This is a genomic window from Streptomyces sp. NPDC058619 (assembly GCF_042717785.1).
In the GTDB taxonomy this organism is placed as follows: Bacteria; Actinomycetota; Actinomycetes; order Streptomycetales; family Streptomycetaceae; genus Streptomyces.
On the sequence record NZ_JBHXQN010000031.1, the window covers coordinates 1 to 57671 of the forward strand.

A 57671-nucleotide genomic window follows, 5' to 3' on the forward strand; every position below is an offset into this window, starting at 1 on the left:
CGCCTCTTTTTTTTTTTTTTACTCCCCCCCCCCGGTGGGGGCCGGGGGCCCCCCCCCCGGGCGTCTGGGCGGCTGTGGGGCCCCCCACCCCCCCGCCCCCCCCACGCCCGCCAGCGGTGTCCAGCAAGGTGGTCGGATTCCAGCATCCGCAGCGCGACAGCGCTTTCCGGCGGCTGGTCGGCCAATCGCAGCACGGCGACATCACCGCTGTTGTCGGCGGCCACCGGAACGCTGAAGCACACCGTCGTTGCTGCCACAGGGCAGCCGGGAAGCAGCGGGAAGTCGACGGTATCGGGAAGGGCCGCGGGCAAAGGCTGGTCGTCCGGGAGGCCCGCAATGGCGGCGACGACATGCGAGCAGGTGAGCAGGAGTCGACCGGGAATCAGGAACGCGGCCCCGAGTTGGCGGTGGAGCGCGCCATGGCAGACCGCCGCGGGCAGTCGTGTATGCGGCCGGCGTCGGCCGCCTTGGAATGCGGCCTCGAATTTCGGTCAGGAGTGCGGAGATCCATTGCCGGCGGTTCTTGAGCCGGAAGCCCTGGTTGACGCGGTCGGCCCACTCGCGACCCGGGACGCCACTGGTCGTCGATGTGGTTGGCGTGTCACTCGACAGGCTCGCGGTCGGGGGTGGGGTGCACTGCCCGCCGTGGCCCGCATTTCGCTGCTCCGAGGGCCCCGGCCGGTGCCTCTGCACGCCTCTGCCGCGTCAGAGGATCCAGAGTCGGCGATTGCCGTCGGAAGCTGTCTCGTATGGTGGCTGTCACACGACAGATCGGGACATCCTGGAAGTTCTCCCCGGGGGACTCCAGTCGGCTTCCGCGGTCGGTCCCCGCGGGCCCGAAGAGGTGTGTGCCCTATGAAACTTCCTGGAAATGGGGCCGGGAGGTGATGTGGGTTGGCGGAAACCCCGTCCGTCGTGTCCGAAATTCCTTGGCGTGATCCCCTCGCGGTTCGGAGTTTCCTCGTCCGGATGGGGGGCGGTCCATGATCGGTTCTTTGTGGACAGCATCGATTGACGACCCTAGGATCTGGCCTGGTCTGGCCGGAGATGGTCGAGGAAGCAAATCGATGAAACTTTTACTTTCGGGGGATCTTGATATGCCCAGCCCCACCGTGTGGAATATCGTTTCGGACGCAGGATCCGACGCCGACACCGATATCGTGCTCGCGGCCGATTTCCCGGTGACGGGGAGGAACGAGGGCGGATTCGCCGATCTGGCGCCCGGTCTGAAGCTGGACTGCGACCTGTGGCAGACCGTCGCCCCGGTCCGCGACCCCGAGACCGACGCCCTGGACGACAGCTACCTGGAGCTTTGGCTCTCCGAGGTGGCCGCCTCCGGTCGCACGGTCCGCGCCGTGCTCGGCTACTGTGCGGGCTCCGTCTTCGCCGGCGCGCTCGCCGAGAAGATCGGCGCACGGCAGTCGACCGCCCCCCGTGTGGTGCTGTTCGACCCCGAACTGGTCGACGTGCCCACCGTCCACCTCCAGTTCGGCCGGGTCGTCGGAAACATGACCACCGTTCTGACCCCGGAGGAGATAGCCGAGCTGTCCGGCGCCGCCGAGCGGCTCGCCGGGCAGCCCGACATGGTCCCGGCCACCTTCGCCGCCGGGCTGTACGCGGCCTTCCGCCCGATCGGCACCACGGCGCTGCGGCGGGCCGGACTCGACGAGGACTACGCCGGCGAACTGGTCCAGCTGGTCGGCTCGTTCATGTCCTACCTCGCCACCGCCGCCGGTCTCGACCCGCGCCCCGGCTGGAAGGGGGCCACGGTCGTCACCTCCGCCAGTGCGACCAGCGGACTGAACCGGATGCGCACCACACCCGGCGTCGCCCCCATCGAGGTCGCGGACGAGCGGCGCTTCGAGGTCGAGCACCGGGACCTGCTGCGCACCCCCGCCATCGCCGAAGCCGTGGCCGGAGTCCTTGCGAGCCGCCCGGGGGAGCACGCGTGAGCGCCGAAACCACGGCCACCCCGGCCCAGGACGGCTCTGGTCCCGCGGCCGGGCGCGTACCGGCGAGCCGCAAGGAGACCACCCTCTGGCTCCTCGACGAGCTGGTCCCCGGCAGCGGCGCCAACAACCTGTCGCTGGCCCTGCGCGTACGGGGCCGCCTCGACGCCGCCGCCACCGCGCACGCCCTGCGACTCCTGACGGAGCGCTTCGAGGTGCTGCGCACGGTCTACCACCGCGAGGGCGCCGAGCTGACCAAGGCCGTCGTGCCGTCCCTGGCCGTCGGGCTGGAGGAGGCGGAGCACCACGGCAGCGCGGCGGACGAACCGGCCGTCCTGACGGCCTTCGTGGCCCGCCCGTTCACCCCGGACGGCAGCTCCCTCGTACGCGCCCTGCTGCTGCACGGGCCGGACGCCGACGTGCTGTGCCTGGCCCTCCACCACGCCGTGTCGGACGTGCAGTCGACGGCCATCCTGCGCGCCGAGTTCGTCACCCTCTACGAGGCGGTACTGGGGAGCGACCACCCCGCCCCCGCCGAGGTGCCCGCCCTGCGTGAGCCCGCACCGTCCCCCGAGAGCCGCGGCTATTGGCGGGAGCAGATGGCAGGCTTCCGCTCCTCGGGCCTGGAACTCCTCTGCGAACAGCGCGACCAGCCCGTCACCACCCTCCGGGGCGACGAGGTCACCCACGTCCTGTCACCCGAGGCCCACGACGTCGTACGCCGTCTCCAGCGCGAGCTGCGGGCGCCGGAGTCCGTCGTCCTCCTCACCGCCTACGCGGTCCTCCTCGCCGCGCACGGCGCCGGGCCCGACCTCACCATCGGCTCGCCGGTCAACACCCGCCCCCGCGAGGCGGTGGACGCGGTCGGCTACCACAGCAACCTCGTCGTCCTGCGCCTGCTGCTCGACCGTGACGCCACCTTCCGGGACCTCACGGCCCTGACCCGGCGGACCTTCATGGAGGCGATGGCGCACAGGGACGTACCGACCGACGACGTGCTCGACATGGTCGAACGCGACGGCTCCGGCTGGCGCAACGCGCTGTTCAAGCACGTCTTCAACTACGTCCCCTTCGCCGAGGACCAGCGCACCTTCACCCTCGCCGGTGCCGAGGCCGAACTCCTCGTCGTCGAGAACGGCTTCAGCCAGTTCGACCTCGAATTCTTCGTCTCGGCGAACCAGGAGACCGCCACGGTGCGCGCCGCGTTCTACACCGGGGTGCTGGACCGGTCGGACGTCGAACTGATGGTCCTGCGCTACGACGCCCTGCTGGTCGCGCTGGGTACCGGGGCGGACACCCCGATCGCCTCCCTGCCGTCCTGGTCGGCCCGCGACCACAAGGTCATCGACGCCGCCAACGCCACGGACCGCGCGATAGGCCTGCGATCGGTACTCACCGGCTTCGCCCGCCGCGCCGCCGCCGACCCCACGGCCGTTGCCGTACGGGAGGGCGACCGCACGGCCACGTACGGCGCCCTGTGGTCCGCGGCCGTCGACACGGCCGCCCGGCTGGCCGAGGCCGGCGTACGCCCCGGCGACGTCGTCGCGCTCCTCCTGCCGCGCGGCGCCGCGCTGGCCGCCTCGGTGTTCGGCACCTGGCTCGCGGGCGCGGCCTACCTGCCGCTCGACCCGAACCACCCCGTGGAGCGCCTGACCTACCAGCTCGACGACACACGGGCCCGCGTCGTCATCGTCGGCGCCGGGATCACCGCCCCGGAGGGCCACGCCGCCGTGCCCGCCACGGACTGGGAGCAGGTGCCCCAGGTGCCGGTGGACGAGGCGGCGGTGAAGGCCGACCCCGACACCCTCGCGTACGTGATCCACACCTCCGGCTCGACCGGTAAGCCCAAGGGCATCCCGATCCGGCACGGCAGCCTCGTCAACCACATCGTCGACTACGCCGAACGCTTCGGCGTGGCCGGCTCCACGCGCCCCACCGGCTGGCTCAGCACGTACAGCTTCGACACCTCCTCGCTCGAACTGATGATGCCGCTGCTCCACGGCGGCCACACGGTGGTGCTCCCGGACGAGGCGCGCACGGACGGCACCCTGCTGGCGGCCGCCGTCACCGCCCACGACATCGGCCTGCTGCAGGCGACCCCCACGACGTGGCGGCTCGTCGCCCACGAGGCCGCGGACGTGACGGCTGGACGCGTCCTCCTCACCGGCGGCGAACCCCTGCCCGCCGAGCTGGCCACCCGGCTGCTCGAAGCCGGCGCCGAACTGTGGAACGTCTACGGCCCCACCGAGAGCACGATCTGGGCGACCGCCGGCCGCGTACCGGCCGGCCACGACGGAAAGGTGGACGTCGGCTCGCCCGTCGCCAACACCCGGATCTTCATCGCAGACCCGCACGGCAGGCCGCTCCCGGTCGGCCTCCGCGGAGAGCTGTGCGTCGCGGGCGCCGGCGTCGCCTCCGGCTACCACGAGCGGCCCGACCTGACCGCGGAACGCTTCGGGGAGAACGCCGAGTACGGGCGCTTCCACCGCTCGGGAGACGTGGCCCGCTGGCGGACCGACGGCAGGATCGACCTGTTCGGCCGGATGGACCGGCAGGTCAAGCTGCGCGGCAACCGGATCGAACCCGCCGAGATCGAGGCGGTCCTGCTCGCCCACCCCGACGTCGAGGCGGCGGCCGTCGTGGTCGTCGGCGATCCCGGGGCGGACGGCCACCTGGCCGCCTTCGTCCGGGTCCCGGGCCGCCCCGAGGCCGTGGACGAACTGTGGGACCACGCGCACGGGCAGCTCCCGCGCTCGGTCGTCCCGCACCGGTTCATCGCCGTGGACGCCTTCCCCCGTACCGGCAGTGACAAGGTTGACCATTTGGCCCTCGCCGAACGGGCGGCCCGGCACTCCGGCCCGGCCGTCGTCGGCGATGCCGGGGCCGGGGACGACCTGACGGCCACCGTCGTCGGCCTGTTCGCCGAACTGCTGGACCGCGGCGACCTCGACGCCGGCGCGCACTTCTTCGCCAACGGCGGACACTCGCTGCTGGCCGTTTCCCTCGCCCAGCGGATCAAGGACATCACCGGTGTCCGGCTCGCGCTGACCGACGTGTTCGAGACCCCCACCCCCGCCGCCCTGGCCGACCGGCTGCGCCGGCTCGCCTGACGGAACCGAAAGAGACGCTCATGGAAATCCTCAAGCTCGCCGTCAGCGGCTGGTTCGCCCGGGCCCTCGCGGTCGCCGCCCGACTGGAGATAGCCGACATCCTCGACGGCGGATCGATGACCTCGGCCGAACTCGCCGAGCGCACCGAGACCGACCCCGACATTCTCCACCGCCTCCTCCAGATGCTCACCGTGCCGGGAGTCCTGGAGCGCGACGGGGAGAAGTTCCGGCTGGCCGAGGCCTACGCGCCGCTGCGCGCGGACCACCCCTTCACCCAGCGCCACTTCGCCATCCTCGCCGCCGAGCTGTACGACGACGCCTTCGCCGGCCTGATGCACACCGTGAAGACAGGCAAGTCCGGCTTCCAGGAGGTGTTCGGGGAGTCCCTCTACGGCTACCTGGAGACCCACCCCGAGACGGCGGACCTGTTCGACAAGGGCATGGTCGACCTGGCGACGCCGGTGGCCCAGTGCCTGCTCGGCCTGCACGACTTCAGCGCCGTGAAGACGGTCGTCGACGTGGGCGGCGGGAGCGGCGGGCTGCTCCCCGGACTGCTGGCCGCCCACCCGGACCTGCGCGGCACCGTCGCCGACCGGGCCAGCGTCTGCGCCAGGGGCCGCACGGCCCTGGAGCGGGTCGCGAAGGAGGACGTGCTCGATCGCATCGACTTCACCCCGAGCGACTTCTTCGTCGAGCTCCCCGCCGGAGCCGACCGCTACCTGCTGAAGAACGTGCTGCACGACTGGACGTACGAGAACTGCGTCCGGATCCTGCGCACCGTCGCCACCGCCATGGCCGACAGCCCCGCGGACGCCCGGCTGCTCGTCGTGGAGCCGCTGGTGGAGAACGACATCGACGGCTGGCGGGCGATGTTCCAGGCCGTGGCCTGCGACGAGGGCACCACCGGACTGGACGAGCCCGCCATGCGGCGCGCCCTCGAGGAGGCCGGCTTCGTCGTGGAGTCGGTCGGGCAACTGCCGACACAGCACAAGGTGTTCGAATCCTCCCTGCGTGTCTCCTGATGCTCACGCCGGTCTTCCTGTTCGCGGGCCAGGGCTCCCAGTACCACGGCATGGGCAAGTGGCTCTACGGGGCCGACGCCGCCTTCCGTGAAGCCCTCGACTCCCTGGACGCGACGGTCCGCGAGGTGCGCGGCGATTCGGTGATCGAGGCGATCCACGGCGCCGGCCGGGGCCCCGAGCACCCGATGACGCAGTTCTCCCTCACCCAGCCGGCCATCTTCATGGTCGAGTACGCGCTGGCGCGGATGCTCCGGAGCCACGGGTTCGAACCCGGCGCGGTGCTCGGTGCCAGCCTCGGGGAGGTCGCGGCGGCGGCCGTCGCGGGCGCCGTCGACCCGGACGCGTGCCTGCGCTCCCTGCTGCGTCAGGTCGACGTCTTCGAGGCCGAGTGCCCGCGGGGCGGAATGCTCGCGGTCCTGGCCGACGCGGGACTCGCCGACCGCGACCCGGCCCTCGCGGGGGCGCACGTCGCCGCCGTGAACTCGCCGGAGAACTTCGTCCTGGCTGGCACCGCCGGGGTCCTGGACCGGATCGAACGGCACCTCCACGCCGCCGGCACGCTCTGCCAGCGGCTGCCCGTCCTGTTCCCCTTCCACTCGCCCCTGATCGACCCGGTCGAGGGCGTGTTCAAGGACCTGATCGGCGACCTGGCCATGAAGCCGGCCACGATCCCGCTGATCTCCGGCACCACCGGCACGACCGTGCGGATACCCGACCCCGCGCACCTGTGGCGGGTGCTCCGCGAACCCTTCGACCTGACCCGGGCGCTGGGCCCGCTCCTGGCACGGGACGACCTGCTCTTCCTCGACCTCGGGCCCTCCGGGTCCATGGCGAACCTGGTGCGGGCCGCGCTGCCGGAGGGCAGCGGCTCCCACGTGCTGCCCCTGCTGTCCCCGTACGCCCGCGACGAGGTGCTGTACCGGGCCGTCCTCGACGCGCGCCCCCGCCTCGCCGCCACCCCCGCAAGAATCGAGGTGAACCCCGTGAGCGCTCCCGCAGCGACCGCAGCGCACCGGTCCGCCGCCGCGCCGACGCTCGACGTCCACGTCTTCCCCGGGCAGGGCGCGCAGGCCAAGGGCATGGGCCGGGAGGTGTTCGACCGCTTCCCCGAGCTCGTCGCCCGCGCCGACGCCGTCCTCGGCTACTCTGTTCGGGAGCTGTGTTTGGAGGACCCGGGCCGCAATCTGCGGAACACCCGCTACACCCAGCCCGCGCTGTACGTGGTCAACTCCCTCACCTGGCTGGCGGCCGTGAGCGAGGGCGGGCGCCTGCCCGATTACGTCCTCGGGCACAGCCTGGGTGAGTTCTCCGCCCTGTTCGCCGCCGGGGTGTACGACTTCGAGACGGGCCTGCGCCTGGTCGCCGAGCGCGGCCGGCTCATGGGGCAGATCACGGGTGGCACGATGGCCGCCGTCTCGTACGTCGACGCCGCGCTCGTGGAGCGGGTCCTGAGCGACGAGGGCCTCTCCGACATCGACATCGCCAACTACAACGCGCCCACCCAGACCGTGATCGCCGGTCCCGCGGACTCGGTCAACCGGGCGCTGCCCGCGCTGAAGGCGGCCGGGGCGCGGTGCGCGCCGCTGAACGTCAGCGCGCCCTTCCACAGCCGGTACATGGCCGCCGCCGCCGAGGAGTTCGGCCGGCTGCTGGACGCCACCGCCTTCGCGCCGCCGAAGATCCCGGTGATCGCCAACGTGGACGGACGGCCCTACGCGGCGGGAGAGGTGGCCGCCACCCTGCGACGGCAGATCGCCTCGCCGGTGCGCTGGACCGACAGTGTCCGGCTCCTGATGGGCCAGGGCGACTTCCGGGTGCGCGAGCTCGGTCCGGGGCAGGTGCTGACCAAGCTCATCGACCGGATCCGAAACGAGGCGACCCCCCTCCCCGCTGCCGAGCCCGCCGGGCCCCGGCGGTCCGAGGCCGTCCGTACCGAGGCCGTCCGTACCGAGCCCGCGCCGGTCGCGCCCGTACGCCCCGCGACGGCCTCCGCCGGGTCGCTCGGGTCGGAGGACTTCCGGCGGGACTACGGCGTCCGCCTCGCCTACGCCGCGGGAGGGATGCGGCGCGGGGTCGGCTCCGTCGACCTGGTCGCCCGGATGGCCGGGGCCGGACTGCTCTCCTACTACGGCGCCTCGGGGCTCCTGGCCCGGGACGTGGCCTCGGCGGTCGCCGCGATCCGCGCACGCGTCCCGGCCGGGGCGCCGTTCGGGGTCAACGTCACGCACGACCCCTTCGACCCTCGGGCCGAGTCCGATCTGATCGACGTACTGATTCGGGACGACGTCCGCTTCGTGGAGGCCTCCACCCACGTTGAGGCGACGCCCGCCCTCGTACGGCACCGGCTGACCGGCGCCCGGGTACTGGCGGACGGCACCGCGCACGTGCCCCGCAAGATCCTGGCGAAGGTGACCCGGCCGGACGCCGCCCGCCTGTTCCTGGAGCCACCGCCCGCCGCGCTGGTGAGCCGGCTGGTGGCGGAGGGGCTGCTCACCGCCGAGGAGGCCGAGGCGGGCGCACGCGTCGCGTTCGCCGACGACGTCTGCGCGGTAGGGGACGCCGGGGACCACTCCGACATGGCGACCCTGTGGGCGCTGCTGCCCGCGCTGCGCGGACTGCGTGCGGAGCTCGGCGGAGTGGCCGGGGCCGTGCGCATCGGGGCCGGGGGCGGCATCGGAGCCCCCGAGTCGGCGGCTGCCTCCTTCGTCCTGGGCGCCGACTTCGTCCTCACCGGCTCCATCAACGCGTGCACCGCCGAGAGCGGGACCAGCGCGGCGGCCAAGGACCTCCTCCAGGAGGCTGACGTCCACGACACCGCCTTCGCGCCCTACGGAGACCTCTTCGAACTGGGCGGCCGGGCAAGGGTGTTGCGCAAGGGCGTGCTGTTCCACGCCCGCGCGGGAAAGCTCCACGACCTGTGGCGCAACCACGACTCCTGGGAAGCGGTACCTGCCGCGGTGCGCGCGAAGGTGGAGCGCGACTATCTGGGGGCCCCCTTCGAGGAGATCCTCGCCCGTCTCGGCAATTCCGCCGAGTCCGCCCTCGACCCCAAGCGGCGCATGGCGCTCGTCTTCCGCTGGTACTGCGCCCAGGCGGCCACCTGGGCGATCGAGGGCACGCCGGGCCGCGTCGCCGACTACCAGATCCCCTGCGGACCGGCCCTCGGCGCCTGCAACCGGTGGCTGGCCCGCACACCGCTGCACGCCTGGCGGGACCGGCACGCCGACGTGCTCGCCGAGCGCCTGATGGCCGGGGCCGCCGAGGTCGTGGGCCGCGGGCTCCGAAGCCGCAGCTCCTGACTTTCGAAGGGGCAGCGAGACCACGCACACCACATCACCCGCACGATCGACATTCCCAGCACCGAGCGAGGCAGACTGCATGACCGAGACCCCCACACCGGAACCCAGCACCGTGTCGGACCACTTGGCGAGCGAGTTCGACCTGTCCGACCCGAAGTTCATCACCGACCCGAAGGCGGGGGAGCGCTGGCTCGGCGGCCCCCGGCCCGTCTGCCGCGGGAAGTTCGCCGACGGCAGCGACGTCTGGGTGGTCACCGGACACCACGACGTCAAGACGGTACTCGGCGAGCCGACCCTGCGCAGCCGCCCGCCGGGCGACTCCCACCGCGAGAGCATGCTCAGCCGGGGCATCCCCGAGGACATCGTCGACATGTTCGACTCCACCCTGCTGACCATGGACGGTGAGGACCACATGAGGGTCCGCCGCCTCGTCACCCGGGCCCTGTCTGCCCGGCGGATGCTGGCCCTGACCCCGGCCGTCGAACGCGTGGCGGAGCGGCTGCTGGACGACCTCGCCGGCAAGTCCGAGCCCGATCTGATCGCGGACTACGCGCACCCCCTGGCCATCATCGTCATCTGTGAACTCCTCGGCGTCGACGAGGAGTACCGCGAGCAGTGGCGCGAGTGGAGCGAGACTCTCGCCCAGGCCCTGCGCCCGAACCCCGAGCAGTTCGCCCCGGCCGTACGGGGCATGGCCCGGGTGACCCGGGAACTGATCGCCGCCCGCCAGGCCGAGCCGCGCGACGACCTGATCTCCGAACTCGTGCAGGTCCACGAGGAGGACAGCGACCGGCTGACCGACGACGAGCTGACCGCCCTGGCGATGGTCCTCGTACAGGCCGGCCACGAGACCGTCCGCAACCTCGTCGCGCTCGGGGCCTTCACCCTGCTCCAGCACCCCGATCAGCTGGAGCTGCTGAAGAACGACCCCTCCCTCGGCAGCCGGGCCGTCGCCGAACTCGTGCGCCACACCGCGCCCGTGAAGCACACCTTCCGCCGCTTCGCCACCGAGCCCGTCGAGATCGGCGGAGTGAAGGTGCAACCCGGAGAGGCCATCCAGGTGGTGCTGGCCGCCGCGAACCGGGACCCCGAGGTCTTCGAGGAGCCCGGACGCCTCGACGTCACCCGCGAGCAGAACCCGCACCTGGGCTTCGGCCGGGGCGCGCACTACTGCCTGGGCGCCAGCCTCGCCCTGATCGAGGGGGAGGTCGCCCTGACCGCACTGTTCAAGCGGTTCCCCGACCTGTCGCTGGCCGTCGACCCGCAGGAGATCGAGCCGCGCTACCTGCTCTCGATGCAGCGTCTTCCCGTCCGCCTGTCCCCGGGGAACGAGGTGCGATGACCGACGGCCTTCCCACGGTCCCGGGTCTGCCGATGACCCGGGGCCGGTGCCCCTTCGACCCCGCACCCGAACTGGGCGTGCTCCGCGCTGACCACCCGGTCGCCCGCATGGAGTTCCCCTCGCCTTCGGGCACGGCGTCCACCAGTGCGCGGGCCAGCAACTCGCCAGGCTGGAACTGCGGGTCGCCTTCGAGGCCCTGTTCGGACGCTTCCCGGGGCTGCGCCTCGGCGTCCCCGCCGCCGAGGTCCGCACCCGCCTGGACGTGATCATCTACGGCGTCCAAGAGCTACCGGTGACCTGGTGAACGGAGAGAACGTGCTGTACCGAGAGATGTTCAAGTCCAAGATCCACCGTGCGACGGTGACCCAGGCGGACCTGCACTACGTGGGCTCCGTCACCATCGACTCCACTCTGATGGCCGCCGCGAACCTGTTGCCCGGCGAAAAGGTCGACATCGTCGACGTCGACAACGGGGCCCGCCTCAGCACCTACGTCATCCAGGGCGAGGCCGACAGCGGGGTCATCGGCATCAACGGCGCCGCGGCCCACCTCATCAACCCCGGCGACCTCGTCATCATCATCTCCTACGCCTCCATGAGCGAGGAGCACGCCCGCTCGTACGAACCGAGTGTGGTCTTCGTCGACGCCGGCAACCGACCCGTCACGACCGGCACCGACCCCGCCGACGTACCCGAAGGTTTCGGTCTGGTGCGCGGCGACACCGTCAGCACCTGACCACCCACCCTGCTCACCGGAGACCCACATGAGTGCCACCCCTGACGTCATGACCGCCTTCACCAGCGGTCTCGCGGACATCAACCTCGACGAGGCCGGCACCGCCCGCCGCGGCGAGAACGCCGTCGGCATGAAGTCCGCCAGCGCCACCATCTACGACATGGCCGCCACGCTCTCCGGCCCCGGGGCCCTGTGGAACTGGGGCATGCACGACCCCGCCCTCGTCGAGGAGATCCGCGCCCGCGTGCCCGGCTTCGGCGATCCCTGGACCGACGGCTTCAGCGAGCAGCTCTACTTCCTCGCCCTGCGCGAGCTCCCCCTCGACTTCGACGACTACGCCGGACGCCACGTCCTGGAAGTCGGCTGCGGCATGGGCGAGGGCCTCAACCTCCTCTCCCGCATCGCCCCCGGCGCCCGCATGACCGGCCTGGACCTGTCACCGAAGGCCGTCGCACGGGCCACCGCCACCCTGTCCCGGGGCGACGCGCTCACCTTCGTCCACGGCGACGCGGAGGACCTGCCCTTCGAGGACGGCTCCGTGGACGTGCTCGTCAACATCGAGAGCTCGCACACCTACCCCGACCTCGGCAGGTTCCTCGCCGAGGCCGCACGCGTGCTGCGCCCCGGCGGCTTCCTCAGCCACATCGACGTCTACACCCGACAGCGCACGGAGACCATGCGGCGCACGGCGGAGGAGACCGAGGGCCTGGAATGGACGGCCGACCACGACATCTCGGACCGGGTCCGCGCGGCCGTCCGCCGCCGGATGGCACCCGGCAGCCACTTCCGCACCACCCTCGGCAAGCAGCGCATGAACCCGCTGGTACGCCAGATCGCCGCGCACAGCCAGATCCTCATGTTCGGCGGCATGTTCGCGGGCTACCAGCCGCCGCCCTCCATCAAGGCGCTCAGCAAGCTGGGCATCGTGCCGTGGATGACTGGCCTGCCGATGGAGAGCTACCGCCACCGGATCGCCGTCCGCCGATGACCCGCCGCCCGGGCCGAAACCGAAAGGGGGAAGCATGAGTCCACGGCTGTTCGCCGTCGCCGCCGGTACCGAGGACCTGCTCCAGGTCCTGCTGTACGCCCACATCGACAGGATCCGTGCCGGACGCGAACTGCCCTCACTCGCCCGGTACTGCCACGAGGCGGCGACGGGCACGGCCGGCGACCACCGGATCGCCTTCGCCGTCGACTCGTACGACGACCTGCACACGCAGCTCGAAGAGGCCTGCGCGGGCGAGGTTGGGCGGGTCCCGGCGGAGGTCACGGCCCGGCGCCCCGGGCTGGTGTTCGTCTTCGCCGGACAGGGCGCCCAGTGGTACGGAATGGGCCGCGAACTCCATGCGCAGCAGCCGGTGTTCCGCGAGGTGATGCACCACTGCGAGCGGCTGGTAAGCGAGTTCGCCGGCTTCTCCGTCGTCGAGCAGCTGAAGCTGCCGGCCGAGAAGGCGCGACTGGACGAACTGGACGTCCTCCAGCCGACGATGGTCTCCTTGCAGATCGCCCTGACGGCGCTCTGGCGCAGCTGGGGGATCACGCCCGACGCGGTCGTCGGGCACAGCATGGGGGAGATCGCCGCCGCCCACACAGCCGGCGCACTGACCCTGCGCGAGGCCTTGATGGTCGCCTGCCGACGTAGCGCGCTGCTGCGCCGGATCTCCGGCAAGGGGGCGCTGGCCACGACGGAACTCTCACCCGCCGAGGCGCAGGCGGTGGCCGAGGCGAGCGGTGGCGGGATCAGCGTGGCGGGGGAGAACAGCCCCCGCTCCACCGTCCTGGCGGGGGACTCGAGCTCGCTCGCCACGCTCGTCGGCGAGCTGGAGGCGCGGGACGTCTACTGCCGGGTGATCAAGGGGACGGTCGCCTCGCACAGCCACTACGTGGAGGAGCTGCGCGAGGATCTGCACGCCGCCCTGCGCACCCTGGAGCCGGCCCCCACCCGCCTGCCGATGTACTCGACCGTGACGGCCGAGCCCGTGCCGGGCGCCGGGCTCGGGGCCGCGTACTGGATGCGCAACCTGCGGGAACCGGTACGGTTCGCGGCCGCGGTGGAGCATCTGGGCGCCGCGGGACATGAGGTGTTCGTTGAGGTCAGCGCCCATCCGGTACTGCTGAGCCCGGTGCGCCAGACCCTCGAACACGGGGAACGGCAGGGATGGCTGCTGCCTTCCGGCAGGCGGCGGGCCGAGGCCCGCTCCATGCTCGCCTCGCTCGGGACCCTGTACGCCTGCGGGCGGGAGCCGAACTGGGCCGCGCTGTTCCCGCAGGAGCGGGCGAGCTCCCTCACCCCGTACCAGGCCGCCGTACTGGGGGCGGTACGCCGGCCCCGGCCGGCACCCGTGGCGGCGGGCCGGGCCGCCCCCGCCTAGCGCCGTGCCGGGCGTCGGGACCCGGTGAACCTTTCCGGTCACAGCATGAGAGAGGAGCGAAGGCCGATGGGCCCCCGTCCGGACGGGGGCACATCGGTGTCAGGCGGCGCCGACCGGAGCGGCGGTGAGGCCGTACAGCCCCGACTCCCGGCGCAGCACCCCGAGGTCGACGAGGGCCCGGCGCAGTGACACGGCGTCCAGGACACCGCTCTCACACCACGGCTCCAGACGCTCCGTCACCGTGCGTTCGTCGTACTCCCCGCCCGGGGTGAAGGTGGCATCCCCCACGTGCCGCAGCACCGTTCGCCGCGCCTCGTGGTCGGCCTCCTCGGGTAGACCCACCAGCACCCGGTCGCGCACGAAGCCGCGCAGTCGGGCGTCAGGCTGCTCGGTGGCGGCCTCCTCCTCCCGGCGGCGGGCAGCGGTCTGCGCCGCCTCCTCCAGGGCGCCTTCGTTGACGACGAGCCGGCCGCGCCCCTCGGGCACGAGCAGCCCCGTCCGGGTCAGCTGCCCGATGGCCTTGGCCGCCACCGGGGTGTCGAGCCCCGCGGCCGTGAGGATCTCGGACGAGGTGGACGAGCCGAGCGCGACCGCGGAGAAGACGCGGCGCAGTGTCGGGTCGGACATCACGAGGGTGAATTCGTCAGGTGTCATCAGAGTGTTCCGCATTCCTGCCGGTGCGGGCCGGCGCGGCGCCAGGGCGCCGCACCGGCCGGGACCTTCGGGTCAGCGCCCCTTCCGCTTGATCTTGATGCTGGCCAGGTCGGTGGACACCGACTTGAGGTCGAGGCATCCGGCGCCGAGCTTGGCGACGGCCGCCACGGCGAGCTCCTCGGCCTGCGACAGGACGAGCTCCTCGGTGTCGTCGTCGGTCGCGGGGATCAGCACGCGGAAGGTGAATCCGTGCAGTCCGCGCTCGTAGTTCACCGTGCCCTCTTCGGTGAACCGGGCGGTGAGCACGCCGTGGTCGTCAACCTGGGCGAGCAGCGACGCGCGCTGCTCCTCGTCGAGAGGCGCGAACTTGCCCCGGGTGAGGACCTGGTAAGTCGTACTGCTGCTCATGATGGGCGGTCTCCAGATGTGGTTCTCAGGTTCGACTGGTCGTCAGAGGCGCGGCGCACTAGGTCATTTCCTCCCGCCGGACCCGGTGGTGCGGCAGGAGCAGCACGAGGGCGGTGACCGGGACGAGGCCGCCGGCGGCCCAGTACAGCGTCTCGCTGTAGGTGGACACGAACGTCTGCGCGCGGATCTCGCCGAGCGCGCCGTTGATCGTATCCCGGGTGCCGCCGTCGGCGCCCTGCACCAGGGTGGAGCACGTGTCCGGAACCTTGGCCAGGTCGTCCTGGCCGAGTGCCTCGGTCGCGCAGTCCTGGAGATCCGCGGCCTGCTGGGGCGACACCGACTGCACGGTGGGGGCGACCCGTTCAGCCTGCGGCCCGGCGTTGCCCGCGAGCGCCGCGAAGAAGAGGCTGCCGAGGACCGCCACGCCGAGCGCGGCACCGAGCTGGCCGGTGGCGTTGATGATGCCCGAAGCGGCGCCGGCCTCCTGCGGCTTGACCTCCCTGAGGACCAGCGCCGTCAGCGGGGGCATGAGCAGACCCATGCCGGAGCCGATCAGGAGCATGGACGGGACCGCGTGCCAGGAGGTGATGTCCGGACCGAAGTGGTCGGCCGCCCAGGCGTAGGAGACGATGCCCGCGAACATCAGGACGGCCCCCGCGAGCAGGCAGTAACGGCCGTAGAGCGGGAAGAACTTGCGGACGGCGAGACCGCCGACGACCGGCACGCACAGGGAGAACGGGATCGCTGTCAGACCCGTGTGCAGGGCCGACCAGCCGAGGCCGGCCTGGAGGTAGAGGGTCCAGCTGAGGAAGAAGCCGGCGGGGATGGCGCTGAAGAGGAGCTGCACGCCGATGCCGGCGCCGAACGCGCGGACCTTGAACAGGGACAGCGTCACCAGGGGCGAGCCGTCCTTGCGGGTCTTGTGGCGTTCGTAGACCACGAACAGCACGAGGACGGGGGCGGAGGCGACGAGCGAGACGATGCTCCAGAGCGGCCAGTCGAGTTCGCGGCCGAGGGTCAGCGGCACCATGAGCAGCAGCAGTCCGAGGATCACCAGCAGCATGCCGATGATGTCCAGGCGCTTCGCGTGGGGGGAGCTCGACTCCCGCATCCACTTCGCGGCGCCGATCAGGGCCACCACGCCGACCGGCAGGTTCACCACGAAGATGCTGCGCCAGCCGAGGTCCAGCGGGCTCCAGCTGATCAGGGCGCCGCCGATGAGGGGACCGGAGACGATGGCCAGGCCGACCATGCTCGCGTAGAGGCTGACGACGCGGCCGATCTCCTGGGGAGCGAAGGAGACGTGGATGAGCGCGAGTACCTGGGGCACCATGATCGCGGCGGTGAGCCCCTGGAGCGCGCGGGCGACGACGAGTAATTCGGTGCTGGGCGCGGCGGCGCACATGGCGGACGCCAGGACGAAGCCGCTGACGCCGATGAGGAACATCCGCTTGCGGCCGAAGATGTCACCGAGCCGGCCGCCCGTGATCAGCAGGACCGCGAAGCTCAGGGTGTAGCCGGCGGTCATCGCCTGGATGGCGACGGTCGAGGCGCCGAGGTCGCGTTGGATGCTCGGGATCGCCACGGTGATGATGTTGGCGTCGAGCAGGTCCATGAAGGTGGCGACCAGCAGGACGGTCAGCGCGAGCCACCGCTTCGGGTCGGGCTCGGGCGCGTCGGGGGTGGCAGGTGGGCCGGTGTTCGCCGGCTTTTCTGCCTGCCCTGCCTTGTTCATGGGTTCTTCTCCAGGTTCTCGATCGGGGGTTCGGCGGTGGGTGCCGCGGTGGGTTCGGCAGCGGTTGCGGTGCTGCGGGCGAGTGCGGTCCAGGACTTCATCAGGAGCTCCACCACGTCCACGACGGAGTCCATGCCGCTGTCGGCCGGGGAGAGCACGCGCTGGATGGACAGTCCGTCGTTCAGCGCGTGCACGATCAGGGCCAGCAGCTCCACGGGAGCCGGCGTGGTCACGCCGCGCGCGGTGAAGCCCTGCTCCAGCGACTGGGCGATCGCCTCCCGGGAGCGGCGCTCGCGGTCCGCCAGTACGGGCAGCAGCTCCGGGTCGCGCAGTCCGTAGAGCCAGAGTTCGGTGCGCAGGGCGAGCCAGCTGGCGAGGTTCTCGTCGCGCCGGCGGTGCCAGGAGCGGAGGTGGTCGAGCATCTCCTCGAAGGTGGCCGCCTCGCGGCTCATCGCCTGGATCTCTTCCAGCTCGTGCTGGGTCCGCTGTTCGAGCAGGGCGAGGACGAGCTCGTGCTTGCCCTCGAAGTTGCCGTAGAAGGCGCCCCGGGTGTACCCGGCGGCCTCGACGATCTGCTCCACCGAGGTTCCGCTGACCCCTTGGCCGGCGAAGAGCGCGGCCGCGGACTGCAGGATCTGCTCGCGGGTGACCTGCCGGCTCTGCTGCCGGGTGAGTCGCTTGGTGATGGTCATCGCCTCCTTGACGCGCTTCCCAGATACGAGACTGTATCCCAATACGGAGCCATATCTGAAACGCGTTCAGAGAGGGAGCCGCGTTGCGGGGCGCGCACGCGAACGGGCTGCCACCGGTGCCCGAAGGCGTGGTGGCAGCCCGTGGCCGAGCCGCAGGGTCAGGCGGACGCCGGCCCCGGGATCCTGAAGCGGTTGATGGCGTCGAGGTGCCGGGCGCGCAGCTCGTGGTCACGGACGCCCAGGCCCTCCTCGGGGGCCAGCGCGAGGATCCCCACCTTGCCGTGGTGCAGGTTGCGGTGGACGTCGCACAGGGCCTGGCCGGTGTCCTCCAGCGCGTAGACCTTCGACAGTGTGGGGTGGATCCTGCCCTTGGAGATCAGCCGGTTCGAGGAGGTCGATGATCGCGGTCGCGCCCATCGCCCGGCAGATGTCGGCCTTCTGCGCGCTGGAGACCACGCAGACCGGGTTGGCCCCGCCGGCGAGGCGAACTGGGTGGCGTAGGAGCCGAGTCCGCCGCCGGCACCCCAGATCAGGACGTTGTCGCCCTGCTTCATGCCGGCCCCGTTGCGGGAGACCAGCTGGCGGTACGCGGTGGAGGCGACCAGCCCCGGGGAAGCGGCCTCCTCCCAGCTCAGATGCCGGGGTTTGGGCATCAACTGGGTGGACTTCACCAGGGCGAGCTCCGCCAGGCCGCCGAAGTTCGTCTCGTAACCCCAGATGCGCTGCTCGGGGTCGAGCATCCTGTCGTTGTGGCCGTCGGAGGACTCCAGTTCGACCGAGAGGCAGTGCGCGACGACCTCGTCACCGGGCTTCCAGGCATGGACGCCCGGCCCCGTGCGCAGGACGACGCCCGCGAGGTCGGAGCCTATGACGTGGTACGGCAGGTCGTGGCGCTTGGTGAGCTCGCTGAGCCTGCCGTAGCGCTCCAGGAAACCGAAGGTCGGCAGCGGTTCGAAGAGGGACGACCAGACGGTGTTGTAGTCGACCGAGGAGGCCATGACGGCCACCAGGGCCTCACCCGGGCCGAGTTCGGTCCAGGTGCACCGACTTGCGCGGGTCCTTGTCGCGGGTGGCGAGCCCCGCGAACAGGTCCGTCTCGTCCTTGTGCAAGGTGACGGCCCGGTACGCCTCGGGGGCGGCGAGCGCGGCGAAGTCCTCCCGCACCCCTTCCCCGTTCACGACGGCATCGATGACGTCCTGCATGTGGTGTCCACGGTACGGGGGTGGGCGGTGGTGCGGGAGGACGGTGGCTCAGCGCACCAGACGGTTCATCAGCCGGTCCAGTTCGGCCGTCGGGTCCGCCGTGAGGCCGCCGTGCACCGGTCCGGTCTGGACGACCGCGCTGCGCGGGGCCGTCAGCCAGCCGAACCGCGAGCGCAGCGTGCCGGCGCCGGCCTGGCCGGCCTTAGGGTCGCCCGCGCAGATGGCGCGGATCGCTTCAAGGGCGTCGGTGACACCGGTCAGGTCGACCGCGGGGTCCAGGGCGCGCAGGCGTGCGGCGTCGATGTGGATCTCGGCCGCAAGGAAGTCGGCTTGCTTGCAGTAGAGCAGCGCGCCGACGTTGATCCGCTCGCCGCGGTCCACGCGGGGAACGGCTTGCAGCAGCGCGTAGTCGAAACCGAGGGACGGGGAGACGCGAGTGCTCATGCCGCCACCTCCGGCCACCAGGCGCGCTCGCCCGCGAGACGGGCCAGCAGGTATTCGCAGTAGCGTTCGCGCAGGGTTTGCGGGTCCGCGCCGTTCGCCGAGTTCATGTTGACCAGGAAGTCGTCGGGCACGAGTCCGAGGATCCGCTTCAGCGCCTCCGGCGTCACGAGGGCGGCCAGCTCGGCGTCGAGGGCGTCGAGGACCGGGGAGGTCAGCGTGGACACCCGCTCGGACAGGACGTGCGAGCCCAATCCGTAGTCCCGGTTGGCCCAGCCGTCCACCGACGGCCACGAGTGCTGGAAGATCAGCGCCGCACCGTGGTCGATCGCCCACAACTGCCGGTGCCAGATTAGCAGGTTGGGGTTGGACCAGGTGCGGTCCACATTGGCCGTCAGGGCGTCCAGCCAGTAGATGCGGGCGGCCTCCTCCGCCGGCGCCCGCCAGGCGATGCCGTCGTAGCCGACCGAGCCGGGCAGGAAGTCCATGGCCAGATTGGGGCCGGTGCTGGCCTGGAGGAGCTGTTGCACCTCCTGGTCCGGCTCGCGCCGGGCCAGTTCGACGTCCACGTCGAGGAGGACCAGGTCGGGGACCCGGATGCCGAGGTGCCGACCGAGCTCACCGACCACGATCTCGGCGACGAGGGCCGCGCTTCCCTGGCCGGCTCCCCGGAACTTGACGACATAGGTGCCGTCGTTGTCGGCCTCGACGATGCCGGGAAGCGAACCGCCCTCGCGCAGCGCCGTCAGATATTGCGTTCCTTTTACTTCTTGCAGCATGTCGATCACCCTACTGGCGCAAGATGGGCCCTCCAAGGGTGTGATCGACTTCCGGCCATTGACCCGGCGGCCCCGTGCGGGACGACCGAACGGGGTTCGACGAGTTATTTGGCTGATTTCCTACGGAGCCCACGGAGGGAATCCTCTTGCCTCCCGTGGATTTCAGCCACCGTATCGAATGCGGCCGAAGTTTTGCCTGCGGTCACCGGTTACCGGTCACGGTCGCCGGACACCGCGGGTGCGGGGGACGGCCGGTACGACGATCCCCGTAGCCACGTACTCGACGCCCTCCCGGACGACGGTTCGCCAGTGCCCGGTGAAGGTGTTCACCCGGCGCCCGCCCACCACCGGGCCCGGCACGTGCAGCGAACTGCTGAAGGTGCCCCGCTCCGGATCGGGGGTGATGGTGCAGTCGCTGAAATCCAGCAGCTGGCCCATGAGCGGGAAGCAGGTCTTGTATGTGCTCTCCTTCGCGCTGAACAGCAGCCTGTCCCAGGCCACGGCGGGATGGGACAGGGTGAGACGGTCCAGCGTGCGCCGCTCCTCGGGCGAGGCCACCATCCGCTCGACGCCCTTGGGCAGCACGGAGTTCGGTTCGGCGTCGATCCCGACCGCGGCGACCGTCGCGGTCCTGGCGACCGCCGCCGCACGGTAGCCGGGGCAATGGGTCATGCTGCCCGCGACGCCCTCGGGCCAGACCGGCGCCCCCGCGGGACCGGGAAGGATCGGCCCCGGCGGCACCCCGAGCCGGGCCAATGCCGTGCGGGCGCACAGCCGGACGGTGGCGAATTCTCGTCGGCGCTTGTCGACCGCGCGCTTCACCCTGTCCGCTTCCTCCGGGTAGAGGTGGATGTCCGGTGGGTCGGCGAACAGCTCCACGATCACGACGTCCGGCAGCGTACCGGCGAGTAGGCCGGGCCCGGCGACGATGGGGCGCGGCCTGGGCCCCGACCCCGTGCGGCTCACGGGATTCGCGCCATCAGGCCAGGTCGGCCCGGGTTCCCGTACTGGATGGTGGATGCCGAGATCCGGCTCTGGAATTCCTGACACGAGCGACCCCTCCACTTGCGTAACCAGGCATGATCATCCACGATGCATTCTTGTCGGCCTTCGAATTCCGGTGACGGGGGAAGGGGCCGAGTCGAGGGTAGTTTCAATGGTCAACCACCTCGGTGGTCACTGTGCTATACAGAGCCTTGCAGGAGTAGTTTCAATGGTCAGCTACTTCGACGGCCGTTGTGCTAGACAGGTCTTCAGGCAAATACATCGGGGGATGTGGATGATTCAGCGCTGCTATCAGTCGTGGCCGCATCCGGGTCGGCGCGCACACCGGCCCGCGGCGGCCGCCGAGCGTACTGCGGCCGGACGGGTGCCCATATGCTGACCCGCAGGATCGTCCTCGGCCTCCCCGCACTCTCCGTCGGCGGCCTCTCCGAGAACTGGCTGTTACGCGAAGCCGGCGACCTCCACTGGTCGCTGATCGGCGAGCACTTCGGCCTCCCGGTCGCCGAACTCGCCGACGCCTACGGCGAACGGCTGCTGCCCGCCTTCACCCGCGCCCGGCTCACCGCGGCCGACTCCCTCCGCTTCTTCACCGAGCACGACGAGGGAGAACTGACCGGCACGCTCGCCCGACTCGACGAGCACGCCTTCGTCAGCGACATCCGCTTCGCCACGCCCACGACGTCGGTCGACGTCCGGCTGCTGACCTCCTTCGTCCGCCGGGGCCCCGGCAACTGGCTCGTCCCCGGCACCCCGCGGAACGAAGGCCGCGGTCCCGTGGCGGACGCGAGCGCGGAACACCGTCACTTCCAGGGCGAGTTCCGAGCCCTGACCCAGCAGGAGCCCGACGGCGCCACCGGTCTGTACACCGACACGTACGAACTGAACCCCTTCGCGGACGTGAACGCGGCGGGCCTGCTCTACTTCGCCTCGTACCCACACATCAACGACCGCGGCGAGCGCAAGTACGTACGGTCGGTGGTGCCCGGCGGCGAGTGGGCCGTCGACGCCGTCACCCTCAGCCGGGACATCGTCTACCTCGGCAACTGCGGCCTGGCCGACGCCGTGCGCTACCGCCTGGACGGGTGCCGGCGGGAGTCGGAGGACCGGGTGGTCCTCACCTCCTCCCTCCTGCGGGAACGCGACGGCCGGACGCTCGCCCGCCTGGAGACCGTCAAGCGGCTCGTCCGGCCCGAGGCCTTCGCGGCCCTCCTGGGCGACGGCGCGGCCCCGGTCGCGATCGACTCCGCCTCTCCTTCTCCTGCTGCTTCCTATTCCGAGCCGCCGCGCGCTTCCCTGCCCGAAGACCTCGAAAGCCGGCTCCTGGCCCTGCTGGAGACCGTGCTCGGGGAGCCCGCCGGCTCGCTGACTGCGGACGACGACCTGCGCCCGCGCGGACTGGACAGCCTGTCCCTGTCGGAGGCCGCCGTACGGGCCGAGGACGAGATCGGCTGCGAGATCGACCCCAGCACCTTGTTCCAGGCGTTCACGGTCACCGCCATGGCCCGCGTCCTGCGCGGCGAACGCCCGGATCCGGCCGCGGCCGTACCGTCGGCGGAGGGTCGCGCCGCCGTGCCGATTGCCGTGATCGGCATGGCCGGCCGGTTCCCCGGCGCGCGGAGCGTGCCCGAACTGTGGGACCTCCTGGGCCGCGACGAGGACGCCGTCCGCGACGTTCCCGCGGACCGCTGGAACGCGGCCGACCATCCCGGTCTGATCGGCAAGGCGGCCCTGCTCGACGACATACGCGGCTTCGACCACGAGTTCTTCTCCATCAGCCCCCGTGAGGCAGCCCTGATGGACCCCCAGCAGCGGCTGCTGCTGGAGACCGTGTGGGCGACGGCCGAGGACGCCGGATGCGATCCGGCCTCGCTCACCGGCAGCCGCACCGGCGTCTACGCGGGCGTGTGCCACTCCGACTACGCCGCGCTGATCGCCCGGCACGCCGGGCGGGACGAGCCGCACCTGAGTGTCGCGGTCTCACCCTCCCTGGTGGCCAACCGCGTCTCGTACACCCTCGGCCTGCGCGGGCCGAGCGTCGCCGTGGACACCCTCTGCTCCTCGTCCCTGGTCGCCGTCGCGCAGGCCGTCGCCGCGCTGCGCACCGGCGAATGCGACCAGGCGTTCGCGGGCGGCGTCAACGTCCTGTGCGACCCCGACCGGCAACACGCCTACCAGCGCACCGGCGTACTGAGTCCGCGCGGCCGCTGCCACACCTTCGACGAGGACGCGGACGGATACGTCCGGGGCGAGGGCGTCGCCGCCCTGCTGCTCAAGCCGCTGGACCGGGCGCTGGCCGACGGCGACCGCGTGCACGCGGTGATCCGCGGCGTGGCCGTCAACCACGGCGGGCAGGCTCAGTCCTTCACCGCCCCCAACCCGGACGCGCAGGCCGACCTGCTCGTCGCCGCCTACAACGAGGCGGGCGTCGACCCGCGCACCGTCGGCTACATCGAGGCGCACGGCACCGGCACGCGCCTGGGGGACCCGATCGAAGTCTCCGGCATGGTCGCCGCGTTCGAGCGGCTCTACAGGCAGTGGGGCCACGCACGGCCCGCCGAGCCGCACTGCGCGGTCGGCTCGGTCAAGACGAGCATCGGCCACCTGGAGGCGGCCGCCGGAATCGCCGGCATGGTCAAGGTGATCCTGGCCATGCGGCACCGTACGCTGCCGGCCGCGCGCAACCTGAACCGCCCGAACCGGATGATCAAGATCGACGGTACGCCGTTGCGGCTCCAACGCGACCGCAGCGCATGGGAGTCGCCCGTAGGCGGCGGCCCGCTGCGGGCCGGAGTCAGCTCCTTCGGGATGGGCGGCACCAACGCGCACGTGGTCCTGGAGGAAGGTTCCCGCGCGGCGGCGGCCCCCGCCACGGCCGCTCCGGTGGTCGTGCCCGTCTCCGCCCGGACCCCGCAGGCGCTGCGGGAGGCCGTGGCTCGTCTGCTGGAGGCGGTCCGCTCACCGGACGCCCCGCCGCTCGCGTCGATCGCGCGGACCCTGCGCACCGGGCGCGCGGCCCTGCCGTACCGCGTCGCCGTCGAGGCATCGGACCTCGGCGAACTCGCCGCGCGGCTCACCTCGGCGCTCGACACGCCGCCGAATGCGCCCGTGAACGGGCAGTCCGAAGGGGCGGGGCCGGCCTGGACGGCCCCGGACGCACCGCCCGTCTCGCTGCCGACCTACCCCTTCGGCCGCGACCAGCACTGGGTGGCACCCGTCGCGGGCGCGGAACTCCTCACCACCGAGTGGGCGGACGCACCCGCGCCGGACACCGGCGACACCGGCCGGCTGCTGGTGGTCACCACCGACCCGGAACTGGCCCGTACGGTGCTCGGGGAACGCGCCATCGCGCACGTCCCCGGGGATCCCGTACCCGATCTGGCCGGCCTCGGCGGGATCGTCGACCTCGTCGACTGGGCCGCCCCCGGCACCCTCGTCACCGAGCGCATCGCACTGCTGCAGCGGACGCTCACCGCGAACCCCCGCGTCGGGCTGCGCTGCGTACACGTCAGCGGCGCCGAGCGCTCTGCGCTCGCGGGCTTCTACCGCTCCCTGTCCGGCGAGTTCCAGGCCCTCCACGGCCGCACCGTCCGCGTCGACGGCGGCGTTGCAGAACTCGCCGCCGCTGTCCGGGCCGAGAGCGCCGCCGTCGACCGGGAGACGGAGATCCGGTACGAGGGCACGCGCCGCCGCCGGCCCGTGGCCGCCTTCGCCCCGGCGCGGGCCGCCGAGGACCTGCTCGCGGGCGTCGACCGCGGCGCGGTGCTCATCACCGGCGGCCTCGGCGGCATCGGCCTGCGCCTCGCGGCCCACCTGGCCGACCGGGGAGCCCGCCACATCGTGCTCGTCGGCCGCTCCCGGGTGCCGGTCCGCAACCAGTGGGACGCCCTCGTCGCCGCACCCGCCACGGACCCGGCGCTGCGCGCCCGCCTCACCGCGCTGCTCGCCCTCGTCGAGCGAGGGGTGACGCTGACCGTACGGACCGACGCCCTGGAGGACGTCGCCTCCCTGCGCCGGCTGATCGGCCGGGTCAGGAAGCAGGCCGGCGGGATCGACGCCGTCTTCCATTGCGCGGGGGTGATGGACCCGCCCACGTCCTTCCTGTCCCGCACGCCCGAGGAGATCTCCCGGGTGCTGCGGCCCAAGACCGACGGGCTGCGGGTGCTGTGGTCGGCCTTCGGAGCCACACCGCCCCGGCTCATGGTGCTGTTCTCCTCCGTGGCCGGAGCGCTGCCGCCCCTCGCCGCGGGCCACCTGGACTACGCGGCGGCGAACGGCGTGCTCGACGACTTCGCCGCCGCCCACGACACCAGCGCCTCCGGGTGCGTGGTGCGCGCCCTGCGCTGGCCCCTGTGGCGGGGCGTGGGCATGGGGCTGGAGCGTACGAGTGCGAGCGGCGGGCTCGGCATCCCCGACCTCGCCGCCGACGACGCCCTGGAACTCCTCGACCTCGCCCTGCGGGTGCCCGGCGACCCCGTGTCCCTGCCCTGCCGGGTGGAGCGCGCCGCCGTGGCCGCCGGCGAGCTGTTCCTGGCACCGCGGCGCACCGCGGAGCCGCGCCCCGGACAGCAGCCCTCCGCCGGAGCCGTCGCCGTACCGGGAGCCGTTCCGGGCGTGGTCGTTGCGGGCCCGGCGGTGTCGGCCGTGGCCGCACAGGTCGCGACCGCACCGGCGGCGACCGCACCGTACGGTGAGTCCGCCACGGCGGCGGCGCCGGACTGGCTGTACGCCGTCGTGGCCCGCACCACCAAAGTCGACCCCGGCCTGCTGGGTGCCGACACCCTGCTCGGTGACATCGGCGTGGACTCGCTGCTGATGGCCGAACTGGTGCGCGACCTGGAGGGGATCCTCGGCCACCCGGTCGATCCGAGCCTCCTCCAGGAGCACCCGACGCTCGGCGGCCTCGCCGCCGCGCTCGGCGTACCCCCTGCCGGCCTCGAACCCGAGCCCGCCGGCCCGCCCGCCCCCGGGGCGCAGACGCAGCCGTCCTGGGCCCGGGCCGAACCCGGGGCGCAGGCGCAGCTCCGGACCCCCTCCCCGGACGGGCGGCCGAGGCCCATCGCCGTGATCGGGATGGGCTGCCGCCTGCCGGGCGCAGCCGACCCGGCGCAGTTCTGGGAGGCCCTGCTGGCGGGCCGCGACCTCGTCACCGAGGTGCCGGCCGACCGCTGGGACGTGGCCTCCCTCTACAGCCCGGACGGCGGACCGGGACGCAGCCAGAGCAAATGGGGCGGATTCCTCGACGACGCCGCCCTGTTCGACCCGGAGTTCTTCGGATTCGATGCCGAGGCGGCACGCCACCTGGACCCGCTGGCGCGCAAGGCGCTGGAGGTGTCCGTGGAGTGCCTGCGGGACGCCGGGTACCGCGAGGACGAGGTACGGGGAGGGGCGGTCGGCGTCTTCGTCGGCACACGCACGGGCAACCACCGGGCTCACCTGCAGCCCCCCGAACGGCCCTACATCGCCGGCGTCAACCAGAACTTCGTCGCCGCCCACATCTCGCACTTCCTGGACCTGACGGGGCCGAACCTCGTGGTCGACAGCGCGTGTTCCTCGTCGCTGGTGACCATCCACCTGGCCGCCCAGAGCCTGGCGTCGGGGGAGTCGTCGATGGCCCTGGCCGGAGGCGTGGACCTGCTGTTCGACGAGGAGCCCTACCTCATGCTCAGCGCCGGCAAGGCGCTGTCGACCAGCGGCCGTTGCCGTACCTTCGACGAGTCCGCCGACGGCCTCGTGCCGGGCGAGGGCGCCGGGATGGTGCTGCTCAAGCGCCTCGACGACGCCCTGCGCGACGGGGACCGGGTGCTGGCCGTGATCGAGTCCTCGGGCGTCAACAACGACGGCCGGACCATGGGGCACACCACGCCGAGCGGCCGCGCCCAACGCGCGCTGATCTCCGACGTGCTGACGCGCGCCGGGGCCGACGCCCGCACCGTCGGCTACGTCGAGGCCCACGGCACCGGCACGATGATCGGCGACCCGATCGAGCTCCAGGCACTGACCGCCGTGCACCGGACGTACACCGAGGACCGCGGCTACTGCGGCATCGGGAGCGTCAAGAGCTCGATGGGGCACCTGCTGAGCGCCGCGGGCGTCGCCGGATTCATCAAGGCGGTACAGATCCTGCGGCACGGCCGGCTCGTGCCCACGCTCCACTGCGACCGGCCGAACCCGCGCTTCGCGTTCGCCGATTCGCCCTTCTTCCCCGTCACCCGGGTCACGGACCTGCCGGCCGGGAGCCGGGTGGGCGTCAGCGCCTTCGGCTTCGGAGGCACCAACGCCCACGTCCTGCTGGGCCCCGGCACCCCCGGGGAACCCGGACGGCCGGCGCTGCCCAAGCCCGCCTACCGGCGCAGCAGATTCTGGCGCCTGCCCGCCGCGCCCGGACCGGCCGCCGCGCCGGTCCGCTCGGCCCGGCTCGACCTGACCTTCCCGTAACCCGGCGCGGCCGGGCCCGATCACGCCCCCGCATCGCCGACCACCAGGAGAGAACACGTGGACCGAAGGTCCGTTCGCTGTGCCCTGCACCTGAAGCGGGACAACCCGATCGTCGACGACCACCGGGTGCACGGGGTGCGCACCCTGCCGGGTGTCACCTTCCTCGACATCGTCTACCGGCTGCTCGCCGCCCGCGCCGTCCCCCTGGACCGAACCGAGTTGAGTGATGTGCTGTTCGTCGAGCCGGTGGTCACCACGGACTCGTTCGACCGTGAGCTGACCGTCGACATCGCACCCGACGGCGCCGTCTTCCGGGTGACGGCGACCAGCCGCCGGATCCGCGACGGACTGCCCGTCGACGACAGCGTGACCACCCACCTCCGGGCCACCCTGCGCACCGACCTGCCCCCGCTCACCGGCGCCCCCGGACTCCAGCCGTCCGGCACGCCGCGTGACGTCGGCGAGGTCTACGCCACGGGCCGGTCGGCCGGCATCGAGCACCGGGCGTTCATGCGCTGCGCGGGAACCCTGCGGGCCACGGCGGACCGGGTTCGTGCCGAGATCGCGCTCGGTGACGAGGCGCGGAGCACGGTGGGGGACTTCCTGCTGCACCCCGCCCTGCTCGACGGCTCGACCATGCAGTCGTACGCGCTCGCCTTCGACGGGGCGGAGGCGGACGGGCGCCCCCTCATACCCCTGCACATCGGCTCCTTCCGCGCCGCCCGCACCCTCGGGGACGCCTGCACCGTCGACCTGCGCATGCACCCGGCCGGGGCGGGCGCCGGGGACGACGTGGTGAAGGCCGACATCGAACTGCGCGACGGGTCGGGCGCGTTGGCCGCCCGGTTCACGGACCTGACCTTCAAGCGCGTCCGCTCCGTCGCGGCGATCACCCGGCTCGCTGCCGAGCGGACGGAGCCGGCCCCGCGCGCCGCGGCCCCGGCCGTCCCCGCGCAACCGGAAGGGCCCGCGGACCCGGTCCGCGCCGACGGCGGACCGCTGGACATCCGGGCCGAGGTGGTCGAGCTGGTCCGCCGGGCCGTCGCCGACCCCGCACTGGTGGTGGAGGGCGACCGGGGCTTCTATGACCTCGGCCTCGACTCCTCCCAACTCCTTACCCTGGTACGGCTGTTCGAAGAGCACTGGGACATCGCGCTCTACCCGACCCTGCTGTTCGAGTACCCGACCGTCGACGCGGTCGCCGCTCACCTCGCCGGACTGTGGCCCGCCGAACGGCCGGCCCGCCCGGCCCCCGCCGCCCCGGCGGACACCCCCGCTCGGACCCACTGCCTGACCGGCCTGTGGCAGGCGGCGCCGCGCCCCCTCGCACCGGCCGCCGGACCCCTGCTGGTCATCGGCGACCAGCGGGTACGGACCGACCAGATCACCGTCCGGCGCGGTCCCGCCTTCCGCCGGGTCGCCCCCCACACCTACGAGCTGCGCCCCTGCGAGACCGGGGACCTGAGGCTGCTCCTCGCCGACCTCGCCGGACTCGGCACCGCCCCGGAAGCGGTCCTGCACGTCGCGGACCAGGACGCCGCCGACCTCCCCGAGGCCGTACGGTCCGCCTGCGGCGAGGTGCTCGCCCTGGCCCAGGCCCTCGCCGACCGCCCGGTCCCCGTCGTGCACGTGGGCCCGGCCCCCGTCGCCGCCGCCGTGGCCGGACTGGCCCGCACGGTACGCCTGGAGCAGCCGCGCCTCGCGATCACCGCCGTCGAGTGCGAGGGCCCCGCCGATACGGACGCCCTGCTCGCGGAGCTCGCGGACCACGGGGAGTCCTGGGTACGGCACACCCCCGACGGCCGCCACGTCCGCCGCTACCGCGACGCCGACCCCGGACCCGCGGTCCCTCTCCGGCCCGGCGGCGTCTACCTGATCACCGGCGGCGCGGGCGGCATCGGCCGGGAACTCGCCGCCCGCATGACCGCGCTCGGAGCCACGGCCGTCCTCGTGGGACGCACGCCGCGCCCGGCGGGACCGGAGGGCCCCTACGTCCGCGCCGACGTCACGGTGCCCGCCGAGGTCGACGCCCTGGTCAGCGGCATTCTCGAACGGCACGGCCGGCTGGACGGTGTCGTTCACGCGGCCGGCGTCCTGCGCGACGGCCTGTTCACCACCAAGGCCGCCACGGACCTCACGGCGGTCCTCGCGCCCAAGGTGCGCGGAGCCGTGCTGCTGGACGAGGCGACCCGCCACCTGGATCTCGACTTCTTCGCCCTCTTCTCCTCGGTGACCGGTGTCGCGGGCAACGCGGGGCAGAGCGACTACGCGGCCGCGAACGCCTTCCTGGACGCCTACGCCCGCGACCGCGGACTGCTCTCCCTCGCTTGGCCGCTGTGGGCCGAGGGCGGCATGCGCACGGACGCCGCCGCCGAAGCCCTGTTCGCCCGGCAGGGCCAGGCCCCGCTGCCGACCACGGCGGGCCTGGACGTGTTCGAGCGGGCCCTCGCCCTGTCCGGCACCGAGCTGGTCGTGCTCCACGGCGACCCCGACCGGGCCCGCGAAGCCCTGGGCCTCACCCCCGCCGACGCCGTCTCCGCCGGCACCACGCCCACCGGCACCACCCCCACCGGGACCCCCGCCGCCCCGCGGCCCGGAGCGAACCACGGCACACCGGAGGCCGACGACCGGGACGTCGCGGTGATCGGCGTCGCCGGCCGCTACCCCATGGCCGAGGACCTCGACCGGTTCTGGAGCAACCTCAGCGCCGGGCGGGACTGCGTCACCGAGATCCCGGCGGACCGCTGGACCTCGGACGGGTTCTACCGGCCCGACCGCGCGCCCGGCCACTCGTACAGCAAGTGGGGCGGATTCCTGGAGGGCATCGACGAGTTCGACCCCGGTTTCTTCCGGATCACCCCGCGCGAGGCCGCGGGGATGGACCCGCAGGAGCGGCTGTTCCTCCAGACCTCCTGGCACGCCCTGGAGTCCGCAGGGCTCACCCGCGCCGACGTGGCCGGCCGCATGGTGGGCGTCTTCGCCGGAGTGATGTTCAACCAGTACCAGATGCTCGGCCTGGGAGCCGAGGACCGGCTGCCCGTACTGCCGACGTCCTTCTCCTCCGCCGTGGCCAACCGGGTCTCCGCCTTCCTCGACCTGCGCGGCCCCAGCCTGGCCCTGGACACCATGTGCTCCTCGTCCCTGACGGCGCTGCACCTCGCCTGCGAGAGCCTGCGGTCCGGGGACAGCGAGCTGGCGCTGGCGGGCGGTGTGAACCTGATCGTCCACCCGTACAAGTACCTGCACCTGAGCCAGGTCGGCTTCGTCTCCTCCGACGGCCGGTGCCGCGCCTTCGGCGCCGACGGGGACGGCTACGTACCCGGCGAGGGCGTCGGGGTCGTCGTGCTCAAGCCGCTCCCCCGCGCCCTGGAGGACGGCGACCGGGTCCTCGCGGTGATCAAGGGCAGCGCCGTCAACCACGGCGGGCGCGCCGGGGGCTTCTTCGTCCCGAACCCCGCGGCGCAGGCCGACGTGGTGCGCCGGGCCCTGGGCAAGGCGGGCGTGGACCCCGCCTCCGTCGGCTACATCGAGGCGCACGGCACGGGCACCTCCCTCGGCGACCCCATCGAGATCACGGCCCTCTCCCAGGCCTACGGCGACGCGCGGAGCCGGCTCGGATCGGTGAAGTCCGGCATCGGACACCTGGAGTCGGCCGCGGGTATCGCCGGGCTGACCAAGATCCTCCTCCAGCTGCGCCACCGCACCCTGGTCCCCTCCCTGCACGCCGACCCGGCCAACACGAGCATCGACTGGGACTCCTCGGGCCTGCGCGTCCAGCGCGAGAGCGAGCCGTGGCCCGCCGGAGCCGCCGATGGCCCGCGCCGTGCCGGAATCAGCGCGTTCGGCGCGGGCGGGTCCAACGCCCACGTCATCGTCGAGGAGTTCCAGCAGCAGACGCCGGCCACCGAGGGCTCCTCCACCGCCGGACCGCAGGTGGTGCTGCTCTCCGCCCGCACCCCGCAGGCGCTGCGCGAGCTCGCCGAGCGGTACGCGGAGCCGACGGCGGGCGACCCGCTCGACGCGGTGGCCGAAGTGGCCGAAGCGGCCGGTCTCGCCGGCGCCGACCCGGAGGCCGAGCTCGACGAACTCGGCCTGGACGTCGCCGACCTGCGCAGGCTCGCGCGGGTCCTCGCCGACCGGTTCCCGGGGCGGGCCCCGTACGTCGACGCCCGTTCCACCCTCGCCGGTCTCGCCGAGGCCGTCTCGGCGGGCGCCGGACCGGAGGCCGCGCTGGCCGACATCGCGTACACGACGCAGATCGGCCGGGAACCGCTGGAGGAGCGGCTCGCCGTGGTGGCTTCCGACACGGCCGGACTCCGTACCGCCCTCCACGCCTTCCTCACCGGCTCGCCGGCGCCGGCCCTCCACCGGGGCACCGTCACCGGGCAGCGCCCCGCCGGCGACCCGCTTGCGGCGGGCCCGCTCCCGGCCGACCCGTACGCGTGGGCGCGCAGCTGGGCGGAGGGCGCCACACCCGACTGGCGCGCCCTGCACCGCGACCGGCAGCCGCGCAAGGTGGAGCTGCCGCAGTACCCGTTCGCCCGCGTGCGGTGCTGGGTCGACGTACCGGCCCCGCAGCAGGCCGCCTTTCCGTCCGCCGGGGCCGCTGCCGAGCCCCCCGTCGAGAGGCTCCCGCTGGACGTCCCCACCTGGGAAGCCGTCCCGACGCCCACCGCGCGGCCGGCTCCGGACGGTGCGGTCGTGGTGCTCCACGCCCCCACCCGCGCGGGCCTGGCCCGTGAGCTGGCCGCCCGTCACGAGGACGCGGCTCTCGCCGAACTGGGCACGCATCCGCTTGGGGTGACCCCCCGTCTGGTCTACGTCCTGGCCGGGCCCACCGACACCGCCGACACCGCCGTCGACGAGGCCGAGCGGGTCGCGCGCGCCGAGGACGCGGGCGTCAAGGCCCTCGCCCCGTACGCCCGGGCCTGGTCCCGCGAGCACACCCTCGACTGGGTGATCGTCACCACCGGCGCAGCCGCCCCGCCCGGCCGCTCCGTCACCGACCCCTACGCCGCCGGGATCACCGGCTTCGCCCGGGTCATGGAGAACGAGCACCGCGGCTGGTCCGTCGCCTGCGTCGACCTCGACCCCGCCCACGTGTCCGCCGCTCTCCTGGCGCCCGCGCCCCGGGGAACGCGCGTCGCGTACACCGGAACCGTCCGCCACGCCCAGGTCCTGCGGCCCGCCCCGGCCGCCGACGGGCCCGTCCCGCTGCGCCGAGGCGGCACTTACGTGATCGTCGGAGGCGCCCGGGGCATCGGCCTGGCCATCGCCCGCCGCCTCGTCGAGGACTGGGACGCCCACGTGGTGCTCGTCGGCCGCAGCGAGTTGGCCGACCCCGACCTGGGGGATCGGATCCGCTACGCCCGCGCCGATGCCACCGACCCCGGCCGACTGGCGGCCGTCCTCGACGAGGCGGGCCCGGTGCACGGCGTCGTCCACGCGGCGCTGGTGCGGCGCGACCGGCTTGTACGCGACCTCACGGACACGGACCTCGCACTGAGTCTGGCGGCCAAGTCCGGCGTCGCCGCGGCCCTGGCCGACGCCCTGCGCGGACGGAACCCGGACTTCCTGGTGTTCTTCTCCTCCGCCCAGTCCTTCCTCGGCGACCCCGGCCTGGCCAACTACGCCGCCGGCTCCACCTTCCTCGACGCCTACGCCCACGCGCTCGACGCCCGCCTGCCCTACCCGGTGCGCGCCGTCGACTGGGGCTTCTGGGGCACCGTCGGGGCAGTGGCCGACGACACCCACCGGGACCGCCTGACCGCGGCCGGCTTCCGGTCCATCACACCCCGGGCGGGCTTCGCCGCGCTCGTCGAGACGCTCCGGCGGCCGGCGCCCCAGAGCGTCGTCGTGCCCGGCACCGAGGCCCTGCGCGAGCGCATGGCAGCGAACAGGAAAACGGAGAGCACCGACGTGACGCCCACCAGCGGGCGGCCGAACGCCGCCGATGTGCGCGTGGTGGAGGACTTCCACGCGCTCGACCGACAGATGACCCGCATCGCGGGCGGGGCCCTGCTCGCCCTGCTCGACGACCTGGGAACCTGGCACGGACCCGACCCCGACGCGGACGAGGTCCTGCGCCGGGTGGGCGTCACCCCCCGGTACGAACGCCTGCTGCGCACCGTGCTCGACGCGCTCGTGGGCGACGGCCTGCTCACGGCCGAAACCGGACGCCTGCGCCCGGCCCCGGACGCCCTGGCCGGCGCCCGCGCGGGCGGACACCTCGGACAGCTCGCCGCCCTCGCCGACGCGCACCCCGAGTCCGCCGTCTTCGTACGGCTGCTGGCCCTGTGCCTGGAGCGGTACCCGGAGCTGCTCCGAGGCGAACTCCTCGCCACCGACCTGCTGTTCCCGTCCTCCGGCACCTCGCTCATGGAACGCGTGTACCGCGGCAATCCCATCAGCGACCTCTACAACGACCTGCTCACCCGCCGCCTCGTCGCGCATGTGGAGGAACGCCTCGCCGGCCTGCCCGCCGACGCCACCGTCCGCATCCTGGAGGTCGGATCGGGCACCGGCGGCACCTCCGCCGGACTCCTGCGCGCCCTCGCACCGTACGGCGGCCGACTCGAGTACTGGTACACCGACCTGTCAGTGACCTTCCTCGCCCACGGCAGGCAGGAGTTCGGCGCCCGGTACCCCTTCCTGCGGTTCAAGCGCTTCGACCTGGACACCGACCCCGTCGGCCAGGGTTTCGACGAGGGCGGCTTCGACCTCGTGGTCGGCGCCAACGTCCTGCACGCCACCTCGGACGTCGGCCGTGCCCTGCGCCATCTGCGACGGGTCCTGCGCACCGGAGGCGAACTGCTCCTCAACGAGCTGACGACGGTCACCCTGTCCGGCACGCTCACCTATGGGCTGTTCGACGGCTGGTGGGCCCACGGAGACACCGGCCTGCGCCTGCCCGGCTCCCCGTTGCTGGACGTTCCCGGCTGGACCGGAGTGCTCGGCGAGGCCGGGTACGAGGCGGTGACGGCCTCACCGGAGTCCGCCCGGACCACCCGCAACTTCCAGCACGTCCTGGTGGCCAGGGCGGCGGCGGGCGCCACCGCTCCCGCCGGCACGCGGGCGACGGGGATTGCGCAGGCCACAGGGGCCGCCACGGCCGCCTTCGCCGACACGCTGCTGGACCTGACCTCGGACGCCTCCGGCATCCCAGTCGGCGAACTCGACCTCGACCGGCAGATCGGGGACTACGGCTTCGACTCGGTCAGTTACAACCTCCTCGCCAGCCGGCTCAACGAGGCCTTCGGCCTGGACCTGACGCCCGCGCTCTTCTACGAGACCCCCACCCTGCGGGCCCTCGCCGACCGTCTCGCACGCGACCACCGCAAGGCGCTGCCCACGGCCGCGCCGCCCGCCGCCGCGCTGCCCGTCGCCCGGGCCGACGAGGACCGGCCCGCCACGGCTTCGGCCGCGCGCCCGGTCGTCGACCCGGAGGCGATCGCCGTCATCGGCATGAGCGGGCGGATGCCCGGCAGCGCCGACCTCGGCGAGTTCTGGGACCACCTGGTGGAAGGGGACGACCTGGTCACAGACGTCCCCGCGGACCGCTGGGACCGCCACGCGCTCCCGGAGGGCGTACACGCGAGCCGTGGCGGCTTCATCCACGACGTCGACCGCTTCGACCCCCTCTTCTTCGGCATCTCCCCGCACGAGGCCGAGGGCATGGACCCCCAGCAGCGGCTGGTGCTGGAAGGGGTCTGGACGGCTCTGGAGGACGCCGGCCTGGCGCCGGGCAGCCTCGCGGGAGCCGACGCCGGACTGTTCGTCGGGGCGGGATCGAGCGACTACGAGGAGATCCGCAAGGCCGCCGGCCTGCCGGTCGACGCGCACGCCGCCACCGCCACCGCGCACTCCATCCTGGTCAACCGGGTCTCCTACCAGCTCGACCTGCACGGGCCGAGCGAACCGGTCAACACCGGCTGCTCCAGCTCCCTGGTCGCCATCCACCGGGCCGCAGAGTCCATCCGCTCGGGCGAGTGCGACATCGCCGTGGCCGGCGGGGTCAACCTGGTGCTGTCCCCGCACAACCACGTCCTCCTCAGCAGCACGGGCATGCTGAGCCCGACCGGACGGTGCCGGACCTTCGACGCCCGCGCGGACGGCTTCGTCCGCGGCGAGGGCTACGGCTTCGTGGTGCTGGCCCGCGCCGAGCGGGCCCGGGGCCGTCAGGTCCGGGCCTGGCTGCGCGGTACGGCCGTCAACCACGGGGGCCGGGCCCGGTCCCTGACCGCGCCCAACCCGGCCGCCCAGGCGGCGATGATCGTACGGGCCCACGAGCGTGCCGGAACCGACCCGGCCACCCTGGGCTACCTGGAGACGCACGGCACCGGCACGGAGCTCGGCGACCCGGTGGAGATCAACGGCCTGCGGCTGGCCTTCGACGAACTGCTGAGCCGCCGGGGCACGCCCCCGCCGGCCGAGCCGTACTGCGCCATCGGAGCGGTCAAGGCCAACATCGGCCACCTGGAATCCGCTGCCGGCGCCGCCGGAGTCATCAAAGTGCTCCTCGCGATGGAGCACGGCGTGCAGCCGCCGCTGGCCGGACTGCGGGAACAGAACCCGCATCTGCGCCTCGACGGCAGCCCCTTCCAGCTGCTCCGTTCGGCGCGGGCCTGGCCGATGTCGGCTGCCGGGCCGCGCCGCGCGGGTGTCAGCTCCTTCGGCTACGGAGGCGTCAACGCCCACGTCGTCCTGGAGGAGGCCGGAGCCGCGCCCGAGGTGCGGCGGCCGCACGGCCCGTGGGTGTTCCCGCTGTCCGCCCGCACCCCGCAGGCCCTGCGCCGGTACGCGACCGCACTGCTCGCGGCCGTCGAACGGGCGGACCGGACACCGGAACTGGCCGACGTGGCACACACCCTCCAGCACGGCCGCGACGCCATGGCCGAGCGGCTCGCGGTCACCGCCGCCGACCGGTTCACGCTCGTCGCCGCCCTGGAGGCCGCCGCCGACGGCGCCGACCATCCCGCGCTGGCACGGCCCGCAGGCGGGGCGGACGCCGACCGCTGGGTAGCCGGAGACGCGGTCGACTGGCCGGCGGGCGGGGTCTCGATCCCGCTGCCCACCTACCCGTTCGAACGCCGCCGGTGCTGGGTCGCCCCCGTGGCGCCCCCCGGTCCGGAGGCGGACGACGCCCCGGCGACAGCGGGCCCGGTCCCGGCGAGCACGCCCCCGGTCCCGGCGCCCACGGTCCGGGCAGGTGCCTACGCCCCGGGCTGGCAGCCCGTCGCCGACGTGGCCCTGCGCGGACCGGCCAGCGGCCCGGTCTGGGTGCTCGGCCCCGCCGAGCTGCCGGGGGCCGAGGTCCACCGGATCGGCACGGCGCCCCTGGAGTCCCTGCCGACCCCCGTCGCGGTCCACGCCGTGGTCGAGGGCGAGCGCGGGGTCCTCGACCTCTTCCGGATCGTCCACCACCTCCAGGCGCGCCCCGGAGCGGGCGGCGAACTCGCGCTGACGGTCGTGACCCGCGCCGCGACCGACCCGGCGTCGGCCGCGGCACGGGGCCTCGCCCGGTCGGTGCGCAGCGAGTGCGAGCGCTGGCGGGTGGCCACCGTCGACACCGGCCCCGAGGACCCGACGGCGGTCCCCGTTGCCGCCCCCGGCGACTACGCACTGCACGCCGGACGCTGGTACCGGGAGGTGCTCCAGCCCGTCGACGCGACGGCCGAGGCCGCGCCCGTCCTGCGCGAGGGCGGTACGTACGTGATCGTCGGCGGGACCGGCGACGTCGGCCTGGACATCGCCGAGCAGCTCGTACGGCGTCACCGCGCCCGGGTCGTCCTCGTCGGGCGCTCCACGCCGGACGAGGACCGGGCGGCCCGGATCAGGGCCTTCGACCCCTCGGGAACCCGGGTGGAGTTCCACCGGGCGGACGCCTCGGAACCCGGCCGACTGCGCGCCGTGCTGGACCGGGTGGGCGTCGTCCACGGGGTCCTGCATTCGGTGACCGTGCCGAGCGACCGGTCGCTGGCGGCCATGGACGAGGAGTGGTTCCTGCGCGGCATGGCGGCGAAGAGCCGCACCACCGAGGCCCTCGCCGAGGCGCTGGGCGACCGGCGGCCGGACTTCCTGGCGCTGTTCTCCTCGGTGCAGTCCTTCCTCGGCAACCCCGGCCAGGCGGCCTACGCGGCCGGGTGCACCGCCCAGGACGCCATCGGCCGCGCGCTCGCCGCGCGGCTCCCCTACCCCGTCCGCGTCGTGAACTGGGGGGCCTGGGCCGGCTCCGCCCTCACCGAGCGCCACCTGGGCCGGCTGGCCGCGGCAGGGGTCCACCCGCTGTCGCCGGAGGCGGGATTCGAAGCGCTGAGCCGGGTGCTCGGCCGACAGGAGGTTCAGGTGGCAGTGGTCTCGGGCACGGATGAGTTCCTCGGCCGGATCGGTGTCCCGGCGGCCGGTGCGGACGTACGGCAGCGGCCTGCGACCTCGGCCACGCCCGCGGCCGGGTCTTCCTGGCGCGCCGCGGCGGCCGACGAGATACTGGCCGTCCTGCGCGAGGTGGCCGGCATCCGGCCCGAGGAACTCGCGCCGGACGACCTGCTCAGCCGGTTCGGCTTCGACTCGATCACGTACACGAGGCTGAGCTCCCGGATGAACGCGCGCTGGGACCTCGACCTGACCCCGGCGACGTTCTTCGGCGTGGCCACCGCCGACGACCTGATCGGCAAGATCCTCCAGCACCACGGAGCCGCTCTCGCGGCGCACTGGAGCGCGGAGGCACTGCCCGGGGCCACGGCACCCGAAGGGACCCTGGCACCGGAGGGGACCCCGGCGCCCGACCGGGCCCCGGCAGCCGAACCGGCCGCCGCGCCCGAACCGGCCCGCGCGCAGGCCGTGGCCGCCGAGGCCCTCACGGCCGCCCCCGTTCGGGCCGCCGCCCCGGTGCCCGTCACCGGCGAGCCCGTCGCCGTCGCCATCGTCGGCATGGCCGGAATGCTCCCCGGCTCGGACGACCTGGACGAGTTCTGGGAGCACCTCACGGCGGGCGACGACCTCGTCGACGAGATCCCGGCCGACCGCTGGGACTGGCGCCGCCTGCACGGGGAGCCGACGCCCGGCGAGTTCCGCACGACCGCGAAGTGGGGAGGGTTCCTGCCCCGGGTCGACCTGTTCGACCCGCAGTTCTTCGGCATCTCCCCCCACGAGGCCATGGCGATGGACCCCCAGCACCGGCTCGTGCTGGAGGCGGCCTGGAGCGCCATCGAGAACGCCGGCATCCAACCGTCCGCGCTCGCCGGCACCGACACGGGCGTCTTCATCGGCAGCAGCACCTACGACTACTTCGAGCTCCAGCACGCCCTCGGCGTCCCGCTCGACGGCTACAGCACGGTGGGCAGGGCTCACGCGATCATGTCCAACCGGGTCTCGTACCTGCTGGACCTGCACGGCCCCAGCGAGACCATCGACACCGCCTGCTCCTCCTCGCTCGTCGCCGTCCACCGGGCGGCCGAGGCGATCCGCGGCGGCGACTGCGAGGTCGCGCTGGCGGGCGGCGTGAACGTCATCGCCTCGCCGACGCTGTTCGTGGACATGAGCCAGGCCGACATGCTGAGCCCGGACGGCCGCTGCCGTACCTTCGACGCGCGCGCCAACGGCATCGTCCGTGCCGAGGGCGTGGGCGTGGTGGTGCTCAAGCGCCTCGACGCGGCGATCGCCGACGGCGACGTCATCCACGCCGTCCTGCGGGGCAGCGCCGTCAACCACGGCGGCCGCACCAACTCGCTGACCGCCCCGAACCCGGACGCGCAGGCCGCCTGCATCGTCAAGGCGCACCGCCGCGCCGGTGTGGACCCGCGGACCGTCGGCTACGTGGAGACCCACGGCACCGGTACCGAACTCGGCGACCCCATCGAGGTCGAGGGCCTGAAGTCGGCGTTCGGGGAGCTGTACGCCGATCACGGCGCGGCACCCGGGCAGCCGCACGTGGTGCTGGGCGCGGTGAAGACCAACACCGGCCACCTGGAGGCGGCCGCGGGCGTCACGGGCCTGATCAAGGCGCTGCTCGCGATGCGCCACGGGGCGATCCCCGGCAACGTCCACCTGGAGACGCTCAACCCGCACCTGCGTCTCGACGGCAGCCCGCTGCGCCTGCCGTCCGGGAACGAGCCCTGGAACCGGGTCCGCACGGCCGACGGGGCCGAGGCACCGCTGAGGGCGGGAGTGAGCTCGTTCGGCCTCGGCGGGGTCAACGCGCACCTGGTGGTGGAGGAGTACCGGGAGGCACCGGTCCTCCCGACGGCGGGGGAGCGGCTGTTCGTCCTGTCGGCGAAGACCCCGGAGCGGCTGCGCGACTACGCGGTCCGCCTGGCCCACTGGGTCGCGGACCACGAGGACGTGGACCCGGCGGCCCTGGCCCACACCCTGAGCACCGGCCGGGAAGCCTTCCCCGAGCGTCTCGCGGTCGTCGCCGACTCGCTGCGTGCGCTGGTGGCCGCCCTGGAGGCGTGGCAGGCCGGCGGACCGGTCCCGGGCGTCTTCGCGGGGGACGGCAAGGACGCCACCACCGCCCTGCTGCTGGACGGCCCCGAGGGCGGCCGGTACCTGCGGGCCGTGGTGGACGCGGGCCGACTGGACAAGGTCGCCCGGCTGTGGGTCGGGGGCGCCCCGGTCGACTGGGCGGAGCTGTGGCCGGGAACGGCCCCCCGGCGGGTGCCCGCACCGACCTACCCCTTCGCCCGGGAGAGCTACTGGCTCACGCCCGGAGCCCGCTTCGACGCGCTCCAGGCGGCCGAGGCGGGCCTGGTCGCCGACGCCGCGGCCGAGGCCGGGACCGCGACCGGCGTCGTGGCCGCAGCGCGAACACCTGCCGTCGTGGAGACCCCCGCCCCCGCGCAGCCGGCCGAGGCCGGGGCTCCCGCCGGAGACGACGCCGAGGGCGCCGTCCGTACGCACGTACGCGGGCTCCTTGCGGCCCACCTGGGCATGCGGCCCGAGCGCCTGCCCCTGGACCGGGCGCTGTCGGACGCGGGAGTGGACTCACTGGGCCTGCGCCGGCTGAGCCGTCGCCTCGGCGCGGACTACCAGGTGGAGGTACCGACCCGGATGTTCGGGGTGGCCCAGACGGTACGGGCCGTGGCCCGGGCCGTGTTCGAGGCGTACGGGCCACTGCCCGTGCCCCAGGAGCAGAAGCAGAAGCAGGATCAGCAGCCGGACCCGGACCCGGCCCCCGCCTCCGCATCGGCGGCGGACAAGGTGGCCGCTCTGCTGGCCGGGCTGCGCGACGGAACCGTCCGCGTCGACGACGCGCTGGCCGTATTCGAAGGAGGGGCGGGCCGATGAGCACCGACCTGCGTGAACTGCTGGCGGCGATCGCCGCCGGCAAGCTGTCCGACGAAGTGGCCGAGCTGCTGGTACGGGGCCTGGTCGACACGACCGCAACGGCAGCCGCACCCGTCCCGGCCCCGCCGGCGGCCGCCGTCCCGAAGGCGCCCTCCGGGCCGTACCCGCTCAGCCGCGGGCAGGCAGCGCTGTGGGCCCTGCACGCCGACGACCCGCAGACCGTTTCCTACAACCTGCCGCTGGGCCTGTGGCTCGGGCAGGACGTGGAGGAGGACCGACTCGTCGCCGCGCTGGCCGCGATGATGCGCAGGCACCCGGAACTGGGCGTCTCCGTACGCCTGGACGCCACGGGGCCCGTACAGGAGGTCACCGGCCGCGCCCCGGAGGTGACCCGCCTGGACCTCGGCCACGTGACCGACGGGGAGTTCGCCGCCCGCGTGCGCAACCTGGTGCGGCGCCCGTTCGACCTGGAGCAGGACCCGTTGTACCGGATGTGGCTCGTCGCCGCCCCCGGCGGCGCCACCCTGCTCCTCCTGGTGTTCCACCACCTGATCACCGACGGGGTCTCCAGCCACCTGCTGCTGCGCGACATCGTCGCCTGCCACGACGCGCTCGCCCAGGGCCGTGAGCTGCCGCCGGTCGAACACGCCGCCCCCTACGCCGAGTTCGTGGAGTGGCAGCGGACCATGCTCGCCGCCCCGGAGACGGAGGAGCACCGGCGTTGGTGGCTCGACCGGCTGACCGGTGCCTCCACGGCGCCGGTCCTGGACGCGCTCGCCGATCGCCGGCGGACCGGATCCGCCGCGCACACCGGCGGCGAGATGGTGCAGTTGCGGCTCCCGCACTCCACCTGGGCGGCCGTCCAGGACACCGCCCGTGCGGGCGGGTTGACGCCCTTCAGCGTCGTGCTCGGCGCGTTCCTCGCGCTGCTGCACCGCCACTCGGGACACCGCGACCTCAGCGTGATGGTGCCGACCGACGGCCGTCCCGCGCAGCGCTTCGACCGCACCGTCGGCTACCTGATCAACCCGGTGGTCCTGCGCGTGGACTGCGACCCCGACCACAGCTTCGGCGAGCTCACGGCCGCCGTCGGAGCCCGGATGGCGGAGGCCGAGGAGCACAGCGCGTACCCCTTCGCCTCCGTCGTCGACGACCTGCGCCGCACGACCGGCACCGCGGCCGGCTTCGACATCGGCTTCTACATGCAGCAGGGAGTCGGCGGCGATCAGGACATGGCGGCCGGGCAGACCGTCTTCCGCGACGCGCTCGACCTGACCCAGGAGGGTGAGAACGACCTCGTCGTCGAGGTGGTCGTCCGCGACACCGGCGTGCTCCTGTACCTCAAATACGACCCGGAGCGCTTCGACCGCTCCACCGTCGAACGGCTGGCCGAGCACTACCGGCTGCTGCTGGACACGGTGACGGCCGATCCCTCCGTACGCCTCGGGGACCTCGATCCCGCCACCCCCGCCGAACGGCGCACGGTCGAGCTGGCCAACGCCACGCGCGCCGAAAGGCCGCGCGACGTCACCGCCGCCGACCTGGTGCTCGCCCGCGCCCGGCGCGGCCCCGGGCGCACCGCCCTCGTCGACGCGAAGGGCTCGCTGACCTACGGGGAACTCGCCGGGCAGGTGCACGCACTCACCCGGATCCTCACCGAGCACGGCGTACGCCCGGGCGACGTCGTGGGCGTCCTCGTCGCCCGCCGGGCCGCGCTGGTCGTGGCCCTGCTCGCCGTCCAGGCCGCGGGGGCCGCCTACGTCCCCCTCGACCCGGAGTTCCCGTCAGCCCGGCTCGCCCACATCACCGCCGACGCGGCACCGGCCGCCGTGATCGTCGATCCGCACCTGGCCGACCGGCTGCCCGAGGACGCACCCGGCGTGCGCGTCCCCCTGACCGGCCTGGAGCCCGAGGCGCAGACCGTCGCCCCGGTCGCCCGTCGCGACGACGACCTCGCGTACGTCCTGTACACCTCCGGATCCACGGGCGAGCCCAAGGGCGTCGAGGTCTGCCACGGCAACCTGGTCAACCTGCTGGTCGCGACGGCCGAGCGGCCCGGCTGCTCCGAGGACGACACCCTGCTGGCGGTGACCACCGCCGGGTTCGACATCTCGGGTCTTGAACTGCTGCTCCCGCTGACCCGGGGCGCCACCGTCCACATCGCGCCCGAGGACGTGGTCCGGGACGGGTTCGCGCTGGCCGACCTCATCGGCGACGCCGGCGCGACGGTCGTCCAGGCCACCCCGGCCACCTGGGAGATGCTGCTGCACGCCGGCTGGACCGGACGCGTGCGCAGGCTGCTGTGCGGCGGGGAGGCGCTCACCGCCGAACTCGCGGACCGGCTGCTGGACCGGTGCGACGAGCTGTGGAACATGTACGGGCCGACCGAGACGACCATCTGGTCCTCCGCCCAGCGGATCCGGCGGGGTGGACCCGTCACCGTGGGCACCCCGCTCGCCAACACCACCTTCCGCACGGCCGGTCCCGACGGCACCCCCGTGCCCTTCGGCGCAGTCGGCGAACTGCTCATCGGCGGCGACGGCGTCGCCCGCGGCTACCGGGGCAAGCCGGAGCTGACCGCCGAACGCTTCGTGCGCGACCCGGCGACCGGGGAACGGCTCTACCGCACGGGCGATCTCGCCCGCTGGTCGGCCGACGGGGACATGGCGCTGCTCGGGCGCGCCGACCGTCAGGTCAAGCTGCGCGGCCACCGCATCGAACTCGGCGAGATCGAGGCCGCCGTCCGGCGCGCCGGAGCGGCGGGCGCCGCCGACGGCATCGGCGATGTGCGGGTGGCCGTACGCGAGGACCTGCCCGGGCAGCCGCGTCTGGTGGCCTTCGTACTGGCCGCCCCGGAGGCGGCGGAGGCCGCGGTCGGGCGGATCCGGGCCTGGCTGCCCGAGTACATGCTCCCCTCCCGCACGGTCGCGCTGGCGCGCTTCCCCCTGACCCCCAACGCCAAGGTGGACACCGGTCCGCTGACGCGCCTGCCGATCGAGGAACTCGTGCGCCGCTTCGGACACGAGGACCGCTCCGCCGAACGGCAAGGGGAAGCGGACCGGCGGCCCCGGCCGGCCGGCCACGGAGACCTGGCCGAGCGGCTGCGACAGAGCGCTGCCGCCGTCGCCGGGCTGCCCGTGGAAGAGGTGCCCCTCGACCGGCCGCTGGGCGAGGTGGGCTTCGACTCGATCGGCTTCACCCGCCTCGCGGTGGCGCTGCGCGAGCGGTTCGGCGTCACGGTGCGCCCGACCGTCTTCTACGCACGCCCGGACCTCACCTCGCTGGCCGCCCACCTGAGTGAGGCCCACCCCGAGGCGTTCGCCACGACGGACCGCCGGCCCGCCCCCCGGACCATGTCCGAGCCGTTGGTCGCGGCGGCCGCCGCGCAGCGCGGATTCGCGCCGGTGGCCGTCGTGGGCATCGGCGGACGGCTGCCCTCCTCCTCAGGCCTGGAGGAGTTCTGGCAGCACCTCGCGGCCGGACGCGACCTCACCCGGCCGTACCCCATGGAGCGGGGCTTCTCCGCGCGGGTGTTCCCGCAGGGCCTGCGCGGCTCCTTCGTCGAGGACGTGGACGCCTTCGACGCGGCGCTATTCCGCATCTCCCCCCGGGAAGCGGCGCAGATGGACCCCCAGCAGCGCCTGCTGCTGCACGCCGCACACGAGGCCGTGCTCGACTCCGGCCAGGTCCCGGGCGCGCTCACTGGCAGCCGCACGGGGGTGTTCGTCGGACTCAGCGGCACGGACTACCTGAGTCTGCTCGGCCCCGGCTCACCGGAGATGGGCGACCACTTCCTGATCGGCAACGTCCCCTCGATCGCGGCCAACCGCATCTCCTACGTGTTCGACCTGCACGGCCCCAGCGCCGTCTTCGACACGGCCTGCTCCAGCTCGCTCGTCGCCGTGCACCGCGCGGCCCGCGCCCTTCAGCAAGGGGACTGCGACATGGCCCTGGCCGGCGGAGCCAACCTCTTGCTGTCCCCGCACGGGTTCACCGGCCTGCGGCGCGCCGGGATGCTCAGCCCCGACGGCCGCTGCAAGACCTTCGACGAGCGCGCGGACGGCTACGGCAGGGGCGAGGGCGTAGTGCTCCTCGCCCTCAAACTGCTCGACCGGGCCCTGGCCGACGGAGACCCGGTGCACGGCGTGCTGATCGGCTCGGCGGAGAACCACGGCGGGCACACCCACTCGCTCACGGTCCCCAACCCGCAGGCGCAGCGCGACGTCGTGCTCGCCGCACACCGGTCGGCCGGGGTCGCGCCCGACACGATCGACTACATCGAGGCGCACGGCACGGGGACCCCGCTCGGCGACCCGATCGAGATCGACGCCCTCAAGGAGGCGTTCGGCCGCCTGTACGCCGACTGGGGGATCCCGGTGGTTCCGGGACGCACCGGCCTCGGGTCGGTCAAGACGAACATCGGCCATCTGGAGGCCGCGGCGGGCGTCGCCGGCGTCGTGAAGGTCCTGCTGGCGATGCGTCACCGCACGCTCCCCGGCCTGGTGGACCTTCGGACGCCGAATCCGATGCTCGACCTCGCCGGCAGTCCGTTCCGGATCCAGGCCGCAGCACAGACATGGGAAACACGCGAGGGGACGCCGGCCCGGGTCGGCGTCAGCTCGTTCGGTATGGGAGGCAGCAACGTGCACGTGGTAGTCGAAGAGGCGGGACAGCGTTGATGAGCGGCAGCACCGAGGACAGGACCGCCCGACTGGTCCTCCTGTCCGCCGACGGCCCCGAACAGCTCGACCGGTACCGCGCCGAGCTGTGCACTTGGCTGGACGAGCACCCGTCGGCTTCCCTGGACGGCATCGCGCACACCCTGCGCGTCGGCCGGGAACCCCTGCGGGAGCGCATCGCCCTGGTCGTGGGGAGCGTCGCCGAGCTGGCCGCGCGCCTGCGCGACGGGGAAGGTCTCGTGACCGGCATCGCGGCGGCCGACGCCTCCGCGGCCTCCGGCGGCGGGGCCGGGCCCGTGGCCACCGACGATCCCGCCGAGGCCGCCCGCCTGTGGGTCACCGGCCGGGACGTCGTCCTGCCCGAGCCCTCCGGCGACCGTCCCGCCCGGCTCTCGCTGCCCCTGCCGCCCCGGCCGACCCGCCGCTACTGGATCAAGCCGCCCGCCGGCCTGGCCGACGGCCCCGGCGAACGGCTGCTCACCGGCGAGGAGTTCTACCTGCGCGACCACGCCCTGGGCCGGATCCGGATCCTGCCCGCCGTGGCGGCCCTTGAGTTCGCCGTGGCCGCGGCCGAACAGCAGGGCCACGGCCGCGCCACCGGCATCGTCAACGTTCTGTGGGCCCGCCCCGTGCTCGTAGAGGACGAGCCGGCCCGCGTGCGCCTGCACCTCGCGCTCACGGCCGACGGGGTCTCCTACGAGGTCCGGCTCACCGACGGCAGCGCCGAAGGCGCGCTCTGCTCCGCCGGCACCCTCCGCTTCGGCGCCCGTCCCGAGGGACCGCGCCTCGACCTGGACGCGATCCGGGCCCGGCTGCCCCGTACGGCCACCGCCGAGGAGTGCTACGAGGTCTTCAGCGCGCTCGGCGGCGGCTACGGGCCCAGCCTCCAGGGGCTGCGCTCGGTGCTGTCCGCGCCGGGCGAGGTCCTCGCGCACGTCGCCGTGCCCACGGCGGCGGACCTCCCCTTCTCCGACTTCGCCCTCCACCCCTCCCTGCTCGACGCGATGCTCCAGGCCTGCCTGTGGACCGACGAGGCCCCCTCGGCCCCGCGCGCCCGGGAACTGCCTTTCTCCCTGGACGCGGTCGAGATCTTCGGACCGCTCCCCGAACAGGGCCACGTGCACGCCGTGAGGACCCCGGACGGCCACGACATCGCCCTCGCCGACGACCAGGGCCGGGTCGCCGTGCGGCTGCGCGCCGTCGTCACGCGGCCGGTCGGCGGCGCCGCCCGCCTGGACGGCACCATCGGCGCCCACCTGCTCGCACAGCGCTGGCAGGACGCCCCCGCGCCGGCCGCCGGCCGTACCGTGCGCACCCTCCTGCTCGGCGAGGAGACCTTCACCGGAGCCGAACGCGCCACCGAGGGCTCCGTCTTCCCCCGTGACGGGGAACTCCTCCTCGTCCACACCTCGGACGGCGATCCGCTGCCCGCCCTCACCGGGCTGTACCGGTCCTGGGCGGCCCAGCCGACCCGCCACCCGGTGCGTGTCCTGCACGTGTTCCGCACGTCCGGCGGGGTCGAGGACGCGCGCGCCGAGGCCCTGGACGGGTTCGCGCGGGCCCTCGCCAACGAGGACCCGCAGTTCCTCGTCTCCGCGGTCGACGCGGGCACGGCGGGCCTGGCCGCCACCGTCGAGTCCGAGGCGCGCGCCGCCCACGAGTTCCGGGTCCGGTACACGGCCGCCGGCCGGCAGGTGCCGCGCTGGGAGACCGTCGCCCCCGACCCGGCACCGCTCGCCCCGCGCGGCACCGTGCTGGTCACCGGCGGCGCGGGCGCCCTCGGTCGCCGGCTCGTCGCCCACCTGGGAGGCGACGCCCGCTACGTCCTGACGGGCCGTTCGGCGCAGGCCGACCTCACGGAGCTGCGCTCCGCCGGTCTCGACGTCCACTACATGCCCGCCGACCTGGCCGCTCCCGGCGCCGCCGGGGAACTCGTCGAGCGGATCCACGGCTCCTTCGGGCCGCTCCACGGAGTCCTGCACCTTGCCGGAACCACCCGGGACGCTCTGCTGATCGGCAAGACCGACCAGCAGAGCGCGGCCGTGCTCGGCCCCAAGGTCCGCGGCACCGTGGAGCTGGACCGGGCCACCGCCGGCGACCCGCTGGACTTCTTCATCGCCTTCTCCTCCATGTCGGGGGCCGCGGGAAGCCCCGGCCAGACCGACTACGCCTACGCCAACCGGTTCCTGGACGCGTTCACGGCTTGGCGCCGGGGCAGCGCACGGCCGGGCCGCAGCCTCTCCGTGCTGTGGTCGCTGTGGTCCGACGGGGGCATACGCGTCGACGCCGACGAGGCCACGGCGGCCCGGATGGCCCGTCAGGTCGGACTGGTGGCCATGCCCACCGACGCCGGACTGGAGGCCTTCGACCGGGCCCTGGGCCACGACGGCGACCACGTCCTGGTGGCGCACGGCAACCTGGCACGCCTGCGCGAGGTGCTGAACGCGCTGGCGCCCTCGGCCCCGCCGGCCCCCTCCGTCCCCGCCCCGCCCGCCCCGTCCCTCCCGACCGGAGAGCCGGCGGCGCCGTCCGCCGACGCGGCCGAGGAGTTCCTGCGGGGGGTACTCGCCGAGGTCTTCGAGTTCCCGGCCGAGGAGATGGAGGCCGACGCGCCGTTCGAGCGGTTCGGCATCGACTCGCTGCTGATCATGGACCTGACCCGCCGCCTGGAGGACCACTTCGGATCCCTGCCGAAGACCCTGTTCTTCGAGTACCAGGACCTGCGCTCCCTCGCCGGCTGGTTCACCGAGCACCACGGCTCCCGCCTCGCGGAACTGGCGCCCGCACCCGAACCGGTGACCGCGCCGACACCCCGGCCGGACGGGGCTGCGGAGCCGGTGGCCGCCGCCCCGGCCGTGCTCCCGGGAGCCGCCGCGGCGCCCGCACACGCCCCCTCGGGGCCCATGCCGATCGCCATCGTCGGCGTTGCCGCCCGCTTCGCCGAATCGGACACCCTCGACCAGTTCTGGGACCACCTCCAGGCGGGCCGGGACCTGATCACCGAGATCCCGGCGGACCGATGGGACTGGCGGGACTACGACCAGGCCACCCCCGCCGACCGGGCGGCCCGCTACAGCCGCTGGGGCAGCTTCCTGCGCGGCGTCGACATGTTCGACCCGCTCTTCTTCGGTGTCTCGCCCCGCGAGGCGGAGATCGTCGACCCCCAGGAACGGCTGTTCCTCCAGACCGCCTGGCACGCCATGGAGAACGCCGGACGCACCCGCGCGGACCTGCGCTCCCACCGCGTCGGCGTGTATGTCGGCGCGATGTACGGGCTCTACCAGCTGCACGAGGCCGAGGACGGCCGGATCGGCGCCTCCTCGCACGCCTCCATCGCCAACCGCGTCTCCTACACCCTCGGCCTCACCGGCCCCAGCCTGGGCGTGGACACGATGTGCTCCTCCTCGCTGACGGCCATTCACCTGGCCGTGCGCGACCTGCGCGCCGGGGACACCGACCTGGCCGTCGCGGGCGGGGTCAACCTGCACGTCCACCCGTACAAGTACCGCTTCCTCGGCCAGGGCAGCTTCACCTCCAGCGACGGCCGCTGCCGCAGCTTCGGCGCGGACGGCGACGGCTACGTCCCCGGTGAGGGCGTCGGCGCGGTGCTGCTCCGGCCGCTCGCGGACGCCGTCCGGGACGGCGACCACATCCACGGCGTGATCCTCGGGACCAGCGTCAACCACGGCGGCCGCACCAACGGCTTCACCGTGCCCAACCCCGTCGCCCAGGGCGACCTCGTCGCACGGGCGCTCGGCGAGGCGGGCGTGGACCCGGCCACCCTCGGCTACCTGGAGGCGCACGGCACCGGCACCGCCCTCGGCGACCCCGTAGAGATCCGCGGACTCGCCCGCGCCCTGGCCGAGGCCGGACTGCCCCCGCGCAGCCTCCCGATCGGCTCGGTCAAGTCCAACGTCGGCCACCTCGAATCGGCCTCCGGCATGGCAGGGCTGTGCAAGGTGCTGCTCCAGATGCGGCACGGCCGGCTCGTGCCCTCGCTGCACGCGGACCCGCTCAACCCGAACATCGACTTCGACTCGACCCCGCTGCACGTGCAGCGCGACCTCGCCCCGTGGCCCCGGCCCGACGGCGCCCCCCGGCGCGCGGGCCTCAGCTCCTTCGGCGCGGGCGGGGCCAACGCCCACCTCGTCGTGGAGGAGTACGTCGCCCCGCCAGCCGCCGGGCAGGAGCCCGGCCCGTACCTGTTCCCGCTCTCCACCCGGGTGCCCGAACGGCTCCCCGTGCTCGCCGCCGAACTGGCGGACGCCCTGGAACGCGGCCTGGCGGACGGATCGTCACCCCGCCTCGCGGACGTGGCGTTCACCCTCCAGCAGGGGCGCGAGGAGTGGGCGGACCGCATGGTCGTTCTGGCCTCCACCGTCACCGAGCTGGTGGCCCGGCTGCGCGGGGACGACCCGACGGGAGTCTGGACCGGCAGCGCCCGCGGCCGCGCCGCCTCCCGGGCCGCCGCCCCCACGAGCAGCGACCCGGCGTCGATCGGCGCCGCCTGGGCCTCCGGAACCCCGGTCACGTGGCCGGCGGGGAACGGCAGCCGCGTGCCGCTGCCGGGCTACCCCTTCGAGGAACTCCGCTGCTGGCTCACCGACACCATCTGGTCGCCGCCCGTACCGGCCGCACCGGCCGCCGAGCGGCCCACAGCGGATCCGGTCCACCCGCTGCTCGACGCGATCGACCCGGCCGAAAGCCTGGACGGTCTGACCTACCGGACCGCCTTCGACCCCGAGCACCCCTACATCGGCGGCCACCGGCTCGGCGAGACCCGCCTGCTGCCCGCAGCCGCCGTCCTGGAGATGGCCCGTGCCGCCGCCGAAGCGGCCGGGGCGGGGGAGCGGCTGCGGCTGTCGAACGTCCGCTGGCTGCGGCCCTTCGTCGTGGCCGGCGCCGAGCGCACGGCCAGGACACGGCTGCGCCGGGGCGACAACGGCACGCGCTTCGACCTGCGCGACGACACCGGCGAACTCCTAGCCGAGGGCCGGGTGGAGCCCCTGTCCGCGCCCGCCGGGGAGACCTTGGACATCGAGGCCGTACGGGCCCGCCTCGGCAGCCGCCACGAAGGCGCCGGCCTCTACGCCGACCTCACGGCGGCGGGACTGTTCTACGGCCCCGCCCTGCGGGCCGTCGAATGGATCGCCGCGGGCGACGGAGAGGCGCTCGTACGCCTGCGGATCCCCGCCGAAGCCGCCCGCTTCGCCGGCTCCGTCCTCCACCCCTCGGTGGTCGACGGCGCCCTGCACGCCTTCGCCGTCCTCCGGGACCGGGACAACGGCCCCGCGATGGTGCCGTACGCCCTCACGGCGGCCGAGGTCCACGCCCCGGTGACGGACCTCGGGTACGCCCACGTCCGCACCGTCGGCACCGACCGCTACGACCTCACCCTGACCGACTCCGAGGGGAACATCCGCGTGCGACTGCGCGACCTGTCGCTGAGGCCCGCGCCCGGCGTCGCCCAGGCCCGGCCGGCCGGAGCGGCCGTCTCCGCCGCGGCGGCCGCCGCCGCGGACGACCTGATGTTCGTACCGCGCTGGACCGAGCTGTCCGGCCGGTCCCCGGAACCGCTCCGGGACGGGGCCACCACCTGGCTCGTGCGCGGACCGGACTCGGCACCGCTGGCGGCCGCCCTGCGCGCCCGCCTCGGCGGCGCCGTCGTCGAACTGGACCACGACCGCGTCGCCACCGCGACCGGCCGGCCCGACCACGTGATCCTCCTCGCCCCCGGCGCCAGCGGCGGAACCGACGACACCGCCGCGCTCGAAGCGGCCCAGGAACGCGGTGTCCTCGCGCTGTTCCGGCTCGCCAAGGTCCTTCAGCGCACCCGCTCGGCCGTCCGCCTCACCGTGGTCACCGAGGACGCCCTCACCACGGCGGGCGAACCCGTCGCCAACCCGTACGCGGCCGGCCTGCACGGCCTGGCCCTGTCACTGGCCCAGGAACACCCCCGCTGGCAGGTCGCCGTCGTCGACCGCTCCTCCGCCGAAGCGCCCGCCGCGGACGTCCTCGATGCCCCCGCCGGCGGCCCCTACGCACTGCGCCGCGGCGTGCTCCACCACCGCCGGCTCGTCCCGGTCGCCGTCACGCCCCCGCAGGAGCGGATCCGCCGGGACGGCACCTACCTGATCCTCGGCGGGGCCGGGGGCATCGGCCTGGAACTCACCGAATGGCTGGTGCGCGGCTACCGGGCGAAGGTCGTCCTCCTCGGCCGCAGCGAACTGGACGCCGAGCGCCGCGCACGGCTGCGCGCCATCGACCCGGACGGCACCCTCGTCTCCTACCGCAGGGCCGACGCGACCGACCCCGCCGCGCTGCGGGAGGCCGTCGAGTGGACCAAGAGCGCCCACGGCGCCCTGCACGGGGTCTTCCACGCCACGATCGTCCTGCGCGACCAGACTGTCGCCACGATGACGGAGGAGACCTTCCGCTCCGTCCTCGACGCCAAGGCGCACACCTCGGTCGCCCTGCACGCCGCCCTGAGAGGCGTGGGCGGCCTGGACTTCGTCCTCTTCTTCTCCTCGGCGGTCGCCCTGTCCGGCAGCGCCGGGCAGGGCAACTACGCGGCCGGATCCACCTTCGAGGACTCCTTCGCCCACCACCTCGACTGGATGCTGGAGGCCCGGGTGGCCGTCATCAACTGGGGCTACTGGGGAACCGTCGGCATCGTCGCCGACGAGCACTACCGCGACCGGCTCGCCGCCACCGGAATCCACTCGATCACCCCGGAGGAGGGGATGGCCGCCGTGCACGCCGTGCTCGGACGCGAGGACCGGCAGGTCGTCGTGGTCAAGGCCGACGCGGCCGCGCTCGCCGCGGTCGGCGCCCAGCCGCGTCAGGCCGCCGGGCAACCGGCCGGCCCGGGGACAACGCCGTCCGACACAGGGACGCCCTCCGACGACGTGGCCCTGGTGCCATCGCTGGCCCTGCTCCCCCCGGTCGCCCGGCTGCTCACCGAGGCCGACGACGCCCGCCTGACCGAGGTCATGTGCGACTGGCTGTGGACGCTCTTCCGGCGCGAAGGGGTGTACCTCGGCGACGCCGAGAGCTGGCACCCCGCCGCGCTCGCCGAGCGGCTGGGCGTCGTCCCCGCGCAGCGCAGGCTCTTCGCCGAGCTCCTGCGCCAGCTGACCGAGGGCGGCTTCCTCGACGACCGGGGCGGAGCACTCGTCCCCGCCGGACGCCGGGCCGCCGAGGACCCCGAGGGAGACCTGGTCGAGCTGTGCGAGCTCAAGCCCGCGCTCAACCGCTTCGACCGGCTGCTGCGCCCCTGCATGCAGAACCTCTTCGGCGTGCTGCGCGGCAGCGTCCGCGCCACCGACGTGATGTTCCCGGGCGGCTCCAGCGCCCTCGTCGAGGGCGCCTACCGCGGCAGCCCGGTCGTCGACCGCGCCAACGAACTCGTCGTGGGCGCCGTCCAGGACCTGCTGTCCCGCCACGAGGGCCCGCTCACCGTCATCGAAATCGGCGCGGGAACCGGCGGCACCACCGCGAGCGTCCTCCCCGCCCTCGCCGCCTCGGACACGGAGGTGACGTACGTCTACACGGACATCTCCCGCGCCTTCCTGCGGCACGGGGAGCAGCGGTTCGCCGAGGCGCACCCGTACGTCCGCTTCCAGCGGCTCGACATCTCCGCGGACCCCGAGACCCAGGGCTTCACCCCGGGCAGTGCCGACCTGGTCGTGGCGGCCAACGTCCTGCACGCGACCGCCGACCTGCTCGCCACCCTGCGCGCGGTGACCCGGCTGCTCAAGCCCGGTGGACGGCTGGTCCTCAACGAGGCCAGCAGTAACGTCCTCACCGCCACCCTCACCTTCGGCCTGCTCGACGGCTGGTGGCTGCACGAGGACGCCGAACTGCGCCTGCCCGGCTCCCCGTTGCTCTCCGCGCCCGGATGGCGCAAGGCCCTCGCCCTCGCCGGCTTCACTCGCAGCCGGGCCGTGCCGGCGGACGAGGGGCTGAGCCAGCACGTGGTGGTCGCGGAGACGGCACCGGGCGGCACGCCGCCCGCCGCGCCGCCGCCCGCCGCGGAGCCTCCGCTCCCGTCGTCCGGGCCGTCCGGCACGGAGGGCGACGCGCTGCTGGAGGCCGCGCTGGAGTACGTGAAGGACGCCTTCGCGCAGATCCTCCAGGTGCCGCGCGAACGGCTCTGGCTGGACGAGACGTACGAGAACTTCGGCGTCGACTCATTGACGGTGCCCCTCATCGTGGACGTCCTCGCCGAGGGCATGGGCGAACTGCCGGTGTCCCTGCTGTTCGAGTACCCGACCGTCCGCGAGGTCGCCGACTACCTGGTCGAGCGGCACGCCGAGCGGGTGCGCGCGCTCCTTCCCGAGCCCGCCGCCGAGCCCGCCCCGGCGCCGGTCGCCGTCCCGGCCGTCCGTTCGCGGGGCGCCGACGTACGTCCGGTCGCGCGCCCGGCGCAGTCCGTGACGGCCACCGACCACCGCGTCGCGATCGTCGGCGTCGCCGGCCGCTACCCCCAGGCCGAGGACCTCGAGGTCTTCTGGGAGAACCTGCGGTCCGGCCGCGACTGCGTGGGCCAGGTGCCCGCCGACCGCTGGGACCACCGGGCTCCCGCCGACGCGGACGGCCGGCCGGTGAGCCGCTGGGGCGGATTCCTGGACGGGATCGACGAGTTCGACCCCCGCTTCTTCCAGATGTCCCTGCGGGAAGCCGAACTGACCGACCCTCAGGAACGGCTGTTCCTCCAGACCTCCTGGCACGCGCTGGAGGACGCCGGCTACACCCGGGCCCGGCTGCGGGGCAGCCGCGTCGGCGTGTACGTGGGCGTGATGTACGGGCACTACCAGCTGTTCGAGGACGAGCGGGGCCTCGCCGGCGGCATGGGCTACGCGTCCATCGCCAACCGGGTCTCGTACTTCTTCGACTTCCACGGGCCGAGCCTGGCCGTCGACACCATGTGCTCCTCCTCTCTCACCGCCATTCACCTCGCCTGCGAGGCCCTGGCCTCCGGTCAAGCGGACTACGCGCTCGCCGGCGGCGTCAACCTCGCCCCGCACCCGCGCAAGTACCGCCAGCTGGCGGCCGGCGGGTTCACCGGCGAGAGCGGGCGGTGCCGCAGCTTCGCGGCGGACGGCGACGGCATGGTGCCCGGTGAGGGCGTCGGCGCCGTCCTGCTCAAGCCGCTGGCGGCGGCCGAGCGCGACGGGGACCGTATCCTCGGCGTGATCCTCGGCAGCTCCGTCAACCACGGCGGGAAGACGGGCGGATTCGCCGTGCCCAGCCCCGGCGCCCAGGGCGAGGTCATCACTCGGGCCCTGCGCACGGCCGGAGTGCCGGCCGACGGGATCTCGTACGTCGAGGCGCACGGCACCGGGACCCCGCTGGGCGATCCGGCCGAAATCGCCGGACTCGTACGGGCCTTCGGCGACCTGCCGGCCGGCTCGGTCGCGCTCGGCTCGGTCAAGTCCTCCGTCGGCCACCTGGAGTCGGCCGCGGGCATCGCGGCCCTCACGAAGGTCCTGCTCCAGATGAAGGCCCGTGAACTGGCGCCCTCCCTGCACGCGGACGCCCTCAACCCGGCCGTCGACTGGAACAGCGTGCCCTTCCGGGTGCAACGCGAACTCGCCCCCTGGACGGGCTCCGGGCCCCTGCGCGCGGGCGTCAGCGCCTTCGGCGCGGGCGGCTCCAACGCCCACCTCGTTGTCGAGGAGCACCGGACACCGGCCGCGCGGCCCGAGGGCGCGGCGGGACCGGACGTCTTCCCGTTCTCCGCGAGGGACGCGGAGGGACTGCGCCGCGTCGTCGCGGGCATGCGGACCTGGCTGGGTTCGACGGGTACCGGCGCCGATCCCCGGGACGTCGCGGCCGCGGCCGGCGTCCCCGTCACGGCGGTGGACGAACCCCTCGACGAACTGGGCCTTGACCCGGCCACGATGGTGCGGCTGATCGGCCTCGGCGACTCGGTCGGGGCGGGTTCCGTGCACGGCGGCACGACCCTACGCGAGCTCGCGAGCCGCGCCGGGGGCGGCGCCGGCGTCGACCTCGTCCGGCTCGCCCGCACCCTCCAGACCGGCCGCGAGGCCATGGCCCACCGGTTCGCCGTCGTCGCCCGGTCGGCGGGGGAACTCGCCGAGGCGCTCGACGCGTTCCTCGCCGGGCGGCCTGGCGGTCACACCGGCGGTCACACCGGCGTCGTGACGGCCGAGCCGGGGGCCGCGGCCCTCCCCTCCGCGGCGGATCCGCACGACACGGCTCGCCGCTGGGCCGGGGGAGAGGTCTTCGACTGGGAGGCCGGCCGGCCCGGTCCGGTACCGGCCCTGTCCCTGCCCGGATACCCCTTCGCGCGGACCCGCTGCTGGATCGACGCCGTCACCCCGGCCGCCCTCGCCGCCCCGGTGGCCTCCGCGGCCCCGACGGCATCCGGGATCCCGGACCTCCCCGCCCGGGGCACCCGGCTCCGGGACGCCGTACTGACCCTGCTGGGCACCGTCAGCGGATACGCCTCCGCCGACCTCGACCCGGCGGGCTCCTTCCACGAGCACGGCCTGGACTCCCTCGGCCTGATCCGGCTCGCCGACGAGGTCTCCGACGCCTTCGGCGTGCCCGTCGGCCCCGACCAGCTGCTCGCCACCCCCACCCCCTTCGCGCTCGCCCAGTGGCTGGAGAACGAGCACCCGAACGCCGCCCCGCCCCTGCCGGCCGACCCCGCGCGGGACCTGCCGGCCGAGGACGACCCCGTCGTGATCGTCGGCATGGCGGGTACCCTGCCCGGCGCACGGAACCTCGACGAGTTCTGGGCGGCCCTCCAGAAGGGCGGCGACCTCTTCTCCGGAGTGCCCGCCGACCGCTGGGACAGCCGCGCCCACTACGGGGACCCGGCCCTGCACCCCGACCGGACGCGGATCACCCGGGGCGGCTTCATGCCGGACATCGACCGCTTCGACCCGCTGTTCTTCGGCATCTCGCCCCGCGAGGCCCGCTGGATGGACCCCCGCCAGCGGCTGCTGCTGCACACGGTGTGGTCGGCGCTGGAGGACGCTGGCATCGACCCGAGCCGCCTCGCCGGCACCGACACCGGCCTGTTCGTCGGCGTCGGCTCGTCCGAGTACGCCGAGCTCGTGCAGCGCTCGGACACGGGCACCGACGCCTACTCCTCGACCGGCCTGACCCCCTCCATGCTGGCCAACCGCATCTCGTACCACCTCGACCTGCGCGGCCCCAGCGAACCCGTGGACACCGCCTGCTCCAGCTCGCTCGTGGCCCTGCACCGCGCGGCGGAGGCCCTGCGGCTCGGACATTGCGACACGGTCATCGCGGGCGGCGTCAGCCTCATGCTGTCCCCGGTCACCTTCGCCTCCCTCGAACGGGCCGGCATGCTCAGCCCCGACGGCGTGGGCCGGGCCTTCGACAAGGACGCCGCGGGGTACGTGCGCGGCGAGGGCGTCGGAGCCGTCGTGCTCAAGCGGCTCAGCCGCGCCCGCGCCGACGGCAACCCGGTGCTCGCCGTCCTGCGCGGCACCGCCGTCAACCACGGCGGCCGCTCCAACTCGCTGACCGCGCCCAACCCGCGCGGCCAGGCCGAGGTGATCGTGAAGGCCCACCGCGAGGCGGGCGTGGACCCGGCGACCATCGGGTACATCGAGACCCACGGCACCGGCACGGTCATCGGTGACCCGGCCGAGACCAACGGCCTGCGCCAGGCCTTCGCCGAGCTCTACCGCGACTGGGGCCACCCGGCTCCGGCCGCCCCGCACTGCGCTCTGGGGGCCCTGAAGAACACCATCGGCCACCTGGAACCGGCGGCCGGCATCGCCGCCGTGCTGCGCGTCCTGCTGTCGATGCGCCACGGACGGATCACCGGGGACCCGCACGGCCCGGAACTCAACCCCCACCTGGCGCTCGAGGGCACGGCCTGCGAGATCGCGGTGGAGGCACGTGACTGGGCGCCGGTGGCGCCCGGTGTCCCGCGCCGCGCCGGGGTCAGCTCCTTCGGCTACGGCGGGGTCAACGCCCATGTCGTGCTGGAGGAGTACCCGGCCGACGAACCGGCGCCGTCCGGCCGTCCGGCGGTGTTCGTCCTCTCCGCCCGCGACCCGGAGCGACTGCGGGCCACCGCCCACTCCCTCGTCGACACCCGGGACGGCTGGGAGCACGACCTCGCCGGAACCGCCCGTACCCTCCAGTCCGGCCGCGCCGAACACGCCGAACGCCTGGCGTTCGTCGCGGACTCGGGCGAGCAGGCGGTGGACACGCTGCGCCGCTACCTCGCCGGGGACTTCGCCGGCATCCACCAGGGGCACGTGGAACGGCGCGCCGACCCCGCGCCGTTCGACGGGCGGGGCGACGAGGAGACCGCCGCCGCGTGGGTGCGCGGCGCGACGGTCGACTGGTCCGCCCGGTGGGAGCGGACGCCGAAGCTGCGTTCGCTGCCGCCGTACCACTTCGCCGCCGAGCGGTACTGGTTCACCGACGGAGCTCCCGCGGCGGCTGCCGGGCCGGCGACCGTCCCGGCGACGGCCACCGCGACCGTCCCGGCGACCGAGCCGGAGGCCGCC

Annotated in this window: 20 protein-coding genes and 2 pseudogenes (1 of these 22 running past the window's edge); 14 read left to right on the top strand and 8 right to left on the bottom strand. The window is 73.8% G+C overall.

What is annotated here, in order from left to right:
• Positions 1 to 116 precede the first annotated feature (116 nt).
• The 10 genes and pseudogenes from ACFWTC_RS25975 to ACFWTC_RS26020 all read left to right on the top strand — a co-directional run bounded on the left by ACFWTC_RS25975 (position 117) and on the right by ACFWTC_RS26020 (position 13829).
• Positions 117 to 527, top strand: coding sequence for a hypothetical protein (locus ACFWTC_RS25975; RefSeq protein WP_383925081.1), 411 nt, complete (start codon positions 117 to 119; stop codon positions 525 to 527).
• 570 nt (positions 528 to 1097) lie between these two features.
• Positions 1098 to 1952, top strand: a complete 855-nt coding sequence (locus ACFWTC_RS25980) for a hypothetical protein (protein ID WP_384028637.1) — start codon at positions 1098 to 1100, stop codon at positions 1950 to 1952.
• Positions 1949 to 5059, top strand: a complete 3111-nt coding sequence (locus ACFWTC_RS25985; RefSeq protein ID WP_383925087.1) for an amino acid adenylation domain-containing protein — start codon at positions 1949 to 1951, stop codon at positions 5057 to 5059. The genes ACFWTC_RS25980 and ACFWTC_RS25985 overlap by 4 nt, the downstream gene beginning before the upstream one ends.
• A gap of 20 nt (positions 5060 to 5079) precedes the next feature.
• Complete coding sequence (locus tag ACFWTC_RS25990) at positions 5080 to 6081, top strand: methyltransferase (protein WP_383925090.1); 1002 nt, start codon at positions 5080 to 5082, stop codon at positions 6079 to 6081.
• On the top strand, positions 6081 to 9380 hold the full coding sequence (gene fabD / locus ACFWTC_RS25995) for an ACP S-malonyltransferase (RefSeq protein ID WP_384028635.1): 3300 nt from the start codon (positions 6081 to 6083) through the stop codon (positions 9378 to 9380). The genes ACFWTC_RS25990 and fabD overlap by 1 nt, the downstream gene beginning before the upstream one ends.
• Positions 9381 to 9459: 79 nt before the next feature.
• On the top strand, positions 9460 to 10722 hold the full coding sequence (locus tag ACFWTC_RS26000) for a cytochrome P450 (protein WP_384028633.1): 1263 nt from the start codon (positions 9460 to 9462) through the stop codon (positions 10720 to 10722).
• 118 nt (positions 10723 to 10840) lie between these two features.
• A pseudogene (locus ACFWTC_RS26005) lies at positions 10841 to 11026 on the top strand (cytochrome P450); the annotation flags it as partial.
• 14 nt (positions 11027 to 11040) lie between these two features.
• Entirely contained in the window at positions 11041 to 11457 is a 417-nt protein-coding gene (gene panD / locus ACFWTC_RS26010) for an aspartate 1-decarboxylase (protein WP_383925151.1), read from the top strand.
• A gap of 28 nt (positions 11458 to 11485) precedes the next feature.
• Entirely contained in the window at positions 11486 to 12445 is a 960-nt protein-coding gene (locus tag ACFWTC_RS26015; RefSeq protein WP_383925099.1) for a class I SAM-dependent methyltransferase, read from the top strand.
• Positions 12446 to 12479: 34 nt separating this feature from the next.
• A complete protein-coding gene (locus ACFWTC_RS26020; protein WP_383925102.1) occupies positions 12480 to 13829 on the top strand; it encodes an acyltransferase domain-containing protein in 1350 nt (449 codons plus the stop codon).
• A gap of 99 nt (positions 13830 to 13928) precedes the next feature.
• Here the strand turns inward: ACFWTC_RS26020 and ACFWTC_RS26025 are convergent, their stop codons facing one another.
• From ACFWTC_RS26025 to ACFWTC_RS26060, 8 genes and pseudogenes are all read right to left on the bottom strand, one after another.
• The gene (locus ACFWTC_RS26025; RefSeq protein WP_384028631.1) at positions 13929 to 14483 is read right to left on the bottom strand and encodes a DUF2087 domain-containing protein; all 555 of its coding nucleotides are present in this window, start codon (positions 14481 to 14483) and stop codon (positions 13929 to 13931) included.
• A 72-nt stretch (positions 14484 to 14555) separates the two neighbouring features.
• Positions 14556 to 14891, bottom strand: a complete 336-nt coding sequence (locus ACFWTC_RS26030) for a DUF6204 family protein (protein WP_383925108.1) — start codon at positions 14889 to 14891, stop codon at positions 14556 to 14558.
• A gap of 58 nt (positions 14892 to 14949) precedes the next feature.
• Positions 14950 to 16626: an MFS transporter gene (locus ACFWTC_RS26035; RefSeq protein WP_383925111.1), complete on the bottom strand. Its 1677-nt coding sequence runs from the start codon at positions 16624 to 16626 to the stop codon at positions 14950 to 14952.
• Entirely contained in the window at positions 16623 to 17318 is a 696-nt protein-coding gene (locus ACFWTC_RS26040; RefSeq protein ID WP_383925114.1) for a TetR/AcrR family transcriptional regulator, read from the bottom strand. The genes ACFWTC_RS26035 and ACFWTC_RS26040 overlap by 4 nt, the downstream gene beginning before the upstream one ends.
• Positions 17319 to 17476: 158 nt before the next feature.
• Positions 17477 to 18521, bottom strand: a pseudogene (locus tag ACFWTC_RS26045) (alcohol dehydrogenase catalytic domain-containing protein).
• 48 nt (positions 18522 to 18569) lie between these two features.
• Entirely contained in the window at positions 18570 to 18965 is a 396-nt protein-coding gene (locus tag ACFWTC_RS26050; protein ID WP_383925116.1) for a DUF3037 domain-containing protein, read from the bottom strand.
• Positions 18962 to 19741, bottom strand: a complete 780-nt coding sequence (locus ACFWTC_RS26055) for a HipA family kinase (protein ID WP_384028629.1) — start codon at positions 19739 to 19741, stop codon at positions 18962 to 18964. The genes ACFWTC_RS26050 and ACFWTC_RS26055 overlap by 4 nt, the downstream gene beginning before the upstream one ends.
• A 216-nt stretch (positions 19742 to 19957) precedes the next feature.
• Entirely contained in the window at positions 19958 to 20707 is a 750-nt protein-coding gene (locus tag ACFWTC_RS26060) for a 4'-phosphopantetheinyl transferase (RefSeq protein WP_384028627.1), read from the bottom strand.
• Positions 20708 to 21118: 411 nt separating this feature from the next.
• Here ACFWTC_RS26060 and ACFWTC_RS26065 point away from each other — a divergent pair, with 411 nt between their 5' ends.
• The 4 genes in view from ACFWTC_RS26065 to ACFWTC_RS26080 are tightly spaced (at most 57 nt apart) and all read left to right on the top strand, a layout consistent with a single transcriptional unit that may run on beyond the window.
• Positions 21119 to 27181, top strand: coding sequence for a beta-ketoacyl synthase N-terminal-like domain-containing protein (locus ACFWTC_RS26065; protein ID WP_384028625.1), 6063 nt, complete (start codon positions 21119 to 21121; stop codon positions 27179 to 27181).
• 57 nt (positions 27182 to 27238) lie between these two features.
• Positions 27239 to 40465, top strand: coding sequence for an SDR family NAD(P)-dependent oxidoreductase (locus ACFWTC_RS26070; protein WP_384028623.1), 13227 nt, complete (start codon positions 27239 to 27241; stop codon positions 40463 to 40465).
• Complete coding sequence (locus ACFWTC_RS26075) at positions 40462 to 45144, top strand: amino acid adenylation domain-containing protein (protein ID WP_384028621.1); 4683 nt, start codon at positions 40462 to 40464, stop codon at positions 45142 to 45144. Before ACFWTC_RS26070 ends, ACFWTC_RS26075 begins: the two co-directional genes overlap by 4 nt.
• Positions 45144 to 57671, top strand: the 5' portion of a protein-coding gene (locus tag ACFWTC_RS26080; RefSeq protein ID WP_384028619.1) for an SDR family NAD(P)-dependent oxidoreductase. It continues 6933 nt past the right edge of the window; 12528 of the gene's 19461 nt are visible here — the first part of the coding sequence; the start codon lies at positions 45144 to 45146; the stop codon falls past the right edge of the window. Before ACFWTC_RS26075 ends, ACFWTC_RS26080 begins: the two co-directional genes overlap by 1 nt.

What these genes read in the sequence shown, in the direction of transcription:
- ACFWTC_RS26055 (WP_384028629.1), bottom strand. Translation starts at nt 19,741, where the DNA reads ATGCTGCAAGAAGTAAAAGGAACGCAATATCTGACGGCGCTGCGCGAG.
- ACFWTC_RS25990 (WP_383925090.1), top strand. Translation starts at nt 5,080, where the DNA reads ATGGAAATCCTCAAGCTCGCCGTCAGCGGCTGGTTCGCCCGGGCCCTC.
- ACFWTC_RS26030 (WP_383925108.1), bottom strand. Translation starts at nt 14,891, where the DNA reads ATGAGCAGCAGTACGACTTACCAGGTCCTCACCCGGGGCAAGTTCGCG.
- ACFWTC_RS26075 (WP_384028621.1), top strand. Translation starts at nt 40,462, where the DNA reads ATGAGCACCGACCTGCGTGAACTGCTGGCGGCGATCGCCGCCGGCAAG.
- ACFWTC_RS26040 (WP_383925114.1), bottom strand. Translation starts at nt 17,318, where the DNA reads ATGACCATCACCAAGCGACTCACCCGGCAGCAGAGCCGGCAGGTCACC.
- ACFWTC_RS26020 (WP_383925102.1), top strand. Translation starts at nt 12,480, where the DNA reads ATGAGTCCACGGCTGTTCGCCGTCGCCGCCGGTACCGAGGACCTGCTC.
- fabD (WP_384028635.1), top strand. Translation starts at nt 6,081, where the DNA reads ATGCTCACGCCGGTCTTCCTGTTCGCGGGCCAGGGCTCCCAGTACCAC.
- ACFWTC_RS26065 (WP_384028625.1), top strand. Translation starts at nt 21,119, where the DNA reads ATGCTGACCCGCAGGATCGTCCTCGGCCTCCCCGCACTCTCCGTCGGC.
- ACFWTC_RS25980 (WP_384028637.1), top strand. Translation starts at nt 1,098, where the DNA reads ATGCCCAGCCCCACCGTGTGGAATATCGTTTCGGACGCAGGATCCGAC.
- ACFWTC_RS26015 (WP_383925099.1), top strand. Translation starts at nt 11,486, where the DNA reads ATGAGTGCCACCCCTGACGTCATGACCGCCTTCACCAGCGGTCTCGCG.
- ACFWTC_RS26000 (WP_384028633.1), top strand. Translation starts at nt 9,460, where the DNA reads ATGACCGAGACCCCCACACCGGAACCCAGCACCGTGTCGGACCACTTG.
- ACFWTC_RS26025 (WP_384028631.1), bottom strand. Translation starts at nt 14,483, where the DNA reads ATGACACCTGACGAATTCACCCTCGTGATGTCCGACCCGACACTGCGC.
- ACFWTC_RS26035 (WP_383925111.1), bottom strand. Translation starts at nt 16,626, where the DNA reads ATGAACAAGGCAGGGCAGGCAGAAAAGCCGGCGAACACCGGCCCACCT.
- ACFWTC_RS26050 (WP_383925116.1), bottom strand. Translation starts at nt 18,965, where the DNA reads ATGAGCACTCGCGTCTCCCCGTCCCTCGGTTTCGACTACGCGCTGCTG.